54 protein-coding genes and 1 CRISPR repeat array (2 of these 55 cut by a window edge) are annotated in these 56268 nt (G+C 57.8%); of the genes, 24 read left to right on the forward strand and 30 right to left on the reverse strand.

Annotated features, from left to right (window positions below; genetic code table 11):
• Positions 1-136: the final stretch of a DUF2089 family protein gene (locus tag V3C19_RS05080; protein WP_130082545.1), read on the forward strand. It extends 158 nt beyond the left edge of the window; only the last 136 of its 294 coding nucleotides appear in the window; its start codon lies off the left edge, out of view; the stop codon is at positions 134-136.
• A gap of 566 nt (positions 137-702) precedes the next feature.
• Here V3C19_RS05080 and V3C19_RS05085 read toward each other — a convergent pair.
• The gene (locus tag V3C19_RS05085; protein WP_130082546.1) at positions 703-1701 is read right to left on the reverse strand and encodes an SAM-dependent methyltransferase; all 999 of its coding nucleotides are present in this window, start codon (positions 1699-1701) and stop codon (positions 703-705) included.
• Between the two features lie 15 nt (positions 1702-1716).
• The gene (gene nadA, locus V3C19_RS05090) at positions 1717-2652 is read right to left on the reverse strand and encodes a quinolinate synthase NadA (protein WP_130082547.1); all 936 of its coding nucleotides are present in this window, start codon (positions 2650-2652) and stop codon (positions 1717-1719) included.
• A 112-nt stretch (positions 2653-2764) separates the two neighbouring features.
• On the opposite strand from nadA, the gene ffh reads away from it, so the two are divergent.
• The 4 genes from ffh to V3C19_RS05110 all read left to right on the forward strand — a co-directional run bounded on the left by ffh (position 2765) and on the right by V3C19_RS05110 (position 6870).
• Positions 2765-4204, forward strand: a complete 1440-nt coding sequence (ffh, locus tag V3C19_RS05095) for a signal recognition particle protein (protein WP_295874712.1) — start codon at positions 2765-2767, stop codon at positions 4202-4204.
• An 88-nt stretch (positions 4205-4292) separates the two neighbouring features.
• Positions 4293-5945 carry a beta-N-acetylhexosaminidase gene (locus V3C19_RS05100; protein WP_330937168.1) on the forward strand — a complete coding sequence of 551 codons (1653 nt, stop codon included), beginning with the start codon at positions 4293-4295 and terminating at the stop codon, positions 5943-5945.
• A 42-nt stretch (positions 5946-5987) separates the two neighbouring features.
• A complete protein-coding gene (locus V3C19_RS05105) occupies positions 5988-6194 on the forward strand; it encodes a hypothetical protein (protein ID WP_130082549.1) in 207 nt (68 codons plus the stop codon).
• 475 nt (positions 6195-6669) lie between these two features.
• Positions 6670-6870: a hypothetical protein gene (locus V3C19_RS05110; RefSeq protein ID WP_130082550.1), complete on the forward strand. Its 201-nt coding sequence runs from the start codon at positions 6670-6672 to the stop codon at positions 6868-6870.
• On the opposite strand, the gene V3C19_RS05115 is transcribed toward V3C19_RS05110, so the two are convergent.
• Positions 6857-7180 (reverse strand): hypothetical protein, encoded by a 324-nt coding sequence (locus V3C19_RS05115; RefSeq protein ID WP_330937169.1) that lies wholly within the window; start codon positions 7178-7180, stop codon positions 6857-6859. The genes V3C19_RS05110 and V3C19_RS05115 overlap by 14 nt on opposite strands.
• Positions 7181-7324: 144 nt before the next feature.
• Here V3C19_RS05115 and V3C19_RS05120 point away from each other — a divergent pair, with 144 nt between their 5' ends.
• Positions 7325-8485, forward strand: coding sequence for a radical SAM protein (locus V3C19_RS05120; RefSeq protein WP_295931571.1), 1161 nt, complete (start codon positions 7325-7327; stop codon positions 8483-8485).
• A gap of 127 nt (positions 8486-8612) precedes the next feature.
• The gene (locus V3C19_RS05125) at positions 8613-9371 is read left to right on the forward strand and encodes a DUF3313 domain-containing protein (protein ID WP_161981250.1); all 759 of its coding nucleotides are present in this window, start codon (positions 8613-8615) and stop codon (positions 9369-9371) included.
• A 47-nt stretch (positions 9372-9418) separates the two neighbouring features.
• On the opposite strand, the gene V3C19_RS05130 is transcribed toward V3C19_RS05125, so the two are convergent.
• Positions 9419-9871: a 6-carboxytetrahydropterin synthase gene (locus V3C19_RS05130; protein ID WP_130082554.1), complete on the reverse strand. Its 453-nt coding sequence runs from the start codon at positions 9869-9871 to the stop codon at positions 9419-9421.
• 37 nt (positions 9872-9908) lie between these two features.
• Positions 9909-10199, reverse strand: coding sequence for a hypothetical protein (locus V3C19_RS05135; RefSeq protein ID WP_295931570.1), 291 nt, complete (start codon positions 10197-10199; stop codon positions 9909-9911).
• 272 nt (positions 10200-10471) lie between these two features.
• On the opposite strand from V3C19_RS05135, the gene V3C19_RS05140 reads away from it, so the two are divergent.
• Positions 10472-11011: a hypothetical protein gene (locus V3C19_RS05140; protein ID WP_130082556.1), complete on the forward strand. Its 540-nt coding sequence runs from the start codon at positions 10472-10474 to the stop codon at positions 11009-11011.
• A 79-nt stretch (positions 11012-11090) separates the two neighbouring features.
• Here V3C19_RS05140 and V3C19_RS05145 read toward each other — a convergent pair whose 3' ends face one another.
• The 4 genes from V3C19_RS05145 to V3C19_RS05160 all read right to left on the reverse strand — a co-directional run bounded on the left by V3C19_RS05145 (position 11091) and on the right by V3C19_RS05160 (position 15019).
• A complete protein-coding gene (locus V3C19_RS05145; protein WP_295931562.1) occupies positions 11091-12308 on the reverse strand; it encodes a DUF418 domain-containing protein in 1218 nt (405 codons plus the stop codon).
• Between the two features lie 14 nt (positions 12309-12322).
• Entirely contained in the window at positions 12323-13489 is a 1167-nt protein-coding gene (locus V3C19_RS05150) for a 1-deoxy-D-xylulose-5-phosphate reductoisomerase (protein ID WP_295931560.1), read from the reverse strand.
• 86 nt (positions 13490-13575) lie between these two features.
• Entirely contained in the window at positions 13576-13896 is a 321-nt protein-coding gene (locus V3C19_RS05155) for a hypothetical protein (protein WP_295931558.1), read from the reverse strand.
• Positions 13844-15019, reverse strand: a complete 1176-nt coding sequence (locus V3C19_RS05160; RefSeq protein ID WP_295931555.1) for a DUF4153 domain-containing protein — start codon at positions 15017-15019, stop codon at positions 13844-13846. The genes V3C19_RS05155 and V3C19_RS05160 overlap by 53 nt, the downstream gene beginning before the upstream one ends.
• A 365-nt stretch (positions 15020-15384) precedes the next feature.
• Between V3C19_RS05160 and coaD the strand changes: the two genes are divergently transcribed.
• On the forward strand, positions 15385-15912 hold the full coding sequence (coaD, locus tag V3C19_RS05165) for a pantetheine-phosphate adenylyltransferase (protein WP_295874694.1): 528 nt from the start codon (positions 15385-15387) through the stop codon (positions 15910-15912).
• Between the two features lie 118 nt (positions 15913-16030).
• On the opposite strand, the gene V3C19_RS05170 is transcribed toward coaD, so the two are convergent.
• The 6 genes from V3C19_RS05170 to V3C19_RS05195 form a co-directional block, all read right to left on the reverse strand.
• On the reverse strand, positions 16031-16354 hold the full coding sequence (locus tag V3C19_RS05170; protein WP_130082561.1) for a multidrug efflux SMR transporter: 324 nt from the start codon (positions 16352-16354) through the stop codon (positions 16031-16033).
• 9 nt (positions 16355-16363) lie between these two features.
• Positions 16364-16801, reverse strand: coding sequence for a MarR family transcriptional regulator (locus V3C19_RS05175; protein ID WP_295931553.1), 438 nt, complete (start codon positions 16799-16801; stop codon positions 16364-16366).
• 145 nt (positions 16802-16946) lie between these two features.
• Positions 16947-17309 (reverse strand): peptide chain release factor-like protein, encoded by a 363-nt coding sequence (locus tag V3C19_RS05180; protein ID WP_295874689.1) that lies wholly within the window; start codon positions 17307-17309, stop codon positions 16947-16949.
• A complete protein-coding gene (locus V3C19_RS05185) occupies positions 17296-17850 on the reverse strand; it encodes a hypothetical protein (protein ID WP_295931551.1) in 555 nt (184 codons plus the stop codon). Before V3C19_RS05185 ends, V3C19_RS05180 begins: the two co-directional genes overlap by 14 nt.
• Positions 17837-19222 (reverse strand): UTP--glucose-1-phosphate uridylyltransferase, encoded by a 1386-nt coding sequence (locus tag V3C19_RS05190; RefSeq protein ID WP_130082565.1) that lies wholly within the window; start codon positions 19220-19222, stop codon positions 17837-17839. The genes V3C19_RS05185 and V3C19_RS05190 overlap by 14 nt, the downstream gene beginning before the upstream one ends.
• Positions 19223-19451: 229 nt before the next feature.
• Entirely contained in the window at positions 19452-20195 is a 744-nt protein-coding gene (locus tag V3C19_RS05195; RefSeq protein WP_130082566.1) for a class I SAM-dependent methyltransferase, read from the reverse strand.
• Between the two features lie 157 nt (positions 20196-20352).
• Between V3C19_RS05195 and V3C19_RS05200 the strand changes: the two genes are divergently transcribed.
• The 4 genes from V3C19_RS05200 to V3C19_RS05215 all read left to right on the forward strand — a co-directional run bounded on the left by V3C19_RS05200 (position 20353) and on the right by V3C19_RS05215 (position 23554).
• Entirely contained in the window at positions 20353-21201 is an 849-nt protein-coding gene (locus V3C19_RS05200) for a hypothetical protein (RefSeq protein WP_130082567.1), read from the forward strand.
• Between the two features lie 102 nt (positions 21202-21303).
• On the forward strand, positions 21304-21921 hold the full coding sequence (locus tag V3C19_RS05205; RefSeq protein ID WP_330937170.1) for a hypothetical protein: 618 nt from the start codon (positions 21304-21306) through the stop codon (positions 21919-21921).
• Positions 21922-22319: 398 nt separating this feature from the next.
• Positions 22320-22856 (forward strand): glycosyltransferase family A protein, encoded by a 537-nt coding sequence (locus V3C19_RS05210; RefSeq protein ID WP_330937171.1) that lies wholly within the window; start codon positions 22320-22322, stop codon positions 22854-22856.
• Between the two features lie 272 nt (positions 22857-23128).
• Positions 23129-23554 carry a hypothetical protein gene (locus V3C19_RS05215; protein ID WP_295931542.1) on the forward strand — a complete coding sequence of 142 codons (426 nt, stop codon included), beginning with the start codon at positions 23129-23131 and terminating at the stop codon, positions 23552-23554.
• Between the two features lie 271 nt (positions 23555-23825).
• Here V3C19_RS05215 and V3C19_RS05220 read toward each other — a convergent pair whose 3' ends face one another.
• Complete coding sequence (locus tag V3C19_RS05220) at positions 23826-24461, reverse strand: polysaccharide pyruvyl transferase family protein (protein WP_295931540.1); 636 nt, start codon at positions 24459-24461, stop codon at positions 23826-23828.
• A gap of 142 nt (positions 24462-24603) precedes the next feature.
• Positions 24604-24885: a hypothetical protein gene (locus V3C19_RS05225; RefSeq protein WP_295931538.1), complete on the reverse strand. Its 282-nt coding sequence runs from the start codon at positions 24883-24885 to the stop codon at positions 24604-24606.
• A 733-nt stretch (positions 24886-25618) separates the two neighbouring features.
• Here V3C19_RS05225 and V3C19_RS05230 point away from each other — a divergent pair.
• Positions 25619-27655, forward strand: coding sequence for an alpha amylase C-terminal domain-containing protein (locus V3C19_RS05230; RefSeq protein WP_295931535.1), 2037 nt, complete (start codon positions 25619-25621; stop codon positions 27653-27655).
• A 253-nt stretch (positions 27656-27908) separates the two neighbouring features.
• Here the strand turns inward: V3C19_RS05230 and V3C19_RS05235 are convergent, their stop codons facing one another.
• The 7 genes from V3C19_RS05235 to hprK form a co-directional block, all read right to left on the reverse strand.
• Positions 27909-28307 (reverse strand): PEGA domain-containing protein, encoded by a 399-nt coding sequence (locus V3C19_RS05235; RefSeq protein WP_295931532.1) that lies wholly within the window; start codon positions 28305-28307, stop codon positions 27909-27911.
• A 14-nt stretch (positions 28308-28321) separates the two neighbouring features.
• A complete protein-coding gene (locus V3C19_RS05240) occupies positions 28322-28744 on the reverse strand; it encodes a SufE family protein (protein ID WP_295931530.1) in 423 nt (140 codons plus the stop codon).
• A gap of 19 nt (positions 28745-28763) precedes the next feature.
• Positions 28764-29681 (reverse strand): ornithine carbamoyltransferase, encoded by a 918-nt coding sequence (argF, locus tag V3C19_RS05245; protein ID WP_295931528.1) that lies wholly within the window; start codon positions 29679-29681, stop codon positions 28764-28766.
• Between the two features lie 101 nt (positions 29682-29782).
• Complete coding sequence (locus V3C19_RS05250) at positions 29783-31471, reverse strand: sulfatase (RefSeq protein ID WP_295874675.1); 1689 nt, start codon at positions 31469-31471, stop codon at positions 29783-29785.
• A gap of 121 nt (positions 31472-31592) precedes the next feature.
• Positions 31593-33374, reverse strand: a complete 1782-nt coding sequence (ptsP, locus tag V3C19_RS05255; RefSeq protein WP_130082578.1) for a phosphoenolpyruvate--protein phosphotransferase — start codon at positions 33372-33374, stop codon at positions 31593-31595.
• 46 nt (positions 33375-33420) lie between these two features.
• Complete coding sequence (locus V3C19_RS05260) at positions 33421-33687, reverse strand: HPr family phosphocarrier protein (RefSeq protein ID WP_067572974.1); 267 nt, start codon at positions 33685-33687, stop codon at positions 33421-33423.
• Positions 33688-33764: 77 nt separating this feature from the next.
• A complete protein-coding gene (hprK, locus tag V3C19_RS05265; protein WP_130082579.1) occupies positions 33765-34733 on the reverse strand; it encodes an HPr(Ser) kinase/phosphatase in 969 nt (322 codons plus the stop codon).
• Positions 34734-34886: 153 nt separating this feature from the next.
• Here hprK and V3C19_RS05270 point away from each other — a divergent pair, with 153 nt between their 5' ends.
• From V3C19_RS05270 to V3C19_RS05280, 3 genes are read left to right on the forward strand one after another with little or no spacing between them, the layout of a single operon-like run.
• Positions 34887-36227, forward strand: a complete 1341-nt coding sequence (locus V3C19_RS05270) for a dipeptidase (protein WP_295931526.1) — start codon at positions 34887-34889, stop codon at positions 36225-36227.
• 12 nt (positions 36228-36239) lie between these two features.
• Positions 36240-37118: an ABC transporter ATP-binding protein gene (locus tag V3C19_RS05275; protein WP_130082581.1), complete on the forward strand. Its 879-nt coding sequence runs from the start codon at positions 36240-36242 to the stop codon at positions 37116-37118.
• A complete protein-coding gene (locus V3C19_RS05280) occupies positions 37085-37675 on the forward strand; it encodes a 5-formyltetrahydrofolate cyclo-ligase (protein WP_130082582.1) in 591 nt (196 codons plus the stop codon). The genes V3C19_RS05275 and V3C19_RS05280 overlap by 34 nt, the downstream gene beginning before the upstream one ends.
• Positions 37676-37789: 114 nt before the next feature.
• Here V3C19_RS05280 and V3C19_RS05285 read toward each other — a convergent pair whose 3' ends face one another.
• The 5 genes from V3C19_RS05285 to V3C19_RS05305 form a co-directional block, all read right to left on the reverse strand.
• Positions 37790-39457: a GTPase gene (locus V3C19_RS05285; RefSeq protein WP_295931519.1), complete on the reverse strand. Its 1668-nt coding sequence runs from the start codon at positions 39455-39457 to the stop codon at positions 37790-37792.
• A gap of 80 nt (positions 39458-39537) precedes the next feature.
• Positions 39538-40239, reverse strand: a complete 702-nt coding sequence (locus V3C19_RS05290) for a YggS family pyridoxal phosphate-dependent enzyme (protein WP_130082584.1) — start codon at positions 40237-40239, stop codon at positions 39538-39540.
• Between the two features lie 11 nt (positions 40240-40250).
• Positions 40251-40808 (reverse strand): YqgE/AlgH family protein, encoded by a 558-nt coding sequence (locus tag V3C19_RS05295; protein WP_161981253.1) that lies wholly within the window; start codon positions 40806-40808, stop codon positions 40251-40253.
• 103 nt (positions 40809-40911) lie between these two features.
• Positions 40912-41763, reverse strand: a complete 852-nt coding sequence (locus V3C19_RS05300) for a L,D-transpeptidase (protein ID WP_295931516.1) — start codon at positions 41761-41763, stop codon at positions 40912-40914.
• Between the two features lie 9 nt (positions 41764-41772).
• The gene (locus V3C19_RS05305; protein WP_067572993.1) at positions 41773-43284 is read right to left on the reverse strand and encodes a cellulose synthase family protein; all 1512 of its coding nucleotides are present in this window, start codon (positions 43282-43284) and stop codon (positions 41773-41775) included.
• A 134-nt stretch (positions 43285-43418) separates the two neighbouring features.
• On the opposite strand from V3C19_RS05305, the gene V3C19_RS05310 reads away from it, so the two are divergent.
• Both V3C19_RS05310 and V3C19_RS05315 read left to right on the forward strand, forming a co-directional pair.
• A complete protein-coding gene (locus V3C19_RS05310; RefSeq protein ID WP_295931513.1) occupies positions 43419-44309 on the forward strand; it encodes a hypothetical protein in 891 nt (296 codons plus the stop codon).
• 15 nt (positions 44310-44324) lie between these two features.
• Complete coding sequence (locus V3C19_RS05315) at positions 44325-44702, forward strand: ApaG domain (protein WP_295874658.1); 378 nt, start codon at positions 44325-44327, stop codon at positions 44700-44702.
• 144 nt (positions 44703-44846) lie between these two features.
• Here V3C19_RS05315 and V3C19_RS05320 read toward each other — a convergent pair whose 3' ends face one another.
• Complete coding sequence (locus tag V3C19_RS05320; protein ID WP_238623743.1) at positions 44847-48356, reverse strand: DEAD/DEAH box helicase; 3510 nt, start codon at positions 48354-48356, stop codon at positions 44847-44849.
• Positions 48357-48666: 310 nt separating this feature from the next.
• Between V3C19_RS05320 and V3C19_RS05325 the strand changes: the two genes are divergently transcribed.
• The 5 genes from V3C19_RS05325 to V3C19_RS05345 all read left to right on the forward strand — a co-directional run bounded on the left by V3C19_RS05325 (position 48667) and on the right by V3C19_RS05345 (position 53506).
• Entirely contained in the window at positions 48667-49152 is a 486-nt protein-coding gene (locus V3C19_RS05325) for an Lrp/AsnC family transcriptional regulator (RefSeq protein ID WP_130082589.1), read from the forward strand.
• 27 nt (positions 49153-49179) lie between these two features.
• A complete protein-coding gene (locus V3C19_RS05330; RefSeq protein ID WP_295931478.1) occupies positions 49180-50349 on the forward strand; it encodes an aminotransferase class I/II-fold pyridoxal phosphate-dependent enzyme in 1170 nt (389 codons plus the stop codon).
• A 12-nt stretch (positions 50350-50361) separates the two neighbouring features.
• Positions 50362-51141 (forward strand): CPBP family glutamic-type intramembrane protease, encoded by a 780-nt coding sequence (locus V3C19_RS05335; protein ID WP_295931475.1) that lies wholly within the window; start codon positions 50362-50364, stop codon positions 51139-51141.
• 43 nt (positions 51142-51184) lie between these two features.
• Positions 51185-51847, forward strand: a complete 663-nt coding sequence (locus tag V3C19_RS05340; protein ID WP_130082592.1) for a YdcF family protein — start codon at positions 51185-51187, stop codon at positions 51845-51847.
• Between the two features lie 114 nt (positions 51848-51961).
• A complete protein-coding gene (locus V3C19_RS05345; protein ID WP_240042493.1) occupies positions 51962-53506 on the forward strand; it encodes a glycine--tRNA ligase in 1545 nt (514 codons plus the stop codon).
• A 386-nt stretch (positions 53507-53892) separates the two neighbouring features.
• Positions 53893-56268: direct repeats of the CRISPR family, unit length 31 nt; unit sequence GTCGCACCCTCACGGGTGCGTGGATTGAAAC; it runs 969 nt beyond the window's last position.

Consider the following 56268-nt stretch of genomic DNA (forward strand, 5'->3'; position numbering starts at 1 on the left):
AATTGAAGCGGCCGATAGCATCATGATGAATGACCCTTTTGTCACGTATATCAAGCAACTTGCCCTGAATGAGAAAATTGATTTGGAAACTGCCAAGTCCCTTATCAACGAATACAATAAAACTAGAAAGGAATAAACACTATGTGGTTCGATCCAATGACGGCTGCGAGGTATGCCTGGATACCAGGTACGGCCATCGGAGTACTTTGTGGCACTCTGGCTCCCATTGCTGCATTTTACGCCCGGAAAGGCAAATGCCGCAGGTTGATCTTGAACACGGCCAAATGTCTTCTTGGTATTAGTTTGTTATTTTTACTCTCCGGGGGTACTGCTTATGTTGTCGGTCAGCCCTATCACGTTTGGTATACGCTGCTGTTGACCGGAGGAGTTACCATGTTTCCCATGTCCACCGTTTACTTTGTTTTCAGGAACGCTTACACGGCAGCGGAATTAAGAAAAATGCAAATTGAGGACATGAATTGACGGAATCACATAAGTCAGCCCCGATAACCGGACATGCCTCACAGGAAAACATCGGCAGGCAATAGCTGTTTCTTTGTAAAAATACAATAATACAAAAAAGAATCAACATGTGGTTCGATCCGTCGGCGGCAGGCATCGCGGATTTGCATTGAGTGCTTCCATAAAAAACTTGGGGCTGAAGGGGAAGTATGTTCTCCTGCCGTTAAAACGTGTGCTCATTTACAAGCGTTCGTGAATCAGAACCTGGAAATGGCCGCCCGCACCGTATTCGTCGGTCAGGAAGGCGTCCTGGGGCGTTTTTTCCGCGTAGGGAAGCAGGTAGTCCCGCTGGGTGGCCAGGGTGACCCGGTCCCCGATGCAGTTGCGGGAAAGTTCCAGAAGGTCCGTAAAATTGACGTCGCAGGTAATATCCGTCCTGCCGGGGTAGCTGTACAGCTCCTCCCCGCTCAGCACCTGGTGGCTTTTGTAGCCGCGCAGGGAGCCTCTGGGGCGGCGATGGTACAGGTATTCCATCTCTGCTCCGTAGTCGATGACTGTCATGGAGCCCATACTCCACAGGGGAAGCCATCCGGTGAACCACTTGGCGTAGGAATCATGGATTTCAATGCGCTGGCCCGGCTGGGAATCGTACTCCAGCATGTGGGAAAACAGGGGCTTTTGAAGGACGGGGCGCAACTCCTCCCGGACGGCGCCGTCCTTCACGGTCAGACCGACTTCCTGCCAGCCCTGTTCCGTATATTCGAACACCCGCGCGGGAAAGGCGTCCACCAGTTCATTGGAAAAGATGAAGGCCTTTCCGCCGCAGTGCTTCAGTGCTTTTTCCATGCCGGAATAGATTTTTGCCTGGCTGCCCAGCAGAAGGTGCTGGAACTCCCGGAGCCGGGGAGACGTCTCCACAATGACGTAATCCGTGTTCAGCCGGTTCCAGAACCCCAGTTGGTCCATGATCTTGACGGCCAGGGCGCCAGACCCGGCTCCTATCTCCAGCAGAGGCAGCCGCGTGCCGCAGCGGGCGCACGCCTCCTTCCAGCGGGCAATGATGGCTTTGGCCAGAATGGGGGAAAGGGTGGGCGTGGTGGAAAAATCCCCGCGCATCCCGATGTTTTCAATGGCGGTGGAATAATAGCCTTCCTCCGAATGGTACAGGGCCAGCTGCATGAAGGCTTCCAGGGAAAGCCAGCCCCCGGCTGCGGCGATGTGGTCGGAAAGGCGTATCATGTCCGGGAACGGCGGTCAGGATTTGGACTGCTCCAGCATGCGGAGCAGGGGGGCCTCCGCCCGTTTGCGCAGGTCTTCCGGCAATTCCACGGCGGGGGTGAGGTCACGCAGGGCGTGGTACAGTTTTTCCAGCGTGTTCATCTTCATGTACGGGCAGGTGCTGCAGGAGCACTGTTCCGTGGGGGCCGGGATGAACTCCTTGCCCGGCACCAGCTTGCGCAGGCGGTGCAGGATGCCGGATTCAGTCACGATGATGAAGGAGGAGGCGGGGCTCTCCGTGCAGAAGGGAATCATTTTTTCCGTGGAGCAAATGTGGTCCGCCAGCAGGCGCACGGCCTCCGTGCATTCCGGATGGGCCACCACCAGCGCGCCGGGGTGTTTCTCCTTCAGGGCCAGAATCTGGTCCCGCGTGAACTCCATGTGCACGTGGCAGGCTCCGTTCCACAACTCCATCGGGCGGCCGAGCTGGCGGCCTACCCAGGCGCCCAGGTTCTGGTCCGGCACGAACAGGATGGGGCGGTCCTCCGGAGCCTGGGAGACAATGTTGACGGCATTCCCGGAAGTGACGATGACGTCCGCCAGAGCCTTCACGCCTATGGAGCAGTTCACGTACGCCACCACGTAATAATTCCTGTCGGCGTTTTCTTTTAAAAAAGCTCCCAGTTCCCCGGCGTCGCAGGAGGCTTCCAGGGAGCACCCGGCGTCGGCGTCCGGCAGGACGACCGTTTTATCCGGATTGAGAATCTTGGCGGTTTCCGCCATGAAGTGGACGCCGCAGAAGGCGATCACGCGGCAGTCCGTGCTCTGCGCCTTGTAGGCCAGTCCCAGGGAATCCCCCACAAAATCCGCAATATCCTGGATATCCGCCGTCTGGTAGCTGTGCGCCAGGATGACGGCGTTGCGCTCTTTCTTCAAGCGCAGGATTTCCTCTTTCAGGTCAACGGGTGCCATGCGGGAAAAGATGGGACGGAAGCCCCGGCAAGTCAAGCATCATGTCCTGATGCTGGCCGCGCCTGTTGACGGAGGCGGGGAATTGTGGCACAGTCTGGCACACCGCACGATTATGTTTTCACTTTTAGCAGATAAACTGGACAACACGTTCCGGAGGCTGAGGGGCCTGGGAAAGATTTCTGAAAAGAACATTGCGGACGCCATGCGCGACATCCGGCTGGCCCTGCTGGAAGCCGACGTGGAGTTCGGCGTGGCCAGGGACTTCATTGCCCGCGTCAAGGAGCGCGCCATGGGGCAGGAAGTGCTCAAATCCATCAAGCCCGGAGAACAGATCGTCAAAATCTTCCGTGATGAAATCGCCTCCCTGCTGGGCGGCGATGCCGTGGGACTGGATCTGACGGACCCCGCCAGAATCATGGTGGTAGGCCTCAACGGCGCCGGGAAGACCACCACCAGCGCGAAGCTGGCCCTGCGCCTGAAAAACGAAGGGCGGCGCCCCCTGCTGGTAGCCTGCGACCTGGTGCGCCCCGCCGCCATCGACCAGCTGGCTACGCTGGCGGAACAAATCCAGGTGCCCGTGTACAAGCCCGCCCCCGGCAGCCGGGACGTGGTGGCCGTGGCCCGGGAAGCCCTGGAATGGGCCAAGACCCAGAACGGCACCGTCATGATCTTTGACACGGCGGGCCGACAGGAAGTGGACGAAGCCCTCATTGACGAGCTCCGCCATCTGCATTCCTTCCTTTCTCCGCGTGAAACCCTTCTGGTGGTGGATGCTGCCACGGGGCAGCAGGCCGTGAACGTGGCCCAGACTTTTGACCGGGCCGTAAACGTGACGGGCATCGTCCTTACCAAGCTGGACGGCGACGCCCGCGGCGGCGCGGCCCTCTCCATGCGTTCCGTGACGGGCAAGCCCATCAAATTCTCCGGGGAAGGGGAAAAGCTGGACCAGTTCGGCCCCTTCGTCCCCGGCCGCATGGCGGACCGCATTCTGGGCATGGGGGACATCGTGGGCCTGGTGGAGCATGCCGCCGCCCGCATTGACGAGGAACAGGCGGCCAAGTCCATGAGCCGGATGATGTCCGGCAAATTCGACTTCAATGACTTTCTGGAGCAGATGAAAATGATGCAGAACCTGGGTCCCCTGGAAGGATTGCTGGGACTTCTGCCCGGCTTCGGAAAAATCAAAAAACAGCTCCCGGACGGCGCGCTTGATCCCAAAAGGATGAAGCACATGGAAGCCATCGTCCTTTCCATGACGGCCAGGGAGCGCAGCAACCCCAACCTGCTGAACCCGTCCCGCCGCCGGCGCATCGCTGCCGGTTCGGGACGTTCCCTGATGGAGGTGAACAAGCTCATCAAGAACTTTTCGGAAATGCGCAAGATGATGTCCGGCAAGGGTAAAATGGGCGCCATGATGAAGCAGATGGGGGCCATGAAGGGGAAGGGAGGCAAGATGCCCGGCCTTCCCGGCATGGGCGGCGGACTGGGAGCCCTGAAAGGTCTTGGCGGGCTCGGCGGAGGTTTGGGAGGCCTCTTCGGCGGCCGCAAATAACCGTTTTGAAAAAGGCGCGTGCATCATGCCGCGCCTTTTTTATTTTCCTTGGGTGAAAGGTCTCTGCCCCTGGGCACGTAAATCCGGAATGAGGCTGACCAGGGAACGTTTTCACCGGATGAGCGCCTTTCTGGCTCTGGCTGGATGTCTGACGGCCGCGGGAGAGGCTCCCGTCCCTGCGGAAAACATTTTGCTTCCCGCTCCGTCCGAATGCAGGTCTGACGTCTCCGTTCCCGTACGGCTGCCACTGCGCCTGGCCGTTTATGCCCCCGGCAGGGACGCCGGAACGGTGGAGGCCCTGCTTAATATTTTGAATGCCCAGGGCATTGTCACGGGCCTGTCCATGACCGGAGACAGGAACTCGGCGGATGTGCTATGTTCCCTGGAAGATGAGCCCATGAAAACGGAAGAGGGGTATGAAATGCGCTTGGAAAGCCGGGATGGGGGAAGAGGCGTCCTGCATCTTCGCGCGGCGGCTCCGCAGGGGCTCTTCTACGCATGGCAGAGTGCAGTACAGATACTGAACGCCAACCGGACGGAAGGCGGCTTTTCCGTACCCGCCTTCTCCATCAGGGACGTTCCGCGCTTCGAGTGGCGTGGCATCATGCTGGACGTCTCCCGCCATTTCTTCACGATGGCGGAAGTCAAGCGCATGATAGACACCATGTCCCTGTTCAAGCTCAACCGGCTGCACCTGCACCTGACGGACGGTCCCGGCTGGCGGCTGGAAATCAAAAAATACCCGCTCCTGACGACCATGAGCGCCTGGCGCGTGCCGCTGGCCAACGGGGAATGGAACTGGCAGGAAGTGAAGCTGGCTATTCAGGAGAACGATCCGGAAGCGACGTACGGCGGGTTCTACACACAGGAGCAGATGAAGGAGATCATCGCATACGCCCGGAATCGCCGGGTGACAGTCGTTCCGGAGATAGAATTGCCCGGACATGCGTACGCCGCCATGCACGCCTACGGGGAACTGGTCTGCGACGGTGTCAACTTTCCCGTGGAAGGCAAAAAAGGGCGGGACACCGTTTGCATGGGGCGTCCGGAAACCATGCGGTTCGTGAAAGACGTGGTGGATGAATTGAAGACCATTTTTCCGCCCGGTTCCCCCATTCATCTGGGGCATGATGAAGTTTCCACGGAATCATGGAGAAACTGCAAGTACTGCCAGAGCCGCCTGAAGGGGTTGAATGAAAACAGCCTGAAGGCTCTGGGCAGGGACTTTCTCCGTCAAGTGGCGGCTTATGTGCGGCAGGGCGGGTATGACGCCATCGTCTGGGACGAGGGCGGTGAACTGGAAGCCGACAAGCATATCTTCGTCATGGCGTGGCGCGGCAATGACTTTGCCGCTGCCGCCGCCAGAAAAGGGCACCCCGTCATTCTGGCTCCCAGCTCCCACTTCTACTTTGACTACTACCAGTCCGCCGGTTCCACGGAGCCTAAAGCCATAGGCGGCCTCATTCCGCTCAAGCAGGTGTATGGTTATGAACTGCCGGAACTCTCCCCGGAGGAGGTCGTCAAGGTGCGCGGCCTTCAGGCCAACATCTGGACTGAATACCTGTACAATATGGGGCTGGTGGAATACATGGCGTGGCCTCGCGCCCTCGCGCTGGCGGAGCGCGCCTGGAGCGACTGTGATCCCAGGGATTACCGCTCCTTCCGCGCCCGTGCGGCCATGGCTCTGAAACTCCTGGAAAAACTGGCCGTCAAGTATCGTCCCCTGGGGGAGGACGAATAATTTTTTCTTGACGGTCAACGGCATTGGTGCGAGTAGGGAGACATGGCTGCCCCTTCTGCTTCCATGTCCCTCGCACCGTGCCGGAAGCCCGGTTATCCCACTGGAAAGGAAATATCAAAACTCCTGAGACTGGGCCTTCTCTCCGCTCTGTCCGGCAACCTGATCGCCTGCTCCCAGCAGCAGGGAGTGCACCTGGGGGGCGCACCGCTGCCTCCTCCCGTTAAGATGATCCAGGGTAAGGGAAAGTAAAGGAATGATGAGCGGGAATGTAAAAAAGTCTTTTTCCGGCAGTTATCCCACCCGGGCCGAATTCTCCGGATTGCTGAAAACCGGAGTTCTTCTGACCGCTGCCGGAACCTTGATGTCCTGCGGACTCCAAACTTCATCAGGGGTGAATGCATCCCCGGTTGGCGGTCATGAAAAAGACACGGGATCCTGTCCTGATGACCATTTGCGCCGTACCGGCGGAGAGTTTCCGGCTGCATGGGAGAGGCGATTGGAGAAGTGAGCAACTTGGAATTTCTGTCGTCTTTCACTGGGTAGGTTGAATGTATTGTTTGCATTGATTTTTCCTCTGATACATGGCATCAGCCTGCATTGTGGATGCTGCTGCGCAGGAGGCAAAAGAAATCTGGGGGAGCTTTGGAAGGAAAATGCCATGTCGGTGACTGGGAAAATAATGTTTTTTCTTGACAGTCAAAGTATTTTATAGGAACAGGAAAGCATGACTACCCCCCGCGCCTCCATTCCTCCGCAACCGGAGCGGAAACCCGATTATCCTACCGGAAAGGAAATGTCCAGATTGCTGAAGCTGGGCCTCCTCACCGCCATGTCCGGCAACCTGATCGCCTGCTCCCAGCAACAGGTCTTGGGCGTAGCTCCGTTGCCTCCTCCTATTAAGATTATTCACGTTAAGGGAAAATAAAGGAATGATAGGCGGGAATGCAAAAAAATCTTTTTCCGGCGGTTATCCCACCCGTGCCGAATTTTCCAGGTTGCTGAAAACGGGTGTCCTGCTGACTGCCGCCGGAACCTTGATGTCCTGCCAGCCCCGGGAGGAAGCTCCAGATAATGCCGGAAAAAAGGAAGAGGCGATTCACACAAAAGATGGCTCCGGCTTGTATACCATCACGAGAACTGCGGGCATGGTCGTTGATGTACTTCCGGTGAACGAGGCAGTTTCCGATCAGGATTGCTCTGGAGATTCGGATTTGGAAAAGAAAAAAACGGAACACCCTGAAATTCTATCTCCTGAAAAACGTGCGGATTCCCGTTCCAAGGAATGGAGGAAGCGGCTGCCCGGAGAAACTACGTGGAAGGTGAACGGATAAATCATCTTCTGTTTCGTTGTCCTGACAGGCTGATATTCCCTAAAAACCATGATTTATCTGACCCTGTGCCTGACTCATGACTGCAACCTGCGTTGCGGCTACTGCTATGCAGGCCGTAAAAGGGCGGTTTCCATGAGCCGCAAAACCGCTTTCCGCTCCATTGACTTCGGGCTGCAACAGGCATGCCGGGAAGGGAAGGCGCTGGGGAAAATGCCTGAAATCCAGATAGGCTTTTTTGGCGGGGAACCCCTGCTGGAATGGACTCTTCTTCAGGAATGCCGGGAATATGCGGAAGCAGAGTCCTCCCGCGCCGGAATCAACCTGAAATGGACGCTCACCACCAACATGACCCTGCTGACGGAAGAGCGTGTGGTATGGCTGATGGAAAAAGGATTTCATCTGGGGCTTTCCATGGACGGAAACGCAGCTATGCACGGAGTATGGCGCAATTATCCGGATGGCCGCAGCTCTCATGCAGAGTGCGTGGCCGCGCTGGAATGGTTTAAGGGAAGGGAACACCGGGCGGAGCTGATTTGCGTGGTAAATCCGGCCAATGTGAAGCATTTGGAGGAATCCGTGCGGTGGATGGGGGGGGCCTGCGGGCTGGACATCATGCTGAACCCGGACTTTGGCGCTAAATGGACGCCGGAGGCACTGGCAGCCCTTTCCGCTGCCTATGAAAAGGTAGGGGAAGAAGTCGTGCGGCGTTACCGGGCAGGAAATCCGCTGACGCTGAACGTCATTCAGAGCAAGATTGGCGCCTATGTGAAGGGCGGGTATCAGACCTGTGACATGTGTTCCCTGGGGGAACGGGAAATCGCCGTAGCTGTCTCCGGAAACATCTACCCCTGCGCCCGCCTGGTAGGGAATGATGACCTTGAAAACTTGTGCATGGGCAATGTCCTTACCGGAGTGGACCGGGAGAAAAAGCTGAAGCTGGCGGCTGCCCGCGGCAACAGGAACCCCAAATGCCTGGACTGTTCCCTGCGTGCGCGGTGTCTCCAATGGTGCGGCTGCGTCAACTACGTAACCTCCGGCAGGACGGACTGGGTGGGGGAATTCACCTGTTTCCATGAAAAACTCTCCATCCGGGTGGCGGACAGGGTGGCGGAAACCTTGTGGGAGGAACGCAACCCCTGGTTCATCCGGGAATTTTATTCCGGCGTTTCCTCAGGAGACGGAAATACGGCTGCAGAATGTCAGGACTGAGCGGCGTTCCGGAAAGGCGGAAGACTGCACATGGAGGAATGTATTATTTAATGTTTTCATTTCCGGCGGTTTGATTGACACGGAGAACGGGCTCATGTATGAAATGATTCTAGCTGATTGCCTGTTTATGAAAAAATATCGGTTTCTGTTTCTGGCTTCCCTGATGGTGCTCGTTCTGCTTGGCGGCATGGCGGTAGTGGCCTGTTCCAATAACTTCAAGCATGTGCCCCAGACGGGGTTTGTGGAGCATCATGTGAAGAATGAGGACTCCCACATTCCCTTTGATGCGTACTGGAACGCCCCGGATGACAAAATATGGAATGACAGGGTAAACGGCGTCAATGGCGAAAAGGTGATGATGGCTGTTCTTCCGGTGGATACGGTTCACATGGATGTGAGGCCGGAAAGCAAGGAAGGGGTTGACGCCCTGCACAATTTGGCGGCGTACTTCCAGAGGAGCGTGACGGCCAGTATGGAGAAGGAGGTTGCCAAAAACCCGAATTTTGACATGGTTCCCGTCGGAACCAAGGGTGCTTATACGCTGGAACTCGCCATCATCTCCATCACACCCACGAACGCCAAGGCCGGCATCTTTGTCACGGCGTTGAGTGGTATCAAGGGCGGCGGCCTGGTCAAGAGGTTCATCAAGAAGGGGCACATCGCCATGGCGGGCCGCCTGCGTGATGAGAACGGCCGCATCGTTTCCGAATTTGCGGATTATGAGGAAGACCACAGCTCCCTGCTGGGCGTGGATACCAAGGACTTTAAAAAATACGCCCACCATCAGCACACTATTGACGAATGGGCTCGGGAAATTACGGATGTGTATTCCTCCACCTATGGGCACAGGACGAATAAGCACATGATGACGCTAAACCCGTTTTAACAGTGGATCAGGCATTATGACGGGGGCCGGAATGCCCGGTTTTTCCCTCATTCCCCATATTCTGCCCAGGAACTGCTGGTTTCCCAGACGCGTACGCGTTCCAGCGTAACACAATCCCTGACTGGGTATTCCGTAAAAGTTTTCTTGGCCTTTTCCAACGCTTTCCGGGCGTAGGTGAAAATAGTGCGGGCCATCACTTCGCTGGTGGGGTCCTCCCGGTCAAATGGAATGATGCGGTCGCCGTACGCGGCGAGGAAGGTCCTGTAATTCGGATCTTCCGTATTCATGCACAGGGAATGGTCAAACTGCTGGAGAAACTCGCCCATCATCTGCTTGACAGCCTTGAAATCTAGCACCATATCGCTGGCGTCTAGGGAATCCGCGCGGAATACCATCTCCACGGAGCGTGTATGGCCGTGGGGGAATTTGCAGTTGCCCGGATGCTTGGATAAAAGGTGTCCGCTTTCCAGCTCGATTGATTTGCAAATTCGGTATGCCATGCAAGAAGGATAACGTGCCCGGCCATGGGGGGCAATATCAAAGAGGGGCGTTATCTGTCTTGCGGGAGGGGCGTTTCCATATGGCTTCCCCCTTCTGCGGTCGGCTGGACGGACTATTCATATCCCGTCCTGTGCGGCACCATGCCATGACTCTTTCGCCGTTTTCCCCTTTCCGGGAATAAAACAGCAGCTGTTCAAACGGAGTCAGCTTTTTCACAATCTGCCAGTAGGAAATGTCTTCAGGATGGTAAAGGGAGCCGTTCCATTCATTGTGGATATTCTTCTGAATGGCTTCCGGGGTGACTGCAAATGTCCTGGCATGATGCATGAAAATCTTGAACGGAAAAATGCTGCAGAGGGCAATATAGGCAACAAGGAGGAATTTACGATTTCTCCCCAACATGGGAAAAGCCTGGGTACACAGAATGGCGAGAAAGAAATAGAAAACCCCTGATGTCTTGAAAACAAGCTCATTGTAGCGGACGCCCACGCAAATGAGTGTACAGGCTGCAAAACCGTGAAGCCTGCAAATGTCTTGCCATCCGTGCGTTGATCCTGTATCAGGAGGAAACGGGAAAGAGAAAATCCCGGTATCATCTTATGGCTTATGTTTCATGGACATTCCTGAAAATGGGTGACAGGGCCGATCGCAAAACGGGCCTAGTTTTCCTGTTGATCGCACTGGCGCCGGTCATTCTTGTTTCAGTTTTAGCCTTCATCATCGGCCTGGGGGCGATTGTGTACGGATGGCCCGCCCTTCTGCCGATGCTGGTACCGTTCTATTTGCCCTTTGCGTTGCGCAGGGAGACCGGGAGCGCGATCAAGTCCGGAAACGTTCTTTTTGACAAGGACCCGCTGGTCGTCACTTCCAGACCGGTAGTCCGGAACTGGGTGTATGCCGTTTATGCGGTCATGCCCGCACTCCCGCTGATTCTGTCCGGCTGGCACATGACCCTTGACAGAGGAGGCAATGGCAGCGCCCTGGCGGCGTTCGCCCTAATCTGGATTGCCCTGTATTCCTCCTTTCTGCTGTTGTCGCTCGTGCTGGGAAAAATCGGCTATTTGAAAATCGGCCGTTTTTTTCTCGCCGCCGCAGCCAATATTGTGCTTGTCCTGTGCTATTCCGTGTGGGGGCTGTGAATCCGCCGCCGTTCCACGGGAAAACCGCTTTCCGCGCTTCCCTGGCTTGAGGAAGGGAGTCCTGTGCGAGGTACAGGCCTTATTTCCTGATGAACGGCTGCATCCGGCACATGGTGGCCGTGCGCCACAGCCATTCCAGCGGGCCGTACAGGAAGTGCTTCAGCCACTGGCGGCATACCCATGCCTGAAGGCAGAAGACCGCTACGGCGGAACACAGGCATATCCACGGTCCCATGCTCCGTGCCAGCCCCAGTCCCCAGCCGAAAAACAGGAACGTGAATATCAGCGTTTGCGTCACGTAGCAGGTCAGCGTGCATTTTCCGGTGCTGCTGAGCAGGTCGGAGGGCAGGTGAAGGCCGGGGCGGGAAAACAGCAGGACGGCTCCGGAAACGAAAGCCGCTACATAGGAAAGGTTTTCCCACTGAAGGACAAGGTGCCGGAGGTCGGAACCCGCGGGGGAGGACGTCAGCGGAACAAGGAGCGTTCGCACGGCCAGCAGGGACAGGAATAGCAAGAGGGAAACTGCCAGCAGCCGGAGGAACAGAACACGCTTGCCGGGAGCGTCCGCAAAGAGCCGCCATCTGCCTGCCAGCATGCCTAGGATGAACAGTCCCAGCGTTTGCCAGATGCGGCCGCTGAGCAGGAAAAACTGCCATTTCCCGACCTGTCCCCGGGTGAGGTTCCACCAGGCCGCCTCCTCCCAGGAGCCGCCGGCGTACAGGAATTCCCGGGAAGGCCCCGCCGCCGGGGAATCCGGGAGGAACCAGCCGGAGGAATGGGGCCAGCCCTCCGCCATTCCGGCGCGGGCCAGGGCGTCCATGACGTTGACGGGCTGCATCAGGCACAGCAGGCACAGAATGACCAGAAAGGGAGTGCGGCGCCTGTACAGTAGAACCAGCGCGAATCCAAGGACTCCGAAAATGGTGAGAATGTCCCCGTCGTAAAACAGGGTGTGGACCAGGCCCAGCAGGAATAGCAGAACGAGCCTCCACATGAATCTTTTCCGGAAATCCACGCCTCTTTGCTCCTGTCTGTCCAGCTGGATGAAGAAGCTGAGGCCGAACAGAAAGGAAAAGAGAAGGAACGACTTGCTGACGAAAAGGTGTTCGTAGAGCCAGTCCGCGGCACCGTTGGCCGCCGCCTGCCATCCCGTAGCGGGGAGAACGGGAAGGTACAGGTTGAAATGGTCGTGTGCGTGGACGATGACAATGCCCAGCAGGGCCAGTGCCCTGAGAATGTCAAGAATGGTGATCCGGGGCGCGGGAGCAGGGGCCCCGGAGGAACTCCGGGCTGTCATGAGAGGAGGGGAAATCAGGGGATGGAAGGTATTAGCGCGGCGGCGCGGCTCCTGGCCCAGGCGTCCGCCTCCAGAATGGGGGCCAGGTTTTCGCGGGCGTCCGTGTTCGCATGGTCGTTCATGACGGCTTCCACCAGCTTCCAGATGCCGGTGAAGCGGAGATCGCCGCGGATGAAGGCGTCCACCGCCACTTCATTGGCGGCATTGTACACGGCGGGCATCGTGCCGCAGCATTCTCCGGCCCTGCGCGCCAAGTCCAGGGCGGGGAAGGCGTCCGGCCGCGGGGCCTCGAAAACCAGTTGACCGATCTCCGCGAAATTGAGCTGTTTCAGGGAATTGGGAACGCGGTCGGGCCAGGTGACGGCGTACTGGATGGGAAAGCACATGTCCGAACTGCTCATCTGGGCCAGCACGGTGCCGTCCATGTATTCCACCATGGAATGCACGATGCTCTGCGGGTGCACGATTACGTCCACCTTGTTCATGGGGACGTCGAACAGCCAGCGGGCTTCGATCATTTCCAGCCCCTTGTTGAACAGGGTGGCGGAATCAATGGTGATCTTCCGGCCCATGGTCCATGTGGGGTGCTTGAGCGCCTGTTCCAGAGTGACGTGCTCCAGGTCTTCCTTCTTCCAGGTGCGGAAGGGGCCTCCAGAGGCTGTCAGGATCAGACGGGAGACGGCTTCCGGCCCCCCGTGGTTGCCGTTCAGGCATTGAAAAATGGCGTTGTGTTCGCTGTCCACGGGGAGTACGCGTACTCCGGCCTGCCTCGCTTTTTCCATCACGATCTGTCCGGCCATGACCAGAATTTCCTTGCTGGCGATGGCCAGGTCCTTCCCCGCCTCAATGGCGGCCAGCGCCGGGCGCAGCCCCGCCGTGCCCACGATGGAAATCAGCACCATGTCCGCCTCCGGAAGCTGTGCCAGGCGGCACAGGCCTTCCTCCCCCGTCTCAACCTGCGAGCCGGGAAGGGCGCGGGAGAGTTCCTCCGCCCTGGACGGATCGTAAATGCAGACGTTGTGAACGCCGAATTCCCGTGCCTGGAGGGCCAGGGCCTCCGCATTGCTGCCGGCGGCCAGGCCCACCACTTCCATTCTGTCCGGAATGTCCCGGGCTACTTTCAGGGCGCTGGTTCCGATGGAACCGGTGGAGCCCAGGATAACGACGCGTCGTTTCTGCATAACGGAAAAGAATGATGCAAAAAATATGGTCTCTTGACAAGCCGGGGGATGAAAATCTTGACGGAGCGCGGTGTGGAGGTTTTCCGTCAGGCTTCCGGCCTCATTCCCGTGGGGCGGCTGGAGGGTTTCCAGGCCTTGGTCCCGTAAGTGGCCTCCGCCGTGGGAACAGGAAGGCGGCTGAATGCCTCCTCCTGGTATTTCTGGCGCCATCCCTGCAAATTGAAGGATCTCCAGTTGGAAATCTTATAGTAAAAAATGGACTCTCTAATCATCTGGTATACATTGGCTCCTGCTACGGTGTCTGCTCCCAGCCTTTGGTAAACAGCTGCCGCAAAAGAAAAATTGTCCCGGATTTCAAAGCGCGACAGGTCGCCGTCGCTGAAATACCACTCCGGGTGGCTGTCCATGGTCATCAGGTTGAGGTCCCCGCTCAACTGGGAAGGACTGCGGAACCCCCCCCAGGCACAGGAAAACGAGGGACAAGGCCCCGCAGCGCACCCCGTAGCGTTCCCAGTTGCCGCTGCCGGTCATGTAGGCGAACAGAAGGCCCAGGAAACAGGCGCCCAGGAGCAGGTAAATTCCGGCCGTAACGCGCGTGGGGGAAAAGCCGAAGTCTTCTATCTGGTTGTACAGCCTCACCGCGACGCTGCCGGCGATCAGCCCTGTCTGGACAGCCAGTATAAAGCCGAGGACGGTCCCCGTTTTTGAAGCCCTTACGGCCCCGGAGGAGCGGAACATGACCAACAGGATCAAGCCGGAAAGAATGGCTGCCAGCGTAAGGGAGTCCGCCCCTTCATGCAGGTAGCCTGTCTGGGAAATACCTTCCGGCACCTTCCCGCTCCACAGGAAGGAGATGTCCGTTCCGTTGTTGACCAGGAAAGCCAGGTTGATGAACAGCAGGGAAATGACCGGAAGGGATGGCAGCCACGGCTTCTCCGGCCGGATGGGCCGGTCCTCGCCAAAGGGGGCGCATCTGCGGTGCATGGTCAGAATGCCGAAGGACAGGGAACCCAGTACCCACAGGAGGAAGTGAATAAACATCTCCCTGCTGGGAAGCAGACAGGACAGGTAGCGGACGGCCAGCTCGTTCATGGCGGTCCTGACGGAAGCGATGACCGGATTCCCGTCCGCAAAGATGGAGAGAAAGAAGAGAAACAGGGAGATACCGATGGCGACGCTGGCGGCAAGAGGAAGTTTTCCCCTGAGACCCTGTGCCGCCTTCCGCACCTGATTCATGCGGAAAAATCTGTATTCCAGCCAGGAAACGTACCTTGTTCCGGGAACATAGCCGTTTCCCTCTTTCCGCGGCAGGAAAATGACGGCCAGGGGAAGAAACATGGCGACAAGCAGGTTGTAATGGGAATCCGGGGAAAGGTTGAGGCCGGCGGCGGTGGCATTCAGCACGGCCATGACGCCCAGGAACCACTGTTCCTTGCGGCTGATATCCGTCCGCAGCATGAGGAAGGCCGCGGTGTACAGCAGGATGGCCAGCGCCGTACCGATTCCCAGGCCTTGCAGGGTGCCGAACATGAAATCCGCGGCAAAACCGCTGCATACCAGAGCAAGGAGAGGTATGTTCCCGTGCCTCCACTAGGAAGGAGGGAGTGCCGGGGCTGGAGGGCGGACGGATGTGTCTGCGGGCATTGACGGAAACGCCGGGCGTTCCGGAAAGGGAGAGGGCTGGTCTGTCATAGGAGTTGCCGGGGGAGGGGGAACGGGAAGGTTTCCCTGCACGCAGCGGCACGGGGAACGGTTCCTCTTTAAAGATTTCCGTGAAACTGTCAAGACGGATTCCGATGAAAGGCGGAGGTTCGGCCATGCCGTTTCCAAGGGTGGTCACAAGGTATGATGAAAAAGGATTGTATTTTCCAAAAGAGGGCGTATAGCATGCACGGATGAAGCGCATCGCCGTGTACGCCGGTAGTTTCGACCCCCTGACCAATGGCCACTTGTGGATGATCAGGCAGGGGGCGCGGATGTTTGATGAGCTGATTGTGGCCATTGGCGACAATCCGGAAAAGAACTACACGTTTTCCCATGAAGAGCGCATGGACATGCTCCGGACGGCGCTTTCCGACATGCCGGAAGTGCGCATCGCCGAATTCCACAACCGCTTTCTGGTGGACTTTGCCAAGGAGCATGAGGCCTCCTTCATGCTGCGCGGCATCCGCTCTACACAGGACTATGAATATGAACGCGTGATGCGCCATATCAATGCGGACATGGCTCCCAAGGTTTGCACCGTGTTCCTGATGCCCCCGCGCGATACGGCGGAATTGTCCTCCAGCATGATCAAGGGCCTGATCGGGCCGGAAGGCTGGGAAAGCCAGGTGAGCCGCTACGTTCCCCCGAACGTGTTCGCCCTGCTCAAGATGAAATATAAAACCCTGACGGAGGAAATGCGCCGGCAGGGCGGCCAATAGGGATATTCCCGGCGCCTGTCACATTTCCCTCAACGCATTCCGGAGAGCTTCCTGCGCCTCTTCCTCCGTCCCGGCTGGGGAAAATTCCTCAGAACCTTGACGGCTCAAAATCTCTGCCCTAATGCGTCGTGCCGGAGACATTCAGAAGCACAGTGCCCGTTACAATGAGGACGATGGCAAAAACGCCTGCGGCATTCAGATGCTCCTTGAACAGGAAGACGGACAGGCAGGTGGCGGCTACCATACCGATGCCGGACCAGGAAGCGTACGCGATGCTCAGCTCAATACCCCTGAGGGATTTGGACAGGAAAAGGAAGCAGATAACATAGGCGGCAATGGCCCCTGCCGTCGGCCACGGGCGGGTGAACCCTTCCGCGTATTTCAGGCAGAGCGTTCCTATCAGTTCTCCCGCTATGGACAGCAGCAAATACAAATACGGCATGACAGTCTCCTATGGATGAGCGGCTTTCCGGAAATGGCGGAGGTACGCGCGGCTGTGGCTGATCAATCCGTTGACCTCTTCGGGGCTCATGGCATTGAACGCTTCCGATTCGGCCTCGTAAAGTTCGGTCAGGACGTGTTCCGCGTAATCCCTGCCTTCAGGGGAAAAAATGATGATTTTGCTGCGCCTGTCGGCGCTGTCCGTCTGCTGTGAAACGTAACCACGGCTTTCAAGGTTTTTGAGGATGCTGTTCACCGTCTGCTTGGGAAGCATGAGCATCCTGCATAGGTCCGTCTGGGTGCAGCGTTCGGTATTCCGCACCATGTACAGCACCAGAAGCGTGTTGATCGTGATTCCGTGCTGTTCGGCCCATTGGGAATAAAGCTCGTTGGTTTCAAGCCAGATTTGGTAGTAACGCCTGATCGTGGATTTGAGGTCGAGGTGCATGTAATAAATAGTCTGATTTCGGACTAAAAATATCAGGACATACCGGAAAGTCAATACAGAAACCAGTCCCGTCCGGCAGAACGGGGACTACCGGAAATTGCCCATGGAGCAGGGATACATGCAGCGGCGCGTTCACGGGAATTGCTTACATGTCTTCCGCTGGCGGCCGGGAATGCGCCGAAGAACGCCTTCTGCGCCTGTCCTTCTGTTTGCGCATGCGCTGGATAACGCGGGCTTTTGAGGCGCACTGGCCCGTCTGCTGCCGTTCCACGGCGTCGCACAGTTCCCGGCGCGCCAGAAAGCGGTTGAGCTCCCGGGAACGGTCCACGTGGCACTTGACGGCGATGCCCGTCGGGACATGTTTAAGATAAACGCAATTGTTGGTTTTGTTCACCTTCTGGCCGCCGCGCCCGGCGCCTCTAACAAAACTTTCCTCCAGGTCCTGCTCCCGGATTCCCAGGGATTCCATGCGCTCCTTGAGGGCGGCGAGTTTTTCAGGCCTTACCATAACCGGATTGATGCAGGGAGTTGAGGCGCGCCTGAACGGCATGGACCAGCATGTCCCGGCTGGATGCCGTCAGGGGAGCCATTCCGATGATGGTGTTTGTTCCGTCCGCCAGGCGGAGCGTCAGCCGTGTTCCGTCCCGCTCTGCGGAGCATATCTGCTGCCAGAGGTGCCACCGCATGGTATGGCGCGGACGCACAAAGGGGAGAATTTCCACGCCCAGAGGCGTGACGATGACGGCCGCATGCTTCAGGCAGCGGAGCCCCAGATACAGGAAGAGGACGGCTGGGATCAGGGCCGCAGCCTGCATGGCCCACAAGGGGGCGGGAAGATAGGGCGTGATGGTGCCGTGCCCCGCAAGTTGGAGAAAACCTGCTATGGCAATCAGCAGGAAAGCCGATCCGGTCAGGAAGGTTCCCGCCCGGTTGCGCGTAAAGCGCAATTCCCTCTCCTGTACGGGAATGTGGCGGATATCGTCCACCCCCAGGCCGGTTTTCACCGGATTGGGAAGTGTGTCGGATGATGTATGTTCAGGCTCCGGCATAAATGCCAGGAAAGATTTCCTTCGTTTCTTCCGTGTTATTCTCCATCAGCAGGGTGCCTTGAAGGACGGCCCCATCCTGAAAATGGAAGCGGCCGCGCAGGGTCAGCTTGTCCAGCCCCACCAGGGAAGGCAGGCCGAGGCTGTCCAGGGAATCCACCAGCTTGTACAGGCTGGGGTCCAGGTCCACGATGGGGGCGGCTCCATTCCGTTCCGGAGCCAGGGCCACCTTGCCGTCTGCATCTACGGAAACCGCGTCGGAACGCAGCAAAAGCAGGTCGGAGGTGGTTTTAACGGGGAAAAAGCGGGAGCGCGGCACATTGACGGCGCGCGCGCCGGGGAAGCATTCGATGCCCGCGCCCATGGCCGTTTCCAGCTGGAACACCTTGGCGGACTCCGGGTCCCTGGGGTTCACCGTCTTGCTGTTCCGGATCATGGGGAGGGGAAGTACGCCGCCGTTGGCGTCCAGAATCTGCTTGAGGGAATCCAGGCGGATCCAGAGCGTGTTGGTATTGAAATAACGGTGCTTGGAAATGTTCTGGAATTCGGGGATGTCCGCGTCCGGGCACTGGGCTACCTCCCGCAGGATCAGATGCCCGTCGGATTTTCTGACGGCCAGGTGGCCGCCCTTCTTGTCCGCCTCCGTGCGGCGCGTGACTTCCATGACGAAGGGGGCTCCGCTTTCCGCAAACCAGCGCAGGAAATTCATGTCAAGCTGGGCTCCCAGATTGTCGGAATTGGAGATGAAGGCATACTTGACGCCGTCCTCCAGAAGCCGGTCCAGCCAGCCGGAACCCAGCAGGGCCGGGTACAGGTCCCCGTGGCCGGGAGGGCACCATTCAAGTTCGGGCTGCTGCGGATAGGAGGCTGGTTCCAGCGTATCGGCCAAAATCTTCGGCACGCGGTTCTGCATCAGTTCCACCTGGTGGGCGTCGGCAAAACCGTCCGCCGCATACTTTTCCAGATAGGCCAGCGTGTCCGCGCTGGTGGAGAAGGAATTCATCAGCAGCAGGCGCACCGGGGTTCCGGATATGGTGCGCAGGTGTTTCACCTGCCTGACGATGAGATCGAGAAAAGTGTCCTCCCCCTTCACCTTGAGCAGGCTCTTGGCTTTCTGGAGTCCCATGCTCGTTCCCAGGCCCCCGTTGAGCTTGATGCAGACGCACTGGGAAATCAGGTCCTTTCCGGCCGGGGCCGTGGAATCCGTGATGTTCTTCCAGTCCGCCACCTGGTCCGCCGGACTGATGTCCGTTTCGGGGATCATGCCGGAATGGTTGGAAACGAGAGCTTCGTAACAGCGGGAAAATGCCTTGATGGCTGCGGTGGAGATGCCCGCGGACTCCATCTTTTCTTCAAAAGGAGTGAACGTACTCATTGCCGGGGGTTGTACAAAATGACCGGAGAACTCTCAAGCATTATGCGCGTACCCGGCATGGTAGTTCCGGTAGTTTTCCTTCCTCCCGCGAATGGTCGGATGGAGAAAGGGAAAGAAAGTCCGGTAGTTGTTCCGGGAAGCCTTTTTTGTGCCGAATATCCGGTGCTTCTGCGATAACGCTGAGGCAGAAAGGGAATGTTCCTCACGTGGGAAAGCGGTGCGGAAAATGTCATTTCACGGCTATGACCCGGATGCGCCGGTAGTCGGCCACCCATTGGACTCCGTTCCACAGCTCATTCCGGAGGGCGGACTCCATCTCTTCAAAAATCCGGATGCGGCTGCCTTCCGGCAGCGGGGCCAGATCGGAGGCAAAAAACTGTGCCACCCAGTTGCGCAGGCCGTTCTCCCCGTCCTTCAGCGGCGTGGGGCGGTCGTAATCCATGACCAGTTCCGGGTGCAGTCCGGCCTGTTCCACTAATTTCCGGTATTCCTCCACGGTGGGGAAGTAAAAGGGACTTTCATAATGTCTTTTCTGGCGGCAAAGGATGGATTGAAAGGCTTGCTGAATGCGGTGTATGTTACGGACGGCTCCGAATTCGCAGACCAGCCTGCCTTGCGGTTTCAGCACGCGGAAAATATTTTCCAGCAGGGTCTTTTGATCGGGAATCCAGTGAAAAACGGCGTTGGAAAAAACGACGTCGAACCGGTCGGACCACGGCATCCGGCAGGCGTCCACCACCCGGAAGTCGATGTCCGGGTGAAGCATCCGCGCCTTGCGCACCATGTCTGGAGAAGCGTCCGCCCCGACGACATGGGCGGATTTGGCCAGCAGTTCCTGCGTGAGTGCGCCCGTGCCGCAGCCCAGGTCCAGAATGGCCTGTCCTGGATTGTCCGGAACGTGGGAGAGCAGGTCTTTCCCGTAGTCCGCGACAAAGCCGTGCTTGTCTTCATACAAATCCGCGTTCCACTCCATGACGGCGCCAGCATACAGGTGACGGGCTTTTTCTCCAAGACGAACCCCGCATTATTATGCCATGTCCCGGCGGGGAAACGGCCCCTTGCGCATTTTCCGCATGCGTCCGGGATTCTGCTTGCTTTGGCCGGCGTGGAATGGTTAAGATAAGTTTACTATGAAAGCAACAGCCCTGTTCATGACGGCCGGAGCCCTGGCCGCGGTTTCCGCCGGCGCCTATGATGGATACGGATATGATCCCCGGCCGGCAAGTGCCTACAACGATACGATCAGCGGCGCGGCCAGAATCGGCTACGATTCCCGCTATGCCTACAAGGATCTGGTGGCCTCCTCCCTGCTGAACCGCAGCGGCGTGTTCACCTTTGGCGGGGAAGTGGACTTGAACCTCGTCAAGGACTGGAAGCAGGAAATCGGCGCGGAATACCTGGCTTTCTGCGACGGCCTGCTGAGCGACAAGAACGCTTTTAACGCGGACTGGAAGGCCGTGAAGGAATTGTTCCCGAACCTGACTTTCCGGGGCGGTTATGAGTTCAATTACGGCGGTCTTCCCGGCTATTTGAGCAAATACACGGGCAAGGCCCCCCACTCCGTGGCCCAATCCTTTACCGCCGGGCTGGCGTACGACGATCCGGGGCACGGCTATTTCGGCGCTCTGGATGTCCAGTACGGTTTTTACGGCATGACGGGCTGGCGCATCGATTTGAATGCGGGCAAGCGCTGGAGCGGACTGATTCATGAAAAGGTGGATTTGGAACTGAGCGCGGGTACCAGCTATTCCTCCAGCTACTGGGGCGCCGGCGTGGCCGGATTCGACCAGTTCAACGTCAAGCTGGCGGCTCCCGTGCGCATTTCCGGGGTGGATTCCCGGAGCGGTTTCCGTGTCATTCCCTTCATCCAGTTTGACTGGGCGGGGAACACGCGTTCCGATATTCGCCGCTACGCCGGCATGAGCACTATTGAAGACTTCCGCATCCGCGTGGGCGTGGAAGCCGTTTACAGATTCTGACAACGGCCTCCGGGGGCTTTCTTCCTTCCCAAACGGGAAGGGAAAACGCCTCCTGGAGGCATTTGACGTTTTCGGCTACGGCCGGGGAATAATGCATGATTCATGAAAGATGCCGCCATGTGGAAAACAATTCTTATTCTTGCCCGCCACACCTTCATACGCCTGTTGTGGCTGCTGCTTCCTCTCGGTATCTTTGCCTTTCTGGTGCGGGCCATCCCTCTGAGTCCGCTCCAGGCCCTGTGCGGACTGATTCCAGTCATTGTCTTTGAAGTATGGCTGGTGGTCAAGTACCTGCTTCCGGGCATGAGCGACGTGGTCACGAAAACCCTGTATGCGTCCAACATCTCCACGGATGAAGAAGTGCTGGTGGATGCGGCCCGGCGCATGCTGGGGGCCGGAGATGCGGCGGGCGCCCTGGAGCTTCTGGAACGCAACCGGAAGGAAAATCCCGGAATGGTGCGTCCCTGGCTGATGGAATCCGGTCTGCTGAACGACATGCGCAGGTATGCGGAATCCGTTGAACTTTTACAGGAAGGACTGGCGTCCAGAAGATGGAGGAAGGAGGACCGGGCCCTTTTCCTGTATAAAATAGGGGGAATTTATTCCTCCCTGCTCAATAATTCGGAAAAGGCCCTGAAATACTGGCAGGAGGCCGCTAGCAAGTACCCGAACACGGCTTATGGCCGTGCCGCCAAGGATAAGCTGTACGAGTTGCGCTGAGTGGAAGGCAAGGCGCATTTTTCAAACAAAAGCCGGGGGAGGGAGGAAAGAATTCACATCCTTGAATGCGTCCTTGGGAAAAGTGGAAGGATTTGATCATGATGTGTGTGTTGATGAAACAAGGGGGACGTTCTATTTTCTCTGTTGCACGGAGTTTTCTGGATGCAGTCGTGCATCCGCAGGTCCCTTTTGGAATTGTAGCTGGACTCCGGATTCGTAATCCGGTATGTGCATGCAGAGACGCCATTGTCTGATGATTTTGTTTCAAGGAGGAATGTAGATATGAAAAAAGAATGCTGTGTTTATGCAAAATACATTCCATGAATTGCCTGCCTTGACTGTTATTGTAACAGGATTTAATCAGGAAAGTAGCATCCAGAGGGGCGATTGAGAGTGTTTTGAATCAGGATTACACGGGAAAGCTGGAATATATTTTTTCAGATGATGCATCTTCCGACGGAACTTTCCAAATCATGAGGGAAATGGAGCAGGCGTACCGGGGCTCCCATTCTATCAAATTAAACCGTAATGAGCAAAACATGGGTATCATTGAACATTTGGAAAAGGTGTATTCCCTGGCGTCTCATAAATGGGTTATGCGAATGGACGGTGACGACCGCTCTTTCCCGCACCGCTGCCGCATTCTTGCCGAAGCTATCATAAAGTACCCTCATGCAAGATATATTACCTCTGATGTGGAACTGGTTGTCTGCGAATCTGCCGGGCAGGCTGTATGGCCTGCCCATTTGGAAGAGGATAAAGGCCTGCGTGCCTTCCTTCCGCAGGATGGAACTGCTCACAGGGCGTTTCTCGGAACGGCATCCGTCATCAGACGCTCCTTGCGTGCCCCCTATTCGGAAATCCGGAATCTGTCCATGGCGAGGACTTGTATGAAGCTCATAGGGCATGGCTGCATGAGGGACTCGTGGTTTTGAGGAACAAACTCGTTTTGTATGTTGAACACAGTTCCAATATTTCTAGGATCAATCCCCGGTTAAAGAACCGGGATATGGAGACTTTCCTTAAGGGAATCAGCCGTTTGAAAGGCATCAACCAATCTTTTATCCAGGCACAGGAGGCTATTGTGCGCATGACGGAAATGTTTTTGGAATCATGCTCGGATGAAAATTCCCCCCCATATCGAGTCTGTCTGCAGGCATTGGGAAAATAGAAAAGAGTTCATTCAGGAACTCCGCATGGAGGTTGAATGGCCGGAAATGACGTTGGGCCGGAAAATGCGGCATTGGCCATACTTCAAAAGAAATCCTCTCAAGCTTCTGCCTTTGCCGGTCTATGGCCGGCTGCTGTGTCTGATGTACCGCCTGAAGCGATGATTTGCCCATGCGGCGCCGGGAAGCCGGGGAATATGTATTCCGTTAGAAATTTACTGAAATTTCCTGCCGGAATGCAGGCGCTTTCCGGCAGGAAAAAGTTTCATGATCTCGGAATCAATTTTCCCATGATGGGGAAAATCTTTTTCTGGAGCTTCTCATTCAGGCAGCATCTTGCCAGTTTGCTGATCCGGCGCCTCAAACGCAGCTTCCAAGAGGGTGTCCAGCAGGAAAGTTCTTGTCGGCACCTGATGCCCTTTTCCTTGGTTTCCTCGGAAACGGGATTGGAAAGATTGGTCTGAAGCCAGTCCAGAGCACGCTGTTGCAGGGAACGCTTCTTTAGGGAAACAGCGTCTTCATCCCTGAACCTAAGAAGATGAATTTTACCGGGCAATTCTTCATGGGAATGAATGAGACGGTCTTCCAGGCCGAATTGCTTTAGCAGGGACGTGAAGCGGATTGCTCCTCTTTGCGCGTTTTTGATGCACAAAAAGGCTTGTTGAAGATAATGGCGAAGCATGTCCCGTGAAATGAGTCGGTAATCACACATCTGCAATCCTGAAATGCGCGCACTCATTCGTAGATAGTGGCTGCCGCATACACGCGGCCTTCCGGAAAATACTGTTTTTTGAGTTCCATATCACCGGAAGGGTCCAGCGAATGTGCGGAAGGAAGGGCGAGTTTGCATGAGATGGCTGCACAGGCCCGTCCGTAGGATTCAGTGATGTCCAGAAAATAGGTCAACATTCCATCAGGCATGGGAAAGGCTTTCTGCGTTAGCCGGTTCCAGCCGTTCATACTTGTCAGGAAAACAGGATCAATAAGATGCGTAGCGGATATGTGGTATCTTTCCCGCAGTGTCCGTATGGAATCGCCTTCCCGTACGGAAATGGCGTCAAAACAGTCCAAATAACGCGGTATGCGGTCCAAGTAATCCTGTGGAGGCTGAACCGGCAAATCACCCAAAGAGGTGGCATACGCGATTTTACGTTTTTCTCCATTCACAAAATCGAGATAATACTGCATATCCTGATTATGCGTATATTTGTAATTCCATAACTGGTCGGAACCTACGATGAACGTATCCGCCAGCCTGTTTGTCCTTTCCGCATCCCTGCGGGAAGAGATGGGAATAACCTCTATTCCTTCCTCCCTGAAAAACGTGCGGAATACGGAACCGGAATCATTAACATGGGAGGCCATGGTCATGGGGGCATGGTCCAGCAGAAGAACCCTGTAGCCCTACCGGGATAATACGCAGTGCAGGGAGAAGGCCGTTAGAACAGCCCCATAGTTGCAGCTCCACCACAGTCCCAGCAGCGCGATGTCCCAATGCGGAGGATTGTTCCTGTTATTGCCTGATACGCCAGTCATAATTCTTTTTCAGGGAAATACCCTTCAGAGCGGCACGGTAATAGGGATAAAACTCATTCCTGCGGAGAGCCAGGGCCGTATTGATCTTGCGCTTGAGCGATTTGACCTGGTGGCAGAATGCCTGGTCCAGGCTGAAGGAATGGTTTTTTCCCGGCATCCAGGAGCCGCAGCAGTGGTGGATGGAAAAACCGCGGGAACGGATGAAGGCGGGCGCTCGAAAAACTCCTTGGGATACAAGGTTGCCAGATCGCTTTGCCATTTTTTCCGTTCAGCAGGAATTCAGATACTTCATTGATGAAGTAATCCGTATAAATCGTGTTGGAAACGGGCCAGTATTCTTTCCTTATTTCATTATGCAGTCTCAGAAGGCTGATGCAGAGGGGATGCTGCGGCGGAGCATAAAGAAAAGCGGTGCCTAGGGCGCAGTCATACATGTACTTCAGCGTAAAGCGATGGTCCACGGGGAGCCGGGACAGGGGCTGGAACAGTTCCACGTCGCAGTCCAAATAAAAACCTCCGTGCTCCACCAGGGCCTGAAGGCGGACGACGTCTCCCAAAAAACCATTTGTTCTGTTCCAGGCATCTTCTGCCAAATTCAAAAGGGAGACGTCAATATTGGACTCATTCCATTCTATTATCTCAAAATCCGGATTCAGTTCCTTCCATTTCCAGACATTTTGCCGGACTGCTTCAGGAACAGGAGAGCCGAACCAGCAATAATGGATTTTTTTTAATTATATGAATATGTTGAACTTCTAACGGGATTGACGATAGCCGGGAATGGCAAGAAGGAGACTTGCGGAACGGCTTCCATTTTTGAATGGAAGCTGTTTTTTGTCGACTTTTCCTCCGGTTTTCTTCCGGAATGCCCGGCATTTGCGGATAGGGGAAGGATGCTGAACGGGAGACCCTGCATTTTTGTGCGGATGCATGGGGGAGGGGGGACGGCTTTCTCCTTGACCCTGCTGATTACGGCGGAGTATCATTGAATAATGAGAAGACCCCCGATTCCCGGCCTGGTGATGGCCGACGGATGGCTGCAGCCGTATGCTCGCCAGATCCGCGACCGCCAGCGTTTGTTTGATCTGAAAATGAAGCGGATCATCCAGCGTTCCGGGACCTTGGAAAGGCATGCGGAAGGATACCGCTATTACGGATTCAACCGGGACCCGGAGACGGGGGCATGGACATACCGGGAATGGGCGCCCGCCGCGCGCGGATTATTCCTGACGGGGGATTTCAACGGCTGGGACCGCAGGAGCCATCCGCTGGTGCGGAATGAACGCGGCGTGTGGGAAATCAACCTTCCTCCGGATTCCCTCGCCCACGGCCAGAAGGTGAAAGTCCACGTGGTGGGGGCGGACGGCACGGGCAAGGACCGGATTCCCGCCTGGATTACCAGGACGGTCCAGGACCCTTTCACCTATGATTTTGCCGGGGAAATATGGATGCCGGAACGTCCTTACGAATGGAGGAACTCCGGGTTTGATCCTTCCCGGGTAGACGTGCCGTTCATTTATGAGGCGCATGTAGGCATGGCCGGGGAAGAGGGGCGCGTGCATACATACCGCGAGTTTGCGGACGAGGTGCTTCCCCGCATCGCGGCCCTGAGGTACAACACTGTCCAGCTGATGGCCGTGCAGGAGCATCCCTATTACGGCTCCTTCGGCTACCACGTTTCCTCCTTTTTTGCTCCTTCCTCCCGTTTCGGCACGCCGGAGGACCTGAAATACCTGATTGACCAGGCGCACGGCCTGAACATTGCCGTGTTGCTGGACGTGGTGCATTCCCACGCCGTGAAGAACGAGGCCGAGGGGCTGAACGACTTCGACGGTTCTGGCGGCATGTATTTTCTGCCCGGGGAGCGCGGCCGCCATCCGGACTGGGATTCCTGCTGCTTTGACTACGGCCGGGACGAGGTGATCGAATTCCTGCTTTCCAACGTCCGGTGGTGGCTGGAAGAGTTCCGGTTCGACGGCTTCCGCTTTGACGGCGTAACGTCCATGCTGTACTTCCACAGGGGACATGAGCCGTTCGGGGAGCTGGGCGCGTACTTCGGCTCCTCCGTTGATCCGGATGCCGTCGCCTACCTGCAGCTGGCTTCCACGCTGATCCAACGGGTGAAGCCGGGCGCCGTTGCGATTGCGGAAGACATGTCCGGCATGCCGGGGCTGTGCCGTCCGGTGGATGAAGGCGGCATCGGTTTTTCACACAGGCTGGCCATGGGCATTCCGGATTACTGGATTAAGCTGCTCAAGGAGAGGAAGGACGAGGAATGGAGCATGGGGGACATGTGGTACACGCTGACAAACAGGCGTTACGGAGAACCGCACGTGGCCTACTGCGAGAGCCATGACCAGGCCCTGGTGGGGGACAAGACCCTGGCGTTCCGATTGATGGATGAGGAAATGTACTGGAAGATGGCCGTGGACCAGCAAAGCCTGATCGTTGACCGCGGGATGGCGCTGCACAAGATGATCCGCCTGGTGACTCTGGCCGCGGGCGGGGAAGGCTGGCTGAACTTCATGGGCAACGAATTCGGGCATCCGGAATGGATTGATTTTCCGCGGGAGGGCAACGGCTGGTCCTACAGCCATTGCCGCCGCCAGTGGTCTCTGGTGGACAACCCCGGATTGAGGTTCAAGTTCCTGAACGCTTTTGACCATGCCATGGTGCAGCTGGCCCTGGAGGCGCGTCTGCTGAATAATCCCCCTCCGTTCCCGCTGAATATTGACGAGGAAAACCAGATCATGGCATTCCATCGCGGGGGGCTTGTCTTCGTATTCAACTGGTCCGGGGACCGGGCGATCATGGACTACACGCTGCCCGCACCCCAGAAAGGGGAATGGAAGGTGGTGCTGGATACGGACAATGCCCGGTTTGGCGGATTCGGGCGGCAGGACGGAGCCGTGCACCATTTTACGGATGAAGAGAGCAGGCTCTCCCTGTACCTGCTTCCCCGCACGGCCCTGGTGCTGAAAAGAGTGGGGTCCGCCGTGATGGCCCGTCCCGCTGAACCGGATGCGTAGCGAATGCCGTAATCGCCGCCCTGTCCGGTGAAAGGAATGCGCCTACATCTTTTCCGGATTCCCTGAAGATGCGGATTGGGGAAATGGCGGACGGTTTTGCCGTTTTATAAAAGAAGGGGAGGGCACTCTCCTGATGCTCGGTGAAGCCTGAAGCCGGGAGAAATCCGGGCGTTGCGGTCCCTGATGGAAAAAGGATGGCCGTTGCCTCTCGGAATGGCTGTGGATGAATCAACTTTTCCGGCCCGTGCGCTTACTAAAGCTTATGGCCTTGCTCCCATGCCGGAGGCAGTTTCTCCAGCGGGGGCGCTTCGGAATTCCTCTTTTTGAGACGGATGGTCAGGGTATCGGTCTTGAAGTTTTTAGACTTCTCGTTGTTGAGTCCCCACAGAATGGCCCCTCCCGTGGTCATTTCCGGGTGGAAGGTTTTTTCCGCGGAGTAGTAGCCCGGCTTGTCCGCCGCCACGTGAATGGGTTTGTGCCTGTTCAGGGAGAGGGTGGCGGGAGCCTGCCCCACATACTCCCCGTTGACGCGCAGGCTGGCCCCGGAAGGAATGCTGCGTATTGTCATGTCTCCGGAAGTGCTGCTGCATGAGATGCAGGAACAGGCCGCGGCGGCCAGAAGGGCCAGATGGGGAAAGAGTCTGGAGAACATCGGGGAAGGGACGGTTACTTGTTTTCAACCATGCGCATGGCGGCCTGCTTGATTTGGGCTGCCATGGAGTTGAGGGCGTTGGCCCTGGTGGGCGCCAGGTGGTCCTTGAGTCCGGTCTTGTCCAGCTTGGACATGTCCGCTTTCAGGATTTCTTCCGGCGGCAGGCCGGAGAGCAGGCGTACGAATACGGCGATGAGACCCTTGGTAATCAGGGAATCGCTGTCCGCGCAGAGTTTCAGAAGGCCGTTGTTATCCTGTTCCGTATGCACCCACACCCTGGACTGGCAGCCCTTGATGAGGGACTCGTCCGTCTTGTACGCCTCCTCCAGCGGAGGAAGCTTCTTGCCCAGGCTGATGATGTATTCGTAGCGTTCCGTCCAGTCCTGGAACAGGTCCAGTTCGTCCAGCAGGTCTTGCAGGCGTTCTTCGTAATTCATGGCAGGGGGAATGGAAAGGTTATGCCTTGCTGGCTTCGGCAAGCGTGGCGAGAACGGCTTTCTGGGCATGCACGCGGTTTTCCGCCTCCTGGAAGATGACCGGGGCGAAGCGTTCCAGCACGTCTTCCGTGATTTCCTTCCCGCGGTAGGCGGGCAGGCAGTGGAACACGGAATGGCTGGGGGCCGCGTGGGTCAGCAGTTCCTCGTTCACCTGGTAGGGGTAGAAATGCTTTTCCTTGGACTGGCCTTCCGCCTCCTGGCCCATGGAGAGCCAGACGTCCGTGTTGATGACGGAGGCGTCCCGGACGGCTTCCTCGGGGTTTGTGGTAAAGATGACGTTGTCGCAGTCCAGATGCCTGCGGAAGTCTTCCAGAGGCAGGTAATTGGTGGGCGCGCCGATAGCGAGCGTGAAGCCCAGCCGCTTGGCCGCCCACATCCAGGAGCGGGACATGTTGTTGTCCCCGTCTCCGACGAAGGCGATTTTCATGTCCTTCCAGGAGCCGGGGCCGTAAAGCTCTTCAATGGTCAGCAGGTCCGCCAGGATTTGGCAGGGGTGTTCCTCGTCCGTCAGCGCGTTGATGGTGGGAATGCCGGAGAAGGAGGCGAATTCCTCCACTTCCTGCTGTCCGTAGGTGCGGATGGCTACGCCGTGGATCATGCGGCCCAGCACGCGGGCGGTGTCCTTGATGGGTTCTCCCCGCCCCAGCTGGATGTCATGGACGGAAAGGAACATGGGGCGCCCCCCCAGCTCGCTGATGCCCACTTCAAAGGAAACGCGGGTGCGGGTGGAGGATTTGGAAAAGATCAGCGCCCAGGTCTGGCCTTTCAGGGGAAGGTGTTCATGGCGGCCGCGTTCCGCCTTGAGCTTGTGGCCCAGGGCCAGCAGGTCCCTGATTTCGTCTCCGGTGAGCTGTTCTATGGAAAGGAGGTTTTTCATATGTTGGAAAGGGAATAAAAACAGGAAAGCCGCACCATACTCCCGGTTCCTTTAAAAGAAAAGGGAATAATGCGGCTTTCCGGGGAGGGGAGCAAATGCCTTTAAAGCCTGGCGGCGGCCTGGTCCGGCCACGGCACGGGCGAGCCTTCGCGGGCCCCCGCGGGGTTGTTCTTCTTGTAGGTGGGCATCTGGGCCTTGCGGTCCTTGAGCAGGGCGGTCATGACCTTGGCCATGGCTTTCACCCGTTCGGGGTGCTTGTCCGCCAGGTTGTTTTCTTCGCTGATATCTTCCTTGAGGTTGAACAGTTCGAACTTCTGGGTGGGGTGCCAGTAAATCAGCTTCCAGTCGCCCTGGCGCATGGCGGTGCTGGGGGAATAAAGGGGACTGTTGCCGTTTCCTTCTCCCCACACGTTGGGCGTGTGGAAGAGCAGGGGGCGGTTGGCGGATATCTTGCCGCCTTTCAGCAGAGGAACGAAGCTCTTGCCGTCCACTACCTGGGGCGTTTTTACTTTTCTGGCTCCCGCCATTTCCAGAATGGAGGGGAAGAAGTCTTCAATGATGACGGGCGTGGTGCAGACGCTTCCCTCCTTGGTGACACCGGGCCAATACACGATCATCGGCTCGCGGATGCCTCCCTCGCGGTTGGACCCCTTGCCGAAACTGAGGGGATAGTTGGATTCCTTGTTGCCCATGCGTCCGCTGATGGCCAAGCCGCCGTTGTCCGCCATGAAAATGATGATGGTGTTTTTATCCAGATTGTTCTTTTTCAGGTATTCCCGGATATCGCCCAGGCTCTTGTCCATCCCTTCGATCAAGCCGGAATACCTCTTCTCGTTATCGGACCATTTGTGGCCGTCATTGGGATTGGAATAGTTTTCCGCAAAACGCTTGTCATAGCCGTTCATGTTGAAAGGGGCGTGGATGGCGTAATGGGACATGTAAAGGTAGAAAGGCTTGTTGGCCTCCCTGGGGTCCTTGCGGATGGCGTCCAGGCGTTTGAGAGCTTCCAGGGTAAGCGCTTCCGTCAGGAAAGTGTCGTTTTCGTAATAATTGTTCTCATCCAGGCCCCGGACGTGGAAATTGCCGGTGCCGTATTTCTGGGAGCCCCGGTAATCCGCAGGACCTCCTATTTCCGTACCGGCGATATTGTAGTCGAACCCGAAGAGCTTGGGGTTGGCTCCTGGAGTTTCCTTGCTGCCGAAGTGGGCCTTTCCGCAGTGAATGGTCGTGTATCCCTGTTTCTTGAGCAGGGCAGGGAGAGCCAGGACGGGAGTGAAGGGTTTGTCCATTTTGTACCGGATTTCCTGTTCCGTCAGCGGCAGACGGGTGGTGCCGGAAGATTTGGTGCCTGCCGGCTGAATGCCGTTGACGCTCCAGTCCGGAGGCGCTTGCAGCACCTTGTGGCTTGCATCCGTGGTTTTGTCCCGCAGAAGCGTCCAGTTCGTCACGCGGTGCCGGGCGGAGTTCATTCCGGACATGAGGCTGCATCGGCTGGGGGAGCAGATGGGCTGGGCATAGGCATCCGTAAAGACCATGCCCTGTTTGCCCAGGGCCTCCATGTTCGGTGTGCGGTAGCGTTTGTTCAGGAAGGTGGGTTTGGGCGTGCCGTCGGCTTCCCTCCAGAAAGGCAGGGAGGTATCCTGCCAGCCCATGTCGTCCACCAGGAAGAAAATGATGTTGGGGCGTTTCTGGGCGGCCGGGGCAGTTGCCGCCGGAGTCGCTGCGGAGGCGGAAAAGGCAGTGCCGAGCAGGCACAGGGCGAGAGAGGCGGCGGTTTTGGAATATCTCATGGTGAAAATGCTGATAATAATATAACGCACGTGACGCGTGAATCTGTCAAGATTGCATGTCTGCCCAGCCATGTTTTTTGCCGGATGCGGGATAGAACGGTTTCCCGGCCGTGCTCCGGTTTTATTCGAACAGGGCCGGATAGGATTCCCGGGCCAGGGCCAGGCTCAAATTGACAATGGTCCGGCTGTTGGGAGCGCAGAGGGCTTTCCCGGCCATCTCCCGGCACTGGCCGTAGTCCAGATTGCGGATGGCGTAGCGGATGATGGGAACCAGGTGGACGCCCACGGACATGGAGGTGGCCCCCAGCCCCACCAGAAGGGGCAGCAGGGTGATGTCACCCGCCATTTCCCCGCAGATGGCCGTCGGGATGCCTTCCTTGTCACCGGCGGCAATCGTCATGCCGATGATGCGCACCACGGCCGGGTGCGTGGGGCGGAACATGTTGGCCACACGGTTGTTGACCCTGTCCACGGCAATTGTGTACTGTGTCAGGTCGTTGGTTCCCACGGAAAAGAAGTCCACTTCCTTCGCAAGCACGTCCGTCATGATGGCGGCGCTGGGGACTTCAATCATGATGCCCACTTTCAAGTCCCGCGCGTAGGGGATTTTTTCCCGTTCCAGCTCTTCCCTGCATTCCTGGAGGATGTGCTTGGCGGTGATTACTTCCGTATAGCCGGAAATCATCGGGAACATGATGCCGCAGCCGGGCGTGTCCGCGCAGGCGCGCAGAATGGCGCGGAGCTGCTGCTTGAACAGTTCCGGACGGCTCAGGGAAACGCGGATGCCGCGCCAGCCCAGGAAGGGGTTCGGTTCCGGAGTGTCGAGCCGTTCGCAGGGCAGCTTGTCGCCTCCGGAATCCAGCGTGCGGAAGATGACGCCGTGAGGGGCGCAGCCTTCCGCCAGTTTTTTGTAATAGTGCATCTGCTCCTCTTCATCCGGCATGCCGGATGGATTGCCCAGCAGGAAGAACTCCGTGCGGAACAGCCCTACGCCTTCCGCGCCCACCTCCTTGATGCCGGAGTATTCATGGGGGAATTCCACGTTGACGGAGAGCCGGATGCTGCGGCCGTCCCGGGTGACGGTGGGCAGGTCCCGCAGGGCTTCCAGGGCCTTGTACGCCTTTTCCTTCTCCACCTGGAGCCGCTTGTAGTATTCCACGGTCTCCGTGGAAGGCTTGAGGATAAGGACGCCCTTGTAGCCGTCCAGAATGGCCGGAGCGTGGCTTTCCACATTCAGCAGCGCCTGCTCCAGCCCCACCACGGCGGGAATGCCCATGGAACGCGCAAGAATGGCCGTATGGGAAACGGAGGACCCTATTTCCGTGGCGAATCCGTGAATCTGGCTGGCGTCCACCGCGGCGGTGTCGGAAGGCGTCAGGTCGTACGCCACGAGGATTTCGGGCTCTTCCCCGTCCTCCTCGTCTTCCTCCGGCGGTTCCGTGCTGCGCAGGTTGTCGATCACCCGCTGCATGATGTCCTCCATGTCCGCGGTCTTGGCCCGCAGGTAGGGGTCGTCCACGCGGCGCAGGACTTCCATGTAGTTCTGCATGACCACGTAGAAGATATGCTCCACGTTCTGGAGGCGCCTGGCCAGTTCCGTGCGGACCTGGTCGAGGATGATCTTGTCCTGGAGGAGGAGAATGTGGGCGTCAAAAATGGCGGCTTCCTTTTCCCCGGAAATTTGGATCATGCGCTCGCGCAGGGCCCTGATCTGCACCGCGGTCGTCTGAAGGGCGCGGTGAAAGCGCACCAATTCGGAATCCACCTCGTCCGGCTCAATGTCGTAGGCGACCGGTTCCTTGGACCCCTTGATCTGGATCCTGATTTTACCGAGGGCGATGCCGGGAGAAACAGGAATGCCCTGGAGATGTATTTCTTCCGTGGAAATGGGTTCCTGAATCATCTGCGGGCTTTCTGGCCCGGACTCATGGCCATGAGCCGGAATATGTTCAATCTTCTTCGAATTTGCGGGCGACCAAGTCTTCCAGCGCGTCGAGCGCCTGCTGCTCGTCCTTCCCTTCAGCCGTGACGGTGATCTTGGAACCGTGTCCCACGGCCAGCATCATGAGGCCCAGAATGCTCTTTCCGTCAACTTCTTCGCCATCCTTTTCCACGACGATGTCTGCATCAAAGCTGCTGGCCAGTTTGACGAATTGAGCAGCCGGGCGGGCATGAATGCCGAGTTTGTTGATGATGGTGAGTTCCTTGGTAACCATGGAAATAGAAGTAAGGGGTGAAGCGGTTGCTAAAACGGTAAGTACACTAATAAGAGCTTTTTTCCAAGAGTTTTTTGTCAGTCGTCGCTTTCCGGGGCCGGGAAGTTTGACATGAGGCGGCGGTTGAACTCTCCGGCCATATCGATGCCCATGTCCTTGAGATGGTAGTCCATGGCGGCCACTTCCACCAAGCGCGCTATATCCCTGCCGGGGGCCACGGAAAGTTGGACGTGCAATACTTTTTCTCCCAGAACTTCAAGACCTTCCCTCTCCAGACCCAGCCTGTCCAGCTGTTCCTGGTCCCTGGCGGGAATGAGCGTGACGATGAGGTCCAGCCGCTTGTTGTGGCGCAGGGACTTCAGCCCGAACAGGGTAGTGATGTTGACGATGCCCAGGCCGCGCACTTCCATGAAGCCGCGGCTCATCTCCGGCGCACTTGCCACTAGTTCTCCGCCCACGTTGCGCACGTAAACCATGTCGTCCGCCACGAGAGCCGCCCCGCGTTCGATCAGGCCCAGGGCCGTTTCACTCTTCCCCACGCCGCTCTTGCCGCGTATCAGCACCCCCACGCCGCGCACGTCCACCATGCAGCCGTGCAAGGTCATGCTTTCCGCAAATTCGTTTTCCAGAATGATGGTGGCGGAGTTGACGAATTTCATGGTAACCAGGCTGGTGCGGAAGACGCAGACCCCGGCCTCGTCAGCCAGTTCCACGATCTCCTGGGGTGGGTCCTGGTCCCGGGAAAAAACGATGCCCGGCACCTCGCACCGGAACATGCGCTGGATGCGGGATTTGCGCATGCCTTCCGGCAGTTTCTGGAGGTAGGCCAGCTCCGCGGAGCCGAATACCTGGATGCGCTTGTTGGCGAAGTAGGAGTAAAACCCGGCGATAGCCAGTCCGGGGCGGTTGAGAGCCGGTTCGCAAATGTGGCGGGTAAGGCCCGCCGGGCTGTTGATCAGCTCAAGCTGGAGGGCTTCCTTGTATTTGCCGTAAAATTTGGACAGGGTGACGAAATCCACTTTTTTCACTTTGGATTTGCTGAACATGGGCTTATTAAAGGGACAAACGACGCTTCAGGGCAATCAAATATATTCCCGGACTGCCCCGATGGCCCATTTTTTTGAAAAAAGCCTCGTTCCGGAAGGGAATGCCACACTTTACCTGTTGATTTGAGGGCCCAGGCATGGTCTCATGGTGCCATGAACAGACTGGATCAATTGGCTACGTTGTTAAGGTTTCCCAGCATCTCCGCGCAGAAGGAGCATGCCCGGGATGTGAGCGACTGCGCGGACTGGCTGGTGGACAAGCTTTCCGGCATGGGATTTGAGGCCGTGGCGCACAAGACGCACCGGCATCCCGTCGTGGTGGGGCGCAGCCCCCGGGAAGAAGGCAGGCCGACCGTGCTGATTTACGGTCATTACGACGTGCAGCCCGTGGATCCGGTGGAGCTGTGGGAATCCGACCCCTTTGAACCGGAAGTGCGCGACGGCAAAATTTACGCCCGTGGAGCCACGGACAACAAAGGTCAATTGTTCGCTCATATTCTGGGGGTGGAGGAACTCCAGCGCCAGAACGGCGGCCATTTGCCCGTGAACGTGATCTTTCTGCTGGAAGGGGAGGAGGAAGTCGGCAGCGGCAGCCTTTCCCTGTTCCTCAAGGAACACAGGGATGAACTGGCCTGCGACGTCATCGTTGTTTCCGATACCGGCATGGCCGCTCCGGACGCCCCCACCTTTTCCTACGGCCTGCGCGGTCTGGCAGGCGCGGAAATCATCGTGAAGGGACCATCCGCCGACCTGCATTCCGGCGTGTTCGGCGGGGCGGTAGCCAACCCCGTCACCGCTCTGGCGGAAATCATTTCCTCCTTCCATGATTCAGAAGGCCGCGTGGCCGTGAAGGGATTTTATGACGGCGTGGAACCCATTGCCACCTGGGAACGCAGCATGTGGGCCACGGTGCCCGGCATGAGCAACGAAGAACTGGCGAAGCTGACGGGAGTGGATACCGTGGTGACGGAAGCCGGGTTTACCGGAGCGGAATGCATTTACGCGCGTCCTACGCTGGAGCTCAACGGCATCGGAGGCGGCTACCAGGGAGAGGGCAGCAAGACGATCATTCCCAGCCGCGCCTTTGCCAAAATATCCTGCCGCCTGGTGCCGGGACAGGATCCGGGACGGATCGAATCCCTGTTGGAAGAGCACGTGAAAACGCATACGCCCAGGGGAGTGTCCGTGGAATTCAAGCGGGAGCACAGCGGCAGGGCCTATGTCTGCGATCCCAACTCCGAATTCGGCCTCGCCGCGCAGCAGGCCCTGGAGGAAGCCTTCGGGCGCAAGCCGGTGCTGGTGCGTGAAGGCGGCAGCATCCCGATCATTGAGGAAATGAAAAACGTGCTGGGAGCGGATGCGCTGATGCTGGGCATGTGCCTGCCGGATGCACGCATCCATTCCCCCAATGAAAACTTCTCCGTGGAACTGTTCACCAAGGGAATAGAAATGAGCCAGATACTTCTGCGCCGCCTGGGGCAGATCAAACGGTAATCCCCCCCTTTTATGGACCAGCCTGCCGCCGCTGAAATAGTCAACCTGCACAAGACCTTCAAGACGGGTCTGGGCAAGCCCGTGGTGCACGCCGTGCGCGGGGTGGACATGAGCATCCGGCAGGGGGAGGTGTACGGCCTCATCGGTCCCAACGGATCCGGAAAATCCACGCTGATGAAGGCCCTGCTGGGGCTGGTGAGGCCCACGCAGGGCTCCTGCTCCATCTTCGGCAAATCCAGCCTGTCCCCGGACAGCAGGGAGGAAGTGGGCTTTCTGCCGGAAAACCCGTACTTCTACAAATTCCTGACCGGGGCGGAAACCGTGGCTTTTTACGGAAAGTTGTGCGGACTCAGTGGCAGAAGCCTGAAGGAAAAAGTAAGGGAACTGCTGGATCTGGTGGGACTGTCGGACGCCGCGGACCGCCGTCTGGGCGGCTATTCCAAGGGAATGCTCCAGCGCATCGGCATGGCCCAGGCCCTGGTGCAGTCCCCCCGCCTGGTGGTGCTGGACGAACCGACCGCCGGGGTGGACCCCCTCGGTTCCCGGGACATCCGGAACATCATTGAAAATCTCAAGAACCGCGGCATGACCGTATTCCTGTGCTCCCACCTTCTGGAGCAGGTTCAGGAAGTGTGCGACCGGGTGGGCATCATCTTCAAGGGCCTTCTCATTGCGGAAGGCTCCATGAACGAACTGACGAGGGACTCCGACAAGCAGGAAATCCTGCTGGAACACGCCTCCCCCCGCCTTCTGGAGGAATTGAAAAAAATGGTACGGGAAGACGGGCGCGCCGTGTGGCTGGAGGACGGGCACCCCCGCAATTCACTGGAAAGCGTGTTTCTTAAAAGCCTGCTGGAATGGAAAGCGAAGCACCCCAATCCGGAACAATAGGAGGACTGCCGGCCGCCAAGCGGGAACTGCGCCGCATGATCCGCGGGAGGATTGCGGAACTGGACGCCGCCGCCCGGCAGGCCGTGTCCCTGGACATCTGCCGGAAATTGGCGGCCCTGGCACGGGAAAAGGACTATCGGCGCGTGGCCGTCTTTGCCGCCAGACCGGGGGAGGTGGACCTGCTGCCCCTGCTGGACATGATGCCGGAACGGGAATGGTATTTTCCTTTGGTGCATGAAGGGCGCCGGTTGAGTTTTCACCGCGTGTGCCATGGCGGGGAATTCGTCACGGGCAGCTGGGACATCCGGGAACCCGGTCCGGCATGTCCGGAACTGCACGCGGGGGAACTGGACCTGATTGTTCTGCCGGGAGCCGCCTTCACGCGGGATGGAAGAAGGCTGGGCTACGGAGGGGGGTTTTACGATACCCTGCTGGCCGGTCCGGCGCGAGGCGTTCCACTGGTCGGCGTCTGCTTTCCCTGCCAGCTTCTGGACGACCTGCCTGTGGAACCGCACGACAAAAAGGTGGACATGGTCGTCATCCCCGGCATGGAGTAATGCGCATAGCTGCGTATTCCGCAATATTCCGCAAAAGCCCGTTTGCGGAAGTGCGAATGGAAGGGAAAACGGAAATTCCCCGGAGCGGGCAGGGCGCCTGGAAAAGTAGGGGGGTTAAATGCGGAACCGGTGCTTCTGCACGGTCAGCTTGTAGAACAGGTCATAGCGTGCATTGAGCAGGGGCGTCAGGTGCTCCACGCCTCCGGCCACCTGGCCGCGGATATCCGCGTACAGTTTGCGGTAATCTGAAAGGCCGCTGATCATGGCTTCATACAGGGGAGTGCGCAGGCCGCAGTCAATCGCAATGCTCATTTCAGACGCCGCGGAGACGATCTGCTTGGACAGCCGGTACTGCATCCAGGCCAGTCCCAGATTGCTCCCCAGCCACAGGACCAGAGCCACGCCCAGGCAGGCGAATCCCGCCCCGTGTTCCCCGAAGCTGCCCAGCAACGCGCCCAGAATGACCATGACGAGCATCAGCTTAAGTTCCGTCCGCATCACGTCTTCCTGGTCCAGGAACAGCTTGCTGAGGCACGGCTTGATGCCGAAATCCTTCAGCGGCATGTACACGGAGCGTCCCAGCCGTTCCTTGTACACCTCCAGGTCCGCCTGGAGCCGGGCTGCCGGGAATTCCCCGATGTCGCAATCCCACTGCTCCCTGACGCGCGGGCGCACGTGGTTCCAGTGTGTCTGGCAGATGTTGAGAAACTCCTTGTTGTAGTAGGCGTGCCGTTCTTCGATGCCCGACTTGACCAGTTCATAAAACCATTCGTCGATGACGGGGGGAAGCTTGTGCAGGATCATCGTCCTTCTGATGGAAAGGAAGCGTCCCAGCTGCCGGGCGGACTTTTTACCCAGCCGCGGCACGCAATCCTGGACGTATTGCGCGTATGCCTTCAGCCTTGCGGGCATTTCCTCCTCCATTTGAAGCTGGATGCGGTCGATTTCCCGGTCAATGGAAGTCAGGAAGCCGGAATCCAGCTTGGAAAGGCGGTGCAGTTCATTGAGTACCTTCCCCTGTTCCTCCAGCAGGCGGTCCGTGGCCAGCAGCAGGCGTTCCACGCGCCTGTCCGTCAGGGGGCTCCGTTTCAGAACCTCCTGCACGCAGGTTCTCAGGGCTTCCACTCCCTCGCCCGCGCGCTCCCCGGCGGGAGTGATGGGGTACAGGGGAAGCTGAACGCCCAGATGTTCCCGGGAGACGGAGCGCATCTCCTCCTTCAGCGCCTGAAGCTGTTCAAAAGGCAGAAGCTCCGCGTGGGTGATGACCAGCACCATGCGGGAATGGAGCCGTTCCTCCAGCGTTTTCAAATACTCCCAAATGGCGGGTTCATTGCCGTCTTTGGCGGAAATGACGACCAGCACGGCGTCCGACTTGGGGACGATGTGTTTCAGCCGCTGGGGGGCGGCGGGCTGTTCCAGGCCGATGGTGTCCCAGAATTCCAGATTCAGCAGGGAATCCGACGGGTAGAAGCGGTCCTCCACCCATTCATGGGTGTGCGGGGCGGGGTTGGGCTTGTATTGCCAGCGTATCAGGGTGGCTTCGCTGGAAACGCGGGAGCAGAAATATTCCCCCGCCAGGGCGTCCAGCGTGGAGGACTTGCCGGACCCCGTCAGGCCGACGACGGTGACATTCTGCGGAGTGCAGCATTCCTCCAGCGCTTCCTCCACATCCTTCTGGGAATCGAAATGCCTGTCCGGACCAATGCGAGCGGAAAATGCCGCGGCGGCATCCGCTACGTCCCGCACCGCATGCGGAATCACATTTTTCCCTCCTGTCAGCATGGGCTATGAAATCAAAAAAACCGTCCGGGGCTTTCCCTCCCTCTTCAGCAACCCTACACGCCGCAATTCCTTCTGTCCAATTAAAATGACGGCGCCGGGGCATACGTCCTGCCTCCGAAAATGGCCGTGCCCACGCGGACGAGGGTGGCTCCTTCCTCCACGGCGGTTTCAAAGTCATGGCTCATGCCCATGGACAGCTCCGGAAGCGGCATTCCGCTTTTGGCGGCCAGGGAATCCCTCAGCTCCCGCAGGCGGCGGAAATAGGGCCGAGCCTCTTCCGGGTCATCCACGGGAGGGGGAATGCACATCAGGCCGGCGATCTCGATATGGCCGAGCCGTGCCAGTTCTTCCCACTTCTGTTCCAGAAGCTCCGGGGAGAACCCGAATTTGCTGTCTTCCGCCCCGACATTGACTTCCAGCAGGATGCGGGGGCGTTTGCCCGTCTCCTGCGCTACCGTGTCCAGGAACTGCGCCAGGCGCAGGGAATCCACGGCATGGATCAGCGTGAAATGTTCCAGGGCCTTGCGCACCTTGTTGCGCTGGAGGGGGCCGATAAGGTGCCATTCCGTGTCCGGAGGCAGGGCGGGAATCTTTTCCAGGGCTTCCTGAACCCTGTTTTCTCCGAAGACGCGCTGTCCCGCATCATAGCAGGTCCGGATGTCGCAGGCCGGAAACGTTTTGCTGACGGCTACCAGGCTGGCGGACCCTTCCGGGCGTCCGGCGCGTGCTTCCGCGGCGCGGATGCGGGAGATAATGTGTTCCAGGTTTTGTTGGATGCTCATGACGGGTGGTATCAGTTCAAGGAAGGCTGTGCGGGCGCGTGGCTCATGATCTGGTGCAGCGGGGACAGGCGGCGCATGGCCATGGCCCACACCTTGGAATAATCCGGCTCCAGGCAAAGGTCCGGAACCATGGGGGAAACGTACCACGCGCGGTCGTTCAGCTCCCTGCGCAGCTGGGGCAGCGTCCATCCGCTGTGCCCCACATAGGCGCGCAGCATGACATGGGGGTCTTCCGCATATTCCAGCGCCTGCTCCTCCTGAAGGTGGAACTGGACGCGCAATTTTTCCTCCGTACGGGAAAAGGCGGCGAAAATGAGCTGGTTGCGCTCCACCGGACCGCCCTTGAAGATGGGGACGGAATAAAGGGACGCAGGAATGTCCGTGCTGGGAGCTACGTCTCCTACGGTCATGTTGGCCGGATGGTTCAGGATGTAGCCGATGACGAATTCCTCCTCCACCCGGCTCAGGAAAATGACGGAATGGTGGAATCCACCGCCTTCCAGGTAGGGAGCGGCCACCAGCAGATGCCCGGCCAGATTAGCGTTGCTGATATCTTCGTGTTCCATCATCTCCATATGCGCATGTTAACAAATGTGACGAAGGCGCGCAACCGCGCGTTCAAACAGCCGTGTCAGGCATGCCGGGAGAGGAAGGAAGCCGGGCGGAGAAAAATCAGCCGCGGCGGGACCGCGATGTTTTGGAGGAGCGGGACGCGGACTTGCCGCTTTTCGCCTTGCGGGACTGTATGGTTTGAGTCCGGGAGGCGGCCTTCTTTTTGGCGGTGGTCTGCTTGTGCGTCAGGGCCACGGCAGGGGGGCGGAAAGACCGGTGGCGGTAGGAAACCAGGGAAGCCGTATTGTGGGGCTCTGCGGCTGCCGGGGCGGGGGCCATGACCAGAAGGGGGGTGTTCTGCATTCTTTCCGCCTCTTCCAGCGCTTTCAGGGAGGCGCTGATGGAGCAGCGTTCAATCACCACGGGGTCTCCAGTATTGACCAGGTTGAAAGCTTCATACACGTCGTCGCTCTTCATGCGGATGCAACCGTAGGAGGCGGGAGTGCCGATGGTGCGTTCCTCCGCCGTTCCGTGAATGTAGATCAGGCGGGAATAGGCGTTCCGGTTGCGGGATTCCACGCCCTTCAGCCACATGATGCGCGTGACGATAGGGTCGCGGCCGGGAGAATTCGGCGCCACGCATTCCCCGGTGGGCTTCCGGCTTTTAAACACCATGCCCTTGGGCTGGTTTGTCCCTATCTTGGCGGCAATCCGGTGCGCGCCCAGCGGAGTACGGCAACTTCCCTTGCCGTCCCCGAGTCCGAATTTGGATGTGCTGACCGGGTAGGTCTTTACGACCTTGCCGCCGCGCATGACGGCCATTTTCTGGTCCCGGACGCTGACGACCACGCCGTCCTTGACGATGGCAGTAGGCTGGTAGTCCCTGCCGGTGCAGGAAACGAGGGCACCGAGCACCGCAACAGCGGTAACGGTCAGTTGAATCAGGCGTGCTTGCGAGAGAGGCGCAGGCATGGGAGGCGGCTAGTTCTTGGCTTTGGCGGTTTGCCGGGCGGGCATCAGATTGGAAATCATGCGGCCCAGGGAGCAGAACCCGGTGTAATAGAATCCCAGGAAGGGAATCATCAGGATGGGGGAAATATAGTGGCCCTGGCGTATCATCAGGATGATCAGGTTCAGGAAGAAAGTGCCGCAGGCGATTTCAAGCACGGGAATGACGACGGATTTGATCGCCTTGTACCCGTTGCGCTTGAGCTGGGAGACATGCTGCCTGTTTTCCTTCTGTTCCACGCCGTACTTGGGCGTGCGGACAAAGGCGGACTGGTGGCCGAAGATGGCTTCCAGAACGGCCTTGGCGTTGTTGACCGCCATGCCCACGCTCAGGGTGAGCAGAAGAGGCAGGTAGGGAAGTTCCTTCCACCAGGACTTGGGACGCACCACGATCTGGGCGCTCATGTAAAAGATGCAGACGGCCACGCTGGTCAGGAAGAACAGGGCGACGTTCACGAACCACATGACCACCGTTTCATTTTCCGGGATGCGCTGCGTGCAGATGGGGTACACCAGGAAGCAGAGCAGGGCCAGAAGAAGGTAGGAATAATTGCAGGTAAGGTGGGTGGTGGCCTCCACCTTGGCTTTCAACGGAGCCTTGGAACGCCAGATGTCCAGCAGTATCTTCTGGCAGACCTGGATGGAGCCCTTTGTCCAGCGGTGCTGCTGGGACTTGAAGCCGTCCATGTCCACAGGAAGTTCCGCGGGGGTTACTACGTCGTTCAGGTAAATGAAGCGCCATCCCTTGAGCTGGACGCGGTAGGAAAGGTCCATGTCCTCCGTCAGCGTATCGTGGGACCAGCCGCCTGCGTCGCCGATCACGCATTTGCGCCAGATGCCGGCAGTGCCGTTGAACGTGAAAAAGCGTCCGGAACGGTTGCGGGCCGTCTGTTCCATGGCGAAGTGGCCGTCCAGGTACATGCCCTGGACGCGGGTAAGAAGGTTGTATTCCCGGTTGATATGGCCCCAGCGGGTCTGGACGAGGCCGACGCCTTCATCCGTGAAATAATGAATGGTCTTTTGCAGAAGGTCGGGTTCCGGGACGAAGTCGGCGTCCAGGATCAGCAGGAATTCTCCCTTGGCAACCTTGGTGGCCGCTTCCAGCGCTCCGGCCTTGAAACCGGTGCGGTCCGTGCGGTGAATGCAGACGGCGTCAAAGCCGCGGGACTTCAATTCCTCCACCTTCCGGTAGCACTGTTCCGTCGTATCGTCCGTGGAATCGTCCAGAATCTGGATTTCCAGCTTGTCCTTGGGGTAGTCCAGGGCGGCGACGGATTCCAGAAGGCGGTCCACAACGAACTTTTCATTGAACATGGGAAGCTGGACCGTGACCACGGGAAGCTCCCGGAAGCGGGATTTGGGCTGCGGCTTGTTGTTGCGGTTCTTCCAGTAAAGGTAAACGATGGTGAGGCGGTGAAAACCGTAGCCGGCGAGGCCTACGAGGACTAGAAGATAGCACAAGAGCCAGATAAAATTGTAGTTCATGCAGGGCGGATGGGTTGTTCAATATCCTTTTTGCGTCAGACGCAAGGGATTTCCTTGACGCGACGCCCGTATAAGACACCATAAGCCGAGAGTCAAGACATATTCAGTTTTGCCTAACCTTTTTGAATATTGTTATGAAGAGATTTTATCTGCTGGCCGCGGCCGTATCCGTGACGGGGGGAATGGCATTTGCCGATCCCGGGGAAGAAGCGCCTGAAAGGGACGGCGCCGTGCTGGACATCCAGCTTCCGCAGCCTGACAGGCAGTCCCAGCCGGCCATTCCGGAGCGCCTTCTGGACGACTCCCATATGAATGAGGAATTGGGAATCAACGAATTTACCGCCCCGTCCATCCGCAAGATTTTTGAAGACCTGGAGGGACTGCCGGAAATCCCGGAAAACGCGGCCCTGCGTCCGCGTCCGGAACGGCCGCCGATGGACCGCTGCTCACTGGCTCTTCAACTGGGAGGAATGATGGCGGACGGCTTTGTCATCGTGCAGTGCGGCAAGATGAACGAAGTGAAGCCCATTGCGCTGGACCTCTCCAACTACGCGAAGGCGATAGGAGCCGGAGAGCGCGTAAACCGCCACGCCGCCAGCCTGCTGAAAAATGCGGAGGACGGCGATTTGGGCAGTTTCAAGAACAACCTGGCCCTGATCCAGTCCGACGTGGAGCAGGAGCTTGCCTCCCTGCGTGATTCCGACATGGCTAACCTGATCGGCCTGGGCGGCTGGATTCGGGCGCTGGATGCCGCTACGGCGGCCCTGGACAACAAATTCTCCGAAGACAAGGCCAAAGTCATTTTTCAGCCGGACGTGCCGGAATACTTCCATTACATTCTGGACGGAGTGGAGCCGGAAATGAAGGAACGCCGGGACATCGGCAAAATCATGGAACTACTGACCACGTTGCAGGAGCAGATGACGCTGGCTCCAGGAGCCAAGCCTACGAAGGCGGGAGTGGAAGCCCTGCGCAAGACGACGCTGGAGCTGATGAAGGCGGCGCTGGCGCCCGCGGAATCATAACTCTCCCTGTTCCTTATGGTGCTTCCCCTCTTGACGAGCCTGGACGTGCGTCTTTCTCCGCGCAATCTGTATTCCCAGGATCAGGAATTGCAGCAAATGGCGGGCGACGACGGGCGCATCCCCGTGCCCTACAATGTGAGCATCCGCAACATGGGGGACGGGGCCGTGCGCATCATCGGCAAAAAGTGGACCGTCCGTTCCCACCAGGACGGCACGCAGGTCATTGAGGGGGATGAACTCTTCGGTTCCCGCCCCCTGCTGTGCCAGGGGCAGATTTTCGCCTTCAACGGCCTTCAGATGCTTCGCCTTCCCGCGCGCATCCAGCTCACGCTTCTTGTCCGGGACGAGGGCGGCATGCTCTACCATACGGACCCCGTCAGCCTGACTTGGTGATGCTGCCTGGCGAATGGACATTTCAGCGGCCATGCCGCTGAAACAGTGCCAAAACCGATGATGAAAAAAGGGCGGGAATAGGAATCCTGCCCTTTTTCTGGTCTTTCATCATGGACCACTGCCATCCGGCAGTGCCGGACGGCTTTAACCTTCCTCGTCGTCCCCGTGGTTGAGGATAAAGTTCAGGTCGTCAATGCCGAGGCTGGACGTGAAGCCTTCGTCTCCAAGCACGTTGGCAACCAGCTGGTTCTTCTGGTGCTGGAGGATGCGGATTTTCTCTTCCACGGAATCCTTCGTCAGAAGACGATAGGCGATTACCTTGTTCTTCTGGCCGATGCGGTGCGTACGGTCGATGGCCTGGCTTTCCACAGCCGGGTTCCACCACGGATCGTACAGAATGACGTAGGAGGCGGAAGTCAGGTTGAGGCCGGCGCCCCCGGCTTTCAGGGAAAGAAGGAAGACGGACGGGTCCTTGGTCGTCTGGAACTTTTCGATTTCCCCGCGGCGGTCCTTGGTCTGGCCCGTGAGGTAGTTGAGCGGACGGTTCTCCGCTTCCAGGCGATTCTTGATGATTTCCAGCATGGAAACGAACTGGGAAAAGACGAGCACCTTGTGCCCTTCCTCCCGGAGCTGGTCCAGCAGGTAGAACAGGGCGGTCATCTTGGCGCTGTCCTCCTTGGCGTACTTCGGGTCCACCAGGCCGGGATGGCAGCAAATCTGGCGCAGGCGCATGAGGCCCTGAAGAATGGCAAAGCTGTTCTTCTTCACGGATTCGTCCGAATCCAGGCCGAGCAGGGCCTGTTGAATGCGGCGCAGTTCCGCCTTGTAAAGCTGGCTCTGGATGCCTTCCATCTTGGCGTACACTTCCTCTTCCGTTCTGGGCGGCAGGTCTTTTGCCACCTGGGACTTGGTACGGCGCAACAGGAAAGGCTTCAGGCGGGCGGCCAGGCGGTTCTGGCTCTGCGGGTCCTTGCGCTTGTCGAACCTTTTCTTGAAGTAGGAACGGGAGCCGAGCACGCCGGGCATGGCGAAAGCCATGAGGGACCACATGTCCAGCAGGCGGTTTTCAATAGGCGTGCCGGAGAGGACGAGGCGGTTGTAGGAAACGATGTCCCGCGCGGCCTTGGCGGCCTTGGAATCCGGGTTCTTGATCTGCTGGCCTTCGTCCAGAATGACCGTGAGCCATTTGATCTGGTTCAGGGTTTCTCCGCAGACGCGGAGCTGGGCGTAGTTGACCACGACCATGTCGTAATTCTTGTTGATGTCCTCCAGATTGGCCTGGTCCTTGCTGCGGATGACGAGAACGCGCACGCCGGGGGCGAATTTCTCCGTTTCCCCCGCCCATACATCCAGCACGGATTTGGGGCACACGATGAGTACCGGAGGAACGGCGAGCTTTTTCCTGGACTTGTTCTTGCGTGCGTATTCCTCGCGCAGCCACAGAACGTAAGTAATGGACTGGATGGTTTTGCCCAAGCCCATGTCGTCCGCCAGAATGCCGCCGAACCCGTTCGTGGCCAGGTAGGCCAGGAAGTGGAAGCCGTCGATCTGGTAGGGGCGCAGGGTAGCCTGAAGCTGGCTGGGAACGTCCGGTTTGACGTCGATCTGGATTTCCGCGGTACGGTCCTTGATGCGTTTCCATGCCTTCGGGTCGAACACTTCCGCGGCCTTGGGGTCCGCGAGCTGCATGGCGTGCATGCGGTGGGTTTCCCCGGAAAGGTCGAAGGGGTCCAGACCCAGGCGGGTAACGGCGTCGCGCTGGTCGTTGTCCAGCTTGATTTCCAGGCGCATCCAGCCGCCGTCGTCCATGCGGACGTAGCCGCCTCTGGCGGCCACCAGGGCGCGGATTTGTTCCTTGGAAAGCTGGACGCCCTCCACGTCAATGACGATGCGGAGGTCGAACCAGTCGATCTCCTGGTTGACTACCTCGAACCGGACGGCCGCCGCCACCGGGTCCGCCAGCAGCGTCTTGAGCTTCTCATCCATGTTCACGGTCAGTTCTTCGGGCAGGTGCTTGGCCCATTCCGCAAACTTTTCAGGGAACTGGCGCGTGACGCGCGCCTTGAAAGCCCCTACCTGGGGATCGTAGGAAAAGCCCATCTCCTCCAGCAGGCCGGGGATGGGGTAAAGGTGTTCGCGGATGAAGCGCAGGAGCGCCTTGTTGCGCATGGGTTCCTGATGAGCCACTTCCCAGCCGTCCTTGCCGAGTTTTTCCGTGCGGTAGCCGGAAGCGTCCGTGGCGGTCACTTCGCACAGCACGTGTTCCGTTTCTGCGGAGGTGAGGCCGCGCACGATCTTCATGTCAAAGCTGCCGCGCAGGTCGATGTCCACCACGCGGTCCTCCATGCTGGGGGGCAGGGTGGCTCCGATCTTGCGGAGGAATTCCACGCCTTCCAGGCTGTCGATGACCTGCTTGGGGATGGAATAGCGGGGTTCCACTTCCGTGCTCTCCAGCCAGCGGGGAGGGCCGGGGAAAACGGTTTCGTCGGACTGGTACAATTCCTGCTGGCCGGGAAGCTGCCTGACGGAGTGGGAAACGTTGATGCCGGAGGAAGTGACGAGCTGAAGCGCGTAGCAGTCCGGCTCAATGGGATCGTCCTGGCAGACCCACTTGAGCGGTTCGTCCACCACCTTGAAATAATTCTCATCCAGATTCACCAGATATCCCTTCAGCGCGGGCTGGTGGAAAAGCTTGTTCATCAGGGCGCAGGCGGCCTCCTGGTCCAGGTCCAGCGTCAGGGCGTCTTCCTCATGGGCGTAATCGGCCAGGGACACCAGCAGGATTTCCGTCTGGGCGTCCATGCGCACGGCGGCGCGTTCATGCAGGTTTTCCAGATGTTCCAGATCCTGTTTTTCCCGGACGGGAATCCAGTCCTGCTTCAGGGAATGGCGGTATTCGAAGTGCCCTTCGTTGATGGTGGAGACGAGCCGCATGAACAACTCGCCGCGCGGAGGCTGGGGCGGCCGTTCGTTGACGGACTGGATGCGGTCGTACCAGGTGCCTACCTCCCGTGAGCGTTCCCACTCGTGAATCTTGTGCTGCACCTTTTCCAGGTCCGTGATGCTCTCCATGAACTCCGGATAGGGCAAGCGCCTCTTGTTGAAGGCATAGGCAATGTAATTCCAGAATTCCAGAATATTCGTCGGCGGGACCGGCCACAGCTCCAGCGGATCATAGGTGGTGATTTCCCACCGTGGATTCAGGCGTACCATGTCGTGGTCATGGATTTCCTGCTCAATGGCGAAACGGCGGTAGCGCTTTTCCAGCTTGCCTACGTAATCAGCCTCCTTGTCGTCCAGCTCGCGGCCCAGCTTCTCTTCCAGAATGTCGAGCAGGGGAACGTCGTTCAGTTCGTTGGGGGATTCCGGAAGGTCCTGGCCGCGGTACATGCGTTCCAGCATGGTGGCATACATGGCCGCGCCCGCCAGATCTTCGTCTTCCGTGGAACATGCTCCGAACCACCTGTTCCCCTGAAGGCGGAGATTCACCCGGTGGACGCCGTGCGCGTCTTCCACACGGCCCTGAATATATAAATGATTGCCGAAAATTTGTGTAACTGCTCCGTCTTTTTGCAGCTTTTCACCGCGCAGCCGGATTTCTTCCGGGAAGGCATTGAGAAAGTTCAGGGTAGCCCTGTCAGGATTAAGTGCCATACTCATAATGTCAAACTGTCATATAAAAATTGGTGTCCAGCGTTCCCCGGAAAAAGGACGCTATAGGTCTATGCACTTTATTATGGCACAAAAGGCGGATTAGGGCAACTATTCTCTGAAATTAATTCTAACGAATGTTTGAAACACTTCTTATTATGTTGATAGCAATGACCTTCCTTTTTTACAGGCATGATCCCCTCTTCAAATGACGAACTTGAATAAAATGGTAGGGGATAGTGTGATGTCATCCTTACGGAATATGTATCCTTGACACGCCCGCTTCAAAAGAGTCTTTTATCTCTGAAAATTTATGTCCTCCGCACCTCTTTTACAGTTATTGGCGACTCAAGCGCGCTTGAGCGATGGCGAATTGGCCGAACGTCTTGACATGACTGAAGAAGCCGTGCGGGCCCAGCGCGAGCAATGGGAACGGGAAGGGCTGATCGTGGGCTACCAGGCCGTGGTGAACGAGGAATACGAACACGATAACAAGGTGGCGGCGTTCATTGAAGTGAAGATGACTCCGGAACGCGACGGCGGATTCGACCGCCTGGCGATGCGCATCTCCCGCTTTGACGAAGTATCCTCCTGCTATCTGGCGAGCGGCGGATTTGACCTGCTCGTCCTGGTGGAAGGCAAAAGCATGCGGGACATTGCCCGGTTTGTAGCGGAAAAACTCTCCACGCTGGAAGGGGTGCTCTCCACCTCCACGCACTTCCATCTGAGAACCTACAAGAAAAACGGCTGTATCTTTGAAGCGCCCGCGCAGACGGAGCGCCTCGTCGTTGCGCCGTAAGTCCCTGCCGTCAAGAAAGGAAACACTATGAACTGGCAGAATAAAATTGCGGAGCAGGTAGGCTCCATACCCCGTTCCGGCATCCGTGAATTCTTTGACCTGGTCACGGGCAGGTCGGACATCATCTCCCTGGGCGTCGGGGAACCGGACTTTGTTACGCCGTGGAACATCCGGGAAGCCGCCATTTACTCCCTGGAAAAAGGCCATACCTCCTACACCTCCAACTACGGCCTGGAATCCCTGCGCCGGGCCATTGTCAAATACGTCCGCGGTTTCTTCCATGTGGACTACAACCCGCTGAACGAAGTGTTGGTGACAGTGGGCGTCAGTGAAGCCATTGACCTGGCTCTCCGCGCCGTCCTGAATCCGGGGGATGAAGTGCTGTACCACGAACCCTGCTACGTCTCCTACGCGCCCAGCGTCAGGATGGCTTACGGAGTGGCTACCGCCGTGCCTACGAGCAAGCAGGATCTCTTCGCCCTCAATCCTGCCGTGCTGGAAGCCGCCATCACCCCCAGAACCAAGGTGCTGATGCTCAACTTCCCCACGAACCCGACCGGGGCCGTGGCTCCGGTGGAAACCCTCCAGGAAATCGCGCGCATCTGCATCAAGCACGATCTCATTGTGCTGACGGATGAAATCTACAGCGAACTGCGTTACGACGGCAAGCAGCATGTCTCCATCGCCGCCCTGCCGGGCATGAGGGAACGCACGCTGCTACTGCACGGCGTCTCCAAGGCCTTTGCGATGACGGGATTCCGCCTCGGTTACGCTTGCGGGCCGGAGCCCCTCATCTCCGCCATGATGAAAATCCACCAGTACTCCATGCTTTGCGCGCCCATCACCTCTCAGGAAGCGGCCATTGAGGCATTGGAAAACGGTACGAATGCCATGCTCAAGATGCGGGAAAGCTACCGCCAGCGGCGTGACTACCTGGTGAAGCGCTTCAATGAAATAGGAATGGACTGCCATATGCCCGGCGGTGCGTTCTACGTCTTCCCGGATATCTCCAAATTCGGACTCAGCAGCAAGGAATTCGCTACACGTCTCCTGATGGAGGAACAAGTGGCGGCCGTGCCGGGTACCGCCTTCGGGAAAAGCGGGGAAGGCTTCCTGCGCTGTTGCTATGCCACGGCCTACGATCAAATCAAGGAAGCCTGCAACCGCATGGAGCGCTTCGTCAAGACACTCTCCTGACCCGGTCTTCTCATGAACTCCGACCTGGAGTACCAGAAAACGAAGGCGTATGTGGCGCCGTTCGCGGTATTCATGGGATTCACCCTCCTTTGGCAATTCGGCGCCCCCCTTCTGGAATGGGACCATCCGGTTGCCGCGTGGTGGAGAAGGGCTCCCGGGCAATGGTTCTACCCGCTCCAGGCCGTTGTCTGCTTCATTCTGGTCCTCTGGTGGAGAAAATCCGTGGATTGGGACTGGAAAGGAAAGCCTGCGGCGTGGGGAATCCTCTTCGGCGTGCTGGGTATCCTGTGCTGGCTGGCCCCTACCATGGCGGCGGACCGCCTGCCGGGCGGCCCCGATGCGTGGTTCGGTCATCCGGAATGGCCCTGGTACCGTTATCTGCTGGGAATCGACGCCCGGCCGGAGGGATTTGATCCTTCGGCAGTATTTGCTCCGGGATCCTGGAGCTGGCTGACGGCTCTGGCGTTGCGGTTCTTCCGCGCCGTCATCGTGGTGGCCGTGGTGGAGGAACTCTTCTGGCGCGGATACCTCATGCGCTTCCTGGTCAATCCGGACCATCCGTGGAAAGTCCCGTTCGGCACGCACTCCTGGAAAGCGTACTGGATCACTACGCTCTGCTTCATGGCCGTGCATCAGCCCGTGGACTACTGCGGCGCCTTCATCTACGGCTCGCTGGCGTATCTGCTCGCTGTCTGGCAGAAAAACCTGTGCGCCGTCATCGTGATGCACGCCGTGGCCAATGCTCTGCTGGGCTGGGCCGCACTGGAATGGGGCAAATGCGGACTGTGGTGAATCCGTCATTTACAGAGAGACCAATCTTGAGTACACAGGCGCGATGACTCCGGATGAAGCCATAGAAATCTTGTGGAATTACCATCACGTCGGGCAGGAGCTCCACCCGGCTGACCTCATCTTCGTGCTTGGCAGCAATGACGTACGCGTGGCGGAATATGCGGCGGAGCTCTATAAGCGGCATTTAGCTCCGGTCATCCTTTTTTCCGGCGGCATGGGGCGCTTTACGGGAGGCTGGGCCGTCCCGGAGGCGGAACTCTTTGCCGAGGCGGCCATTAAAGCGGGCGTTCCGGAAAACTGCATCCTGATAGAAAACAAATCCACCAACACCGGGGAAAATGTCCGCTTCTCACGGGAAGTGCTGAAACGGGCGGGAATCGGGGAGCCTGTCAGCCTCATTGCCCTGCAAAAGCCCTACATGGAACGGCGGACGCTGGCCACGCTCCAGGCCCAGTGGCCGGAAGCGCGGGTGGCGGTCAGCTCCCCTCCCGTCACTTTTCGGGGATATCTGACCGCAGAACTGCCGCAGGAGCTGGTTGTCTCCGCTATGGTGGGGGACTTCCAGAGAATCCTGGAATACCCGCGGCAGGGATTCTCCACGGAACAGCCCGTAACTCCGGAAGCGATGGAAGCCTTCCGCACGCTCGTGGAAGCGGGCTATGACTCCCAGCTGCTCAGGAACATTCCCCTCCCCTGGAATTCTTGAGAAGACACGCTTTTTGCTTTCACTGCCCTCCGTTTGAGGTCATCAATACCCCCGCACAGCCAACCCAACCTATATTCAATCATGGCAGACAGAACCAATACAGATCCCGTCCGAATGGAGAAAATTGTAAGCCTTTGCAAAAGGCGAGGTTTCATTTTCCAGGCAGCCGAAATCTACGGCGGTCTGAATGGTTGCTGGGACTACGGTCCCATGGGGGTGGAGCTCAAGCGCAACCTCAAGGAATACTGGTGGCGCAAAACCGTCCAGGAACGTGACGATGTGGTGGGCATGGACGGCTCCATCCTGACCCACAACTCCGTGCTGGTGGCCTCCGGCCACGTGGGCGGTTTCTCTGACCCGATGTGCGACTGCCTGCTGACCAAGGAACGCCTGCGCGCCGACCAGGTGCCGGCCCAGAGCGGCATGGGATTCTTCTACACGGGAGCCGCAAAAAAGGACGGTTCCTGGAGCATGGAAAAGGAATACTCCGTGCTGGTGGAAACTGAAAAACAGGCGGACAAGGCCCGCAAAACCGCGGCCCAGTACTACGCGCAACTGGCCGGCAAGGACGTATCCCACAAGGAAATCGAGCTCCGGGGGGAGCGTATGGAACCCGTCACGGACTCCACCATGTACAACCCCGCCAACGGCTCCCTGCTGACGGAAGCCCGCGAATTCAACCTTATGTTCAAGACGACCATCGGGGCCACCTCCGATGAAAACGATCCCAACGCCACCGGATGGCTGCGGCCGGAAACGGCTCAATCCATCTTCTGCCAGTACAAAAACATTCTGGACAGTTCCCGCGTGAAACTGCCGTTCGGGATCGCCCAGATCGGCAAATCCTTCCGCAATGAAATCAATCCGCGCAACTTCACCTTCCGCTCCCGTGAATTCGAGCAGATGGAAATCGAATACTTCTGCCGTCCGGAAGACGGCCTGAGGCTGGTGGACGAATGGCTGGAAAAGCGTCTCAGTTTCTACGACGAAGTGGGGGTTCCCCGTGAACACATCCACATTCTGGACGTACCGGATGACGAACGCGCCTTCTACTCCAAAAAAACCTATGACCTGGAATACGAATTCCCCTTCGGCATCCAGGAACTGGAAGGCATCGCCTACCGTACGGACTACGACCTGACCTGCCACCAGAAAGGCTCCGGCCGTCCCCTGGAATACTTCGACGAAGAAACGCGGGAAAAATTCATTCCCCATGTTGTGGAACCCTCCGCCGGATGTGACCGGACCGTGCTTGCCATCATCTGTGAAGCCTACGATGAAGAAGAGCTTGTGGACGACAAGGACAAAAAGGACGTGCGCACGGTGCTGCGCTTTGTCCCCCGCATAGCGCCCATCAAGGCCGCCATCTTCCCGCTCCTCAAGAAAAACGAGGAACAGGTACGCATTGCCCGGGAAATTGAAAAGACCCTCCAGCCCTGGATGACCGTTTTCTACGATGAAACGGGAGCCGTTGGCCGCCGCTACCGCCGCCAGGATGAAGTGGGCACCCCCTTCTGCATCACGGTGGACTTCGAAACCCTCGGAGAAAACGATCCTTCCCTCAAAGACACGGTGACCATCCGCCACCGCGACTCCATGGAACAAGAACGCGTCGCCGTTAAGGACCTGTTGCACTGGCTCATTGCCCGTGTGCGGTAATATGTTCCTTAGCGGAATTAAATATTGTAAATACTCCAAGGCCGTTCCGCTTATGGCGGAACGGCCTTCTGTTTTCCAGAACTTGTAATGAAAGGAAAAGTTGCTGGACGGCGCATGAATGAATGTCTAGCATTCAGGAGATGCAGGTTGTACAGGCAGGCGGAAAACAATGATCTCAACACTTGTTGAAAATCTGCTGTTCTATTTGCGCCAACCCCAAGCTCACAGGAATTCCCCGGAAGTTCGGCGATTGCTGTAAGTCATTGGAAAACGAAGTTTGACATATCCAATTACAAAATTTAAGTCGTGCGGAATATTGTGATGGAGAGAAGTTGGCGCAAAAAGCCTTCTGCGCTGTTCTCTCTTAATGGATATTTCCTCACGCTGTCGCACCCTCACGGGTGCGTGGATTGAAACTTTTTCAAATAGCCGAGGCGAACCAGGGATTTGAGTCGCACCCTCACGGGTGCGTGGATTGAAACACTGCATAAATGTTGCCATACCTGTCCTTGAAGGTCGCACCCTCACGGGTGCGTGGATTGAAACCCTGTAGTCGGGGGAGGACCTACCTGGGCGAGGTGTCGCACCCTCACGGGTGCGTGGATTGAAACAGCTTCATAGCATTCTCCATTTGGTTGCTTGAAGGTCGCACCCTCACGGGTGCGTGGATTGAAACCCCTTTCTTCATCCTCCGTCACCTTTACGGACCGGTCGCACCCTCACGGGTGCGTGGATTGAAACTTGGTGTACTGAAAGGCGAAGCGGATGCGTCGCTGTCGCACCCTCACGGGTGCGTGGATTGAAACGGTTACAGGTATCTTGGTCAGAGGGCATTTATCTGTCGCACCCTCACGGGTGCGTGGATTGAAACTGCTCCGCCATGCCTTAGAGCCCTGCCTAATGTTGTCGCACCCTCACGGGTGCGTGGATTGAAACTCCTCCATCTCAAGGACTCCATAGGCAATGAACTGTCGCACCCTCACGGGTGCGTGGATTGAAACTTCTGGGCTCCCATGCTCCTGGCCCAGCGGAGAAAGTCGCACCCTCACGGGTGCGTGGATTGAAACACCACCAAGGTAAAAATCATTGAGGCGGGAAGAAGTCGCACCCTCACGGGTGCGTGGATTGAAACCCGGCCTCGAATAAAGTCGAATGCCTTTCGATGGTCGCACCCTCACGGGTGCGTGGATTGAAACCATGCAATCATTTATCACTCCCCGGCAATACCGGGTCGCACCCTCACGGGTGCGTGGATTGAAACTGCCCTCTGCGAGGAATGCCCGCCTGTATGTCCGTCGCACCCTCACGGGTGCGTGGATTGAAACTATCATGTAGGCCATTGCAACAGCACCTTCCAGGGTCGCACCCTCACGGGTGCGTGGATTGAAACTTTCTATTGTTGGAGCGGCGTTTACGGGTGCCGCGTCGCACCCTCACGGGTGCGTGGATTGAAACTTGAACATCTGGTTACCGCGCTCGGTGTACCAGAGTCGCACCCTCACGGGTGCGTGGATTGAAACGCTACATGTCCGAGAATGCCAAGCCGGGAGAATAGTCGCACCCTCACGGGTGCGTGGATTGAAACTCTTTTGATAGCCTCACCTCTCCCAATGTCACCGGTCGCACCCTCACGGGTGCGTGGATTGAAACCCTCTCCACGCACCTCTTCCGTGATGCGGAAGATGTCGCACCCTCACGGGTGCGTGGATTGAAACGAAGAATTCGTCAAAGTACTTAACAGCTAGTCCAGTCGCACCCTCACGGGTGCGTGGATTGAAACATAAAAATGGGAGTCCCCTCACCCGAAGAGGACTGTCGCACCCTCACGGGTGCGTGGATTGAAACCTTTCAAATCCCAGCAGGACTGCATTTCCCGGATGTCGCACCCTCACGGGTGCGTGGATTGAAACCAGGATGCTGATGCTGGTGTGCTGGCCCATGGTGGTCGCACCCTCACGGGTGCGTGGATTGAAACTTAACTCGTCGTGTTTTTCGTCGTTAAGAATATAGTCGCACCCTCACGGGTGCGTGGATTGAAACGCTAGGTTTGTCGTGATTATTGTTGATGGAGTTAGTCGCACCCTCACGGGTGCGTGGATTGAAACCGTGTCCGCGGTGCGGGGAGATGATGCCGCTGGAGTCGCACCCTCACGGGTGCGTGGATTGAAACGGACTCGTGCAGGAAATTTGCTTTGGCCGCATGGGTCGCACCCTCACGGGTGCGTGGATTGAAACCATGGACTCGATCAAGTATGTCGCCCATTCCTTGTCGCACCCTCACGGGTGCGTGGATTGAAACACGTGCAGGGTGTCACATTCAGTGACGTTCGTGTCGCACCCTCACGGGTGCGTGGATTGAAACCACGTATGCCTGTACAATAGGAGTGCTCATACCCGTCGCACCCTCACGGGTGCGTGGATTGAAACAGGGCTATCTGCAAAAAACGGAAATCATTAAGCAGTCGCACCCTCACGGGTGCGTGGATTGAAACGGGCCCTGTGGACCTACAGGACCAGCTTCCCCGGGTCGCACCCTCACGGGTGCGTGGATTGAAACCGTGAAAGCGGCATTGCAGATACATGGGCTGGTCGTCGCACCCTCACGGGTGCGTGGATTGAAACCGCCGAAAACGTCCCACAAAAGCAACTTGCCGAGGTCGCACCCTCACGGGTGCGTGGATTGAAACTTATTTAAAGCCAGCGCATTACAACACATTCCCTGTCGCACCCTCACGGGTGCGTGGATTGAAACTCCGGCTGGA

The organism is Akkermansia sp. AE01SA01, assembly GCF_036417395.1.
In the GTDB taxonomy this organism is placed as follows: domain Bacteria; phylum Verrucomicrobiota; class Verrucomicrobiia; order Verrucomicrobiales; family Akkermansiaceae; genus Akkermansia.

Bases quoted from the DNA above. Each gene is read 5' to 3' on its own strand.
- V3C19_RS05230 (WP_295931535.1), top strand. From the start codon at position 25,619: ATGAGAAGACCCCCGATTCCCGGCCTGGTGATGGCCGACGGATGGCTG.
- V3C19_RS05180 (WP_295874689.1), bottom strand. From the start codon at position 17,309: ATGGTAAGGCCTGAAAAACTCGCCGCCCTCAAGGAGCGCATGGAATCC.
- V3C19_RS05215 (WP_295931542.1), top strand. From the start codon at position 23,129: ATGGCCGGAAATGACGTTGGGCCGGAAAATGCGGCATTGGCCATACTT.
- V3C19_RS05250 (WP_295874675.1), bottom strand. From the start codon at position 31,471: ATGAGATATTCCAAAACCGCCGCCTCTCTCGCCCTGTGCCTGCTCGGC.
- V3C19_RS05120 (WP_295931571.1), top strand. From the start codon at position 7,325: ATGATTTATCTGACCCTGTGCCTGACTCATGACTGCAACCTGCGTTGC.
- ptsP (WP_130082578.1), bottom strand. From the start codon at position 33,374: ATGATTCAGGAACCCATTTCCACGGAAGAAATACATCTCCAGGGCATT.
- V3C19_RS05175 (WP_295931553.1), bottom strand. From the start codon at position 16,801: ATGCACCTCGACCTCAAATCCACGATCAGGCGTTACTACCAAATCTGG.
- V3C19_RS05345 (WP_240042493.1), top strand. From the start codon at position 51,962: ATGGAGAAAATTGTAAGCCTTTGCAAAAGGCGAGGTTTCATTTTCCAG.
- ffh (WP_295874712.1), top strand. From the start codon at position 2,765: ATGTTTTCACTTTTAGCAGATAAACTGGACAACACGTTCCGGAGGCTG.
- V3C19_RS05315 (WP_295874658.1), top strand. From the start codon at position 44,325: ATGGTGCTTCCCCTCTTGACGAGCCTGGACGTGCGTCTTTCTCCGCGC.
- V3C19_RS05340 (WP_130082592.1), top strand. From the start codon at position 51,185: ATGACTCCGGATGAAGCCATAGAAATCTTGTGGAATTACCATCACGTC.
- V3C19_RS05220 (WP_295931540.1), bottom strand. From the start codon at position 24,461: ATGACCATGGCCTCCCATGTTAATGATTCCGGTTCCGTATTCCGCACG.
- argF (WP_295931528.1), bottom strand. From the start codon at position 29,681: ATGAAAAACCTCCTTTCCATAGAACAGCTCACCGGAGACGAAATCAGG.
- V3C19_RS05325 (WP_130082589.1), top strand. From the start codon at position 48,667: ATGTCCTCCGCACCTCTTTTACAGTTATTGGCGACTCAAGCGCGCTTG.
- V3C19_RS05205 (WP_330937170.1), top strand. From the start codon at position 21,304: ATGAAAGATGCCGCCATGTGGAAAACAATTCTTATTCTTGCCCGCCAC.
- V3C19_RS05310 (WP_295931513.1), top strand. From the start codon at position 43,419: ATGAAGAGATTTTATCTGCTGGCCGCGGCCGTATCCGTGACGGGGGGA.
- nadA (WP_130082547.1), bottom strand. From the start codon at position 2,652: ATGGCACCCGTTGACCTGAAAGAGGAAATCCTGCGCTTGAAGAAAGAG.
- V3C19_RS05270 (WP_295931526.1), top strand. From the start codon at position 34,887: ATGAACAGACTGGATCAATTGGCTACGTTGTTAAGGTTTCCCAGCATC.
- V3C19_RS05100 (WP_330937168.1), top strand. From the start codon at position 4,293: ATGAGGCTGACCAGGGAACGTTTTCACCGGATGAGCGCCTTTCTGGCT.
- V3C19_RS05130 (WP_130082554.1), bottom strand. From the start codon at position 9,871: ATGGCATACCGAATTTGCAAATCAATCGAGCTGGAAAGCGGACACCTT.
- V3C19_RS05300 (WP_295931516.1), bottom strand. From the start codon at position 41,763: ATGCCTGCGCCTCTCTCGCAAGCACGCCTGATTCAACTGACCGTTACC.
- V3C19_RS05225 (WP_295931538.1), bottom strand. From the start codon at position 24,885: ATGGCAAAGCGATCTGGCAACCTTGTATCCCAAGGAGTTTTTCGAGCG.
- coaD (WP_295874694.1), top strand. From the start codon at position 15,385: ATGAAGCGCATCGCCGTGTACGCCGGTAGTTTCGACCCCCTGACCAAT.
- V3C19_RS05295 (WP_161981253.1), bottom strand. From the start codon at position 40,808: ATGATGGAACACGAAGATATCAGCAACGCTAATCTGGCCGGGCATCTG.
- V3C19_RS05320 (WP_238623743.1), bottom strand. From the start codon at position 48,356: ATGGCACTTAATCCTGACAGGGCTACCCTGAACTTTCTCAATGCCTTC.
- V3C19_RS05290 (WP_130082584.1), bottom strand. From the start codon at position 40,239: ATGAGCATCCAACAAAACCTGGAACACATTATCTCCCGCATCCGCGCC.
- V3C19_RS05335 (WP_295931475.1), top strand. From the start codon at position 50,362: ATGAACTCCGACCTGGAGTACCAGAAAACGAAGGCGTATGTGGCGCCG.
- V3C19_RS05155 (WP_295931558.1), bottom strand. From the start codon at position 13,896: ATGGACAGCCACCCGGAGTGGTATTTCAGCGACGGCGACCTGTCGCGC.
- V3C19_RS05185 (WP_295931551.1), bottom strand. From the start codon at position 17,850: ATGCCGGAGCCTGAACATACATCATCCGACACACTTCCCAATCCGGTG.
- V3C19_RS05160 (WP_295931555.1), bottom strand. From the start codon at position 15,019: ATGTTCGGCACCCTGCAAGGCCTGGGAATCGGTACGGCGCTGGCCATC.
- V3C19_RS05110 (WP_130082550.1), top strand. From the start codon at position 6,670: ATGACTACCCCCCGCGCCTCCATTCCTCCGCAACCGGAGCGGAAACCC.
- V3C19_RS05150 (WP_295931560.1), bottom strand. From the start codon at position 13,489: ATGCAGAAACGACGCGTCGTTATCCTGGGCTCCACCGGTTCCATCGGA.
- V3C19_RS05305 (WP_067572993.1), bottom strand. From the start codon at position 43,284: ATGAACTACAATTTTATCTGGCTCTTGTGCTATCTTCTAGTCCTCGTA.
- V3C19_RS05240 (WP_295931530.1), bottom strand. From the start codon at position 28,744: ATGAATTACGAAGAACGCCTGCAAGACCTGCTGGACGAACTGGACCTG.
- V3C19_RS05330 (WP_295931478.1), top strand. From the start codon at position 49,180: ATGAACTGGCAGAATAAAATTGCGGAGCAGGTAGGCTCCATACCCCGT.
- V3C19_RS05235 (WP_295931532.1), bottom strand. From the start codon at position 28,307: ATGTTCTCCAGACTCTTTCCCCATCTGGCCCTTCTGGCCGCCGCGGCC.
- V3C19_RS05170 (WP_130082561.1), bottom strand. From the start codon at position 16,354: ATGCCGTATTTGTATTTGCTGCTGTCCATAGCGGGAGAACTGATAGGA.
- V3C19_RS05140 (WP_130082556.1), top strand. From the start codon at position 10,472: ATGGCTTATGTTTCATGGACATTCCTGAAAATGGGTGACAGGGCCGAT.
- V3C19_RS05125 (WP_161981250.1), top strand. From the start codon at position 8,613: ATGAAAAAATATCGGTTTCTGTTTCTGGCTTCCCTGATGGTGCTCGTT.
- V3C19_RS05200 (WP_130082567.1), top strand. From the start codon at position 20,353: ATGAAAGCAACAGCCCTGTTCATGACGGCCGGAGCCCTGGCCGCGGTT.
- V3C19_RS05195 (WP_130082566.1), bottom strand. From the start codon at position 20,195: ATGGAGTGGAACGCGGATTTGTATGAAGACAAGCACGGCTTTGTCGCG.
- V3C19_RS05280 (WP_130082582.1), top strand. From the start codon at position 37,085: ATGGAAAGCGAAGCACCCCAATCCGGAACAATAGGAGGACTGCCGGCC.
- V3C19_RS05285 (WP_295931519.1), bottom strand. From the start codon at position 39,457: ATGCTGACAGGAGGGAAAAATGTGATTCCGCATGCGGTGCGGGACGTA.
- V3C19_RS05145 (WP_295931562.1), bottom strand. From the start codon at position 12,308: ATGACAGCCCGGAGTTCCTCCGGGGCCCCTGCTCCCGCGCCCCGGATC.
- V3C19_RS05190 (WP_130082565.1), bottom strand. From the start codon at position 19,222: ATGAGTACGTTCACTCCTTTTGAAGAAAAGATGGAGTCCGCGGGCATC.
- V3C19_RS05275 (WP_130082581.1), top strand. From the start codon at position 36,240: ATGGACCAGCCTGCCGCCGCTGAAATAGTCAACCTGCACAAGACCTTC.
- V3C19_RS05260 (WP_067572974.1), bottom strand. From the start codon at position 33,687: ATGGTTACCAAGGAACTCACCATCATCAACAAACTCGGCATTCATGCC.
- V3C19_RS05085 (WP_130082546.1), bottom strand. From the start codon at position 1,701: ATGATACGCCTTTCCGACCACATCGCCGCAGCCGGGGGCTGGCTTTCC.
- hprK (WP_130082579.1), bottom strand. From the start codon at position 34,733: ATGTTCAGCAAATCCAAAGTGAAAAAAGTGGATTTCGTCACCCTGTCC.
- V3C19_RS05135 (WP_295931570.1), bottom strand. From the start codon at position 10,199: ATGCATCATGCCAGGACATTTGCAGTCACCCCGGAAGCCATTCAGAAG.
- V3C19_RS05105 (WP_130082549.1), top strand. From the start codon at position 5,988: ATGGCTGCCCCTTCTGCTTCCATGTCCCTCGCACCGTGCCGGAAGCCC.